The 57,671-nt window shown below is 44.4% G+C and carries 42 protein-coding genes, 2 tRNA genes, 1 rRNA gene and 1 other RNA gene (2 of these 46 cut by a window edge); 36 read left to right on the plus strand and 10 right to left on the minus strand.

Going from position 1 to position 57,671, the window contains the following annotated elements; translation table 11 throughout:
- The 4 genes from QQZ12_RS14430 to QQZ12_RS14445 form a co-directional block, all read right to left on the minus strand.
- A protein-coding gene (locus QQZ12_RS14430) for an amino acid ABC transporter permease (protein ID WP_102993919.1) crosses the window boundary here: on the minus strand, window positions 1-538 show its 5' portion. It extends 122 nt beyond the left edge of the window; the window shows 538 of its 660 coding nt (coding positions 1-538); its start codon is at window positions 536-538; its stop codon lies beyond the left edge, outside the window.
- Window positions 539-540: 2 nt separating this feature from the next.
- Window positions 541-1,353 (minus strand): ABC transporter substrate-binding protein, encoded by an 813-nt coding sequence (locus tag QQZ12_RS14435; RefSeq protein WP_102993505.1) that lies wholly within the window; start codon window positions 1,351-1,353, stop codon window positions 541-543.
- 169 nt (window positions 1,354-1,522) lie between these two features.
- Window positions 1,523-2,728, minus strand: coding sequence for a S8 family peptidase (locus QQZ12_RS14440; RefSeq protein ID WP_284724571.1), 1,206 nt, complete (start codon window positions 2,726-2,728; stop codon window positions 1,523-1,525).
- 158 nt (window positions 2,729-2,886) lie between these two features.
- Window positions 2,887-2,961: transfer RNA gene (locus QQZ12_RS14445), tRNA-Arg, on the minus strand.
- A gap of 217 nt (window positions 2,962-3,178) precedes the next feature.
- On the opposite strand from QQZ12_RS14445, the gene rpoN reads away from it, so the two are divergent.
- The 22 genes from rpoN (at window position 3,179) to dpdD (ending at window position 35,252) form a co-directional block, all read left to right on the plus strand.
- Entirely contained in the window at window positions 3,179-4,534 is a 1,356-nt protein-coding gene (gene rpoN / locus QQZ12_RS14450) for an RNA polymerase factor sigma-54 (RefSeq protein WP_284724572.1), read from the plus strand.
- Window positions 4,535-4,681: 147 nt separating this feature from the next.
- A complete protein-coding gene (locus QQZ12_RS14455) occupies window positions 4,682-5,719 on the plus strand; it encodes a sugar-binding transcriptional regulator (RefSeq protein WP_102993499.1) in 1,038 nt (345 codons plus the stop codon).
- Between the two features lie 55 nt (window positions 5,720-5,774).
- Window positions 5,775-6,785: a type I glyceraldehyde-3-phosphate dehydrogenase gene (gene gap / locus QQZ12_RS14460; protein WP_102993498.1), complete on the plus strand. Its 1,011-nt coding sequence runs from the start codon at window positions 5,775-5,777 to the stop codon at window positions 6,783-6,785.
- 142 nt (window positions 6,786-6,927) lie between these two features.
- A complete protein-coding gene (locus QQZ12_RS14465) occupies window positions 6,928-8,112 on the plus strand; it encodes a phosphoglycerate kinase (RefSeq protein ID WP_102993497.1) in 1,185 nt (394 codons plus the stop codon).
- Window positions 8,113-8,128: 16 nt separating this feature from the next.
- Complete coding sequence (tpiA, locus tag QQZ12_RS14470) at window positions 8,129-8,890, plus strand: triose-phosphate isomerase (RefSeq protein ID WP_102993496.1); 762 nt, start codon at window positions 8,129-8,131, stop codon at window positions 8,888-8,890.
- 2 nt (window positions 8,891-8,892) lie between these two features.
- Entirely contained in the window at window positions 8,893-10,434 is a 1,542-nt protein-coding gene (gpmI, locus tag QQZ12_RS14475) for a 2,3-bisphosphoglycerate-independent phosphoglycerate mutase (RefSeq protein ID WP_284724573.1), read from the plus strand.
- A 42-nt stretch (window positions 10,435-10,476) separates the two neighbouring features.
- Window positions 10,477-11,763 (plus strand): phosphopyruvate hydratase, encoded by a 1,287-nt coding sequence (gene eno, locus QQZ12_RS14480; protein ID WP_022737564.1) that lies wholly within the window; start codon window positions 10,477-10,479, stop codon window positions 11,761-11,763.
- 185 nt (window positions 11,764-11,948) lie between these two features.
- Window positions 11,949-12,182: a preprotein translocase subunit SecG gene (secG, locus tag QQZ12_RS14485; protein ID WP_054095753.1), complete on the plus strand. Its 234-nt coding sequence runs from the start codon at window positions 11,949-11,951 to the stop codon at window positions 12,180-12,182.
- 107 nt (window positions 12,183-12,289) lie between these two features.
- Window positions 12,290-12,404: ribosomal RNA gene (rrf, locus tag QQZ12_RS14490) — 5S ribosomal RNA — on the plus strand.
- Between the two features lie 306 nt (window positions 12,405-12,710).
- Window positions 12,711-13,457 carry an alpha/beta hydrolase gene (locus QQZ12_RS14495; RefSeq protein WP_102993495.1) on the plus strand — a complete coding sequence of 249 codons (747 nt, stop codon included), beginning with the start codon at window positions 12,711-12,713 and terminating at the stop codon, window positions 13,455-13,457.
- A 61-nt stretch (window positions 13,458-13,518) separates the two neighbouring features.
- Complete coding sequence (rnr, locus tag QQZ12_RS14500) at window positions 13,519-15,855, plus strand: ribonuclease R (protein ID WP_284724591.1); 2,337 nt, start codon at window positions 13,519-13,521, stop codon at window positions 15,853-15,855.
- Between the two features lie 139 nt (window positions 15,856-15,994).
- The gene (gene smpB / locus QQZ12_RS14505; protein WP_022737568.1) at window positions 15,995-16,462 is read left to right on the plus strand and encodes an SsrA-binding protein SmpB; all 468 of its coding nucleotides are present in this window, start codon (window positions 15,995-15,997) and stop codon (window positions 16,460-16,462) included.
- A 91-nt stretch (window positions 16,463-16,553) separates the two neighbouring features.
- Window positions 16,554-16,917: a transfer-messenger RNA gene (ssrA, locus tag QQZ12_RS14510) on the plus strand.
- Between the two features lie 13 nt (window positions 16,918-16,930).
- Window positions 16,931-17,006, plus strand: a tRNA-Thr gene (locus tag QQZ12_RS14515).
- Between the two features lie 381 nt (window positions 17,007-17,387).
- Window positions 17,388-20,687 (plus strand): SNF2-related protein, encoded by a 3,300-nt coding sequence (locus tag QQZ12_RS14520; RefSeq protein ID WP_284724574.1) that lies wholly within the window; start codon window positions 17,388-17,390, stop codon window positions 20,685-20,687.
- The gene (dpdF, locus tag QQZ12_RS14525; protein ID WP_284724575.1) at window positions 20,687-23,299 is read left to right on the plus strand and encodes a protein DpdF; all 2,613 of its coding nucleotides are present in this window, start codon (window positions 20,687-20,689) and stop codon (window positions 23,297-23,299) included. The genes QQZ12_RS14520 and dpdF overlap by 1 nt, the downstream gene beginning before the upstream one ends.
- Window positions 23,300-23,313: 14 nt before the next feature.
- Window positions 23,314-24,141 carry a hypothetical protein gene (locus tag QQZ12_RS14530; protein ID WP_284724576.1) on the plus strand — a complete coding sequence of 276 codons (828 nt, stop codon included), beginning with the start codon at window positions 23,314-23,316 and terminating at the stop codon, window positions 24,139-24,141.
- A gap of 3 nt (window positions 24,142-24,144) precedes the next feature.
- Window positions 24,145-27,336 carry a hypothetical protein gene (locus tag QQZ12_RS14535; protein WP_284724577.1) on the plus strand — a complete coding sequence of 1,064 codons (3,192 nt, stop codon included), beginning with the start codon at window positions 24,145-24,147 and terminating at the stop codon, window positions 27,334-27,336.
- 1 nt (window position 27,337) lies between these two features.
- Window positions 27,338-27,994 carry a hypothetical protein gene (locus QQZ12_RS14540; protein ID WP_284724578.1) on the plus strand — a complete coding sequence of 219 codons (657 nt, stop codon included), beginning with the start codon at window positions 27,338-27,340 and terminating at the stop codon, window positions 27,992-27,994.
- Between the two features lie 10 nt (window positions 27,995-28,004).
- Window positions 28,005-32,489, plus strand: a complete 4,485-nt coding sequence (dpdJ, locus tag QQZ12_RS14545; RefSeq protein WP_284724579.1) for a protein DpdJ — start codon at window positions 28,005-28,007, stop codon at window positions 32,487-32,489.
- Complete coding sequence (dpdK, locus tag QQZ12_RS14550; RefSeq protein WP_284724580.1) at window positions 32,482-32,988, plus strand: phospholipase D-like domain-containing protein DpdK; 507 nt, start codon at window positions 32,482-32,484, stop codon at window positions 32,986-32,988. Before dpdJ ends, dpdK begins: the two co-directional genes overlap by 8 nt.
- The gene (gene dpdD / locus QQZ12_RS14555; protein WP_284724581.1) at window positions 32,985-35,252 is read left to right on the plus strand and encodes a protein DpdD; all 2,268 of its coding nucleotides are present in this window, start codon (window positions 32,985-32,987) and stop codon (window positions 35,250-35,252) included. The genes dpdK and dpdD overlap by 4 nt, the downstream gene beginning before the upstream one ends.
- 77 nt (window positions 35,253-35,329) lie before the next feature.
- Here the strand turns inward: dpdD and QQZ12_RS14560 are convergent, their stop codons facing one another.
- From QQZ12_RS14560 to QQZ12_RS14570, 3 genes are read right to left on the minus strand one after another with little or no spacing between them, the layout of a single operon-like run.
- Window positions 35,330-38,161, minus strand: a complete 2,832-nt coding sequence (locus tag QQZ12_RS14560; RefSeq protein ID WP_284724582.1) for a hypothetical protein — start codon at window positions 38,159-38,161, stop codon at window positions 35,330-35,332.
- The gene (locus QQZ12_RS14565) at window positions 38,091-38,807 is read right to left on the minus strand and encodes a hypothetical protein (RefSeq protein ID WP_259435955.1); all 717 of its coding nucleotides are present in this window, start codon (window positions 38,805-38,807) and stop codon (window positions 38,091-38,093) included. Before QQZ12_RS14565 ends, QQZ12_RS14560 begins: the two co-directional genes overlap by 71 nt.
- Window positions 38,779-39,708, minus strand: a complete 930-nt coding sequence (locus QQZ12_RS14570; RefSeq protein ID WP_284724583.1) for a tRNA guanosine transglycosylase family protein — start codon at window positions 39,706-39,708, stop codon at window positions 38,779-38,781. Before QQZ12_RS14570 ends, QQZ12_RS14565 begins: the two co-directional genes overlap by 29 nt.
- Before the next feature lie 370 nt (window positions 39,709-40,078).
- Here QQZ12_RS14570 and dpdA point away from each other — a divergent pair, with 370 nt between their 5' ends.
- Both dpdA and QQZ12_RS14580 read left to right on the plus strand, forming a co-directional pair.
- Entirely contained in the window at window positions 40,079-42,085 is a 2,007-nt protein-coding gene (gene dpdA / locus QQZ12_RS14575; RefSeq protein ID WP_284724584.1) for a tRNA-guanine transglycosylase DpdA, read from the plus strand.
- Between the two features lie 19 nt (window positions 42,086-42,104).
- On the plus strand, window positions 42,105-42,665 hold the full coding sequence (locus QQZ12_RS14580) for a VUT family protein (RefSeq protein WP_284724585.1): 561 nt from the start codon (window positions 42,105-42,107) through the stop codon (window positions 42,663-42,665).
- Window positions 42,666-42,800: 135 nt separating this feature from the next.
- Here QQZ12_RS14580 and QQZ12_RS17130 read toward each other — a convergent pair whose 3' ends face one another.
- A complete protein-coding gene (locus tag QQZ12_RS17130; RefSeq protein ID WP_431606315.1) occupies window positions 42,801-43,286 on the minus strand; it encodes a tunnelling fold family protein in 486 nt (161 codons plus the stop codon).
- Window positions 43,287-43,702: 416 nt separating this feature from the next.
- On the opposite strand from QQZ12_RS17130, the gene QQZ12_RS14585 reads away from it, so the two are divergent.
- From QQZ12_RS14585 to QQZ12_RS17015, 3 genes are all read left to right on the plus strand, one after another.
- The gene (locus QQZ12_RS14585; protein ID WP_102993483.1) at window positions 43,703-44,161 is read left to right on the plus strand and encodes a hypothetical protein; all 459 of its coding nucleotides are present in this window, start codon (window positions 43,703-43,705) and stop codon (window positions 44,159-44,161) included.
- Between the two features lie 72 nt (window positions 44,162-44,233).
- Complete coding sequence (locus QQZ12_RS17010) at window positions 44,234-44,743, plus strand: EcsC family protein (protein WP_348651547.1); 510 nt, start codon at window positions 44,234-44,236, stop codon at window positions 44,741-44,743.
- Window positions 44,727-44,966, plus strand: coding sequence for an EcsC family protein (locus QQZ12_RS17015; protein WP_321195599.1), 240 nt, complete (start codon window positions 44,727-44,729; stop codon window positions 44,964-44,966). Before QQZ12_RS17010 ends, QQZ12_RS17015 begins: the two co-directional genes overlap by 17 nt.
- A 97-nt stretch (window positions 44,967-45,063) precedes the next feature.
- On the opposite strand, the gene QQZ12_RS14595 is transcribed toward QQZ12_RS17015, so the two are convergent.
- A complete protein-coding gene (locus QQZ12_RS14595) occupies window positions 45,064-46,551 on the minus strand; it encodes a DUF4153 domain-containing protein (RefSeq protein ID WP_189318907.1) in 1,488 nt (495 codons plus the stop codon).
- 291 nt (window positions 46,552-46,842) lie between these two features.
- Between QQZ12_RS14595 and QQZ12_RS14600 the strand changes: the two genes are divergently transcribed.
- From QQZ12_RS14600 to hutI, 6 genes are all read left to right on the plus strand, one after another.
- Entirely contained in the window at window positions 46,843-48,060 is a 1,218-nt protein-coding gene (locus tag QQZ12_RS14600; protein WP_054095744.1) for a Tm-1-like ATP-binding domain-containing protein, read from the plus strand.
- 12 nt (window positions 48,061-48,072) lie between these two features.
- The gene (locus tag QQZ12_RS14605) at window positions 48,073-48,906 is read left to right on the plus strand and encodes a phosphoenolpyruvate hydrolase family protein (protein WP_054095743.1); all 834 of its coding nucleotides are present in this window, start codon (window positions 48,073-48,075) and stop codon (window positions 48,904-48,906) included.
- 327 nt (window positions 48,907-49,233) lie between these two features.
- A complete protein-coding gene (hutH, locus tag QQZ12_RS14610; protein WP_431606316.1) occupies window positions 49,234-50,760 on the plus strand; it encodes a histidine ammonia-lyase in 1,527 nt (508 codons plus the stop codon).
- Between the two features lie 38 nt (window positions 50,761-50,798).
- The gene (locus tag QQZ12_RS14615; protein WP_284724587.1) at window positions 50,799-51,773 is read left to right on the plus strand and encodes an agmatinase family protein; all 975 of its coding nucleotides are present in this window, start codon (window positions 50,799-50,801) and stop codon (window positions 51,771-51,773) included.
- Between the two features lie 90 nt (window positions 51,774-51,863).
- Window positions 51,864-53,528, plus strand: a complete 1,665-nt coding sequence (hutU, locus tag QQZ12_RS14620) for a urocanate hydratase (RefSeq protein ID WP_284724588.1) — start codon at window positions 51,864-51,866, stop codon at window positions 53,526-53,528.
- A gap of 56 nt (window positions 53,529-53,584) precedes the next feature.
- Window positions 53,585-54,871 (plus strand): imidazolonepropionase, encoded by a 1,287-nt coding sequence (gene hutI, locus QQZ12_RS14625; RefSeq protein WP_284724589.1) that lies wholly within the window; start codon window positions 53,585-53,587, stop codon window positions 54,869-54,871.
- A gap of 139 nt (window positions 54,872-55,010) precedes the next feature.
- Here hutI and QQZ12_RS14630 read toward each other — a convergent pair whose 3' ends face one another.
- Window positions 55,011-55,577: an NAD(P)H-dependent oxidoreductase gene (locus QQZ12_RS14630; RefSeq protein WP_102993478.1), complete on the minus strand. Its 567-nt coding sequence runs from the start codon at window positions 55,575-55,577 to the stop codon at window positions 55,011-55,013.
- Between the two features lie 303 nt (window positions 55,578-55,880).
- Here QQZ12_RS14630 and QQZ12_RS14635 point away from each other — a divergent pair, with 303 nt between their 5' ends.
- The 3 genes from QQZ12_RS14635 to QQZ12_RS14645 all read left to right on the plus strand — a co-directional run.
- Window positions 55,881-56,843, plus strand: coding sequence for a class I SAM-dependent methyltransferase (locus QQZ12_RS14635; protein ID WP_102993477.1), 963 nt, complete (start codon window positions 55,881-55,883; stop codon window positions 56,841-56,843).
- Between the two features lie 211 nt (window positions 56,844-57,054).
- On the plus strand, window positions 57,055-57,423 hold the full coding sequence (locus tag QQZ12_RS14640) for a DMT family transporter (protein ID WP_102993476.1): 369 nt from the start codon (window positions 57,055-57,057) through the stop codon (window positions 57,421-57,423).
- A gap of 5 nt (window positions 57,424-57,428) precedes the next feature.
- Window positions 57,429-57,671, plus strand: the 5' portion of a protein-coding gene (locus tag QQZ12_RS14645) for a DMT family transporter (protein ID WP_102993475.1). It continues 72 nt past the right edge of the window; the window shows 243 of its 315 coding nt (coding positions 1-243); it begins with the start codon at window positions 57,429-57,431; its stop codon lies off the right edge, out of view.

Here is a 57,671-nt window from a genome sequence, read left to right on the forward strand (position 1 = left end):
TGAAATTGTCGGCAGCGGCTCCCAGACCGGCTGACCATAGTTCGGTGCCGCCGATATAAGCAACGAGTGAAGAGTCCTTCAAGCCGATGATAAACTGATTGCCTAAGGGAGGGATGGATCGTCGGAAAGCTTGGGGCAAAATAATGCGGCGCATGGCCAGCGGGTAACTCATGCCGAGAGAGCGGGCCGCTTCCATTTGGCCGCTGTCAACAGCTTGGATGGCACCGCGAAAAATCTCAGCGATGTAGGCGCCAGCGTGAATGGCCAACGCGAAGACCCCTGCGGTAAACGAGTCCAAGACAATGAACTCGGCCAACCCGAAGTAGATGGCAAAAATCTGAACGATGAGGGGAGTGCCGCGAATTACGGTGATGTACAATTGGGCGAGGCCGTTTAATAACTTGTTGCTTGATATTTTGCAAAAAGCGAACACAAGGCCGATTGCCGTTCCGACCAGCAACGACCAAAATGTGAGCAATACCGTTTGCCAAGCAGCCTTGCTGAAGCCGATGAAGGTGGTTTGGAAAATCTCCAACAAAGTCATGGTTTAGAAATAGCCTCCTTTCTGGCATTAGATGACAAAATATTCCGATTAAAATACTTGCGGCTGATTTTTTCATATGTTCCATCTGCAATGATTTGAGCTAGTGCTTGGTTCAGCCTTTGTCGCAAGCGTTCGTCTCCAGAGTGCACGGCAATGGCCATGTTGTCTAACGTCAGAGGCTCTCCAACCGTTTGAATAGGGAATTTCATTTGCTTCAAAGCGTACAGCCCCACCGCTTGATCGGTGATGACGGCATCGATGCGTCCCGTTGGCAAGTCTTGCAAAGCCGTGATGTCACTGGTGTATTCCACAATCGATGAGGAGTGAGTCAACGCAACATCTTTGAAGGTACTCGCTTTCACTACGCCGATGGTCTTGTTTTTCAGATCTTTGATTGACGTGAGGGTGCGATTCCCTTTTTTCACGAAGACCTGCGCTCCTGACCGGTAATAAGGGTCTGTGAAGTCCACCGCTTGGTCGCGCTTTTTTGTGATCGCCATGCTACCTAGAATCGCATCGTATTTGCGTGCTTCCAGCCCGGCGATGATGGTTTCCCAAGGCGTGGTGACGGGGCGTGGTTTCAAACCCATTTCTTTGGCCAACGCATAACCGATCTCCACGTCAAACCCACTGATTTTCCCGTTATGCTGAAAGTCCCTGTAACTGAACGGTTTGTACAAGCCGCTCATCGCAAAGGAGAAGGTTCCCTTTTCCAGCGTTAATTGATCAGCTGGCTTGGCAGGAGAACAGCCGATGGGAATAAAACAGAAACACATCAGAAAAAAATAGATGAAACAGTTGCGAAACATAAAACCCTCCTTTACTTCGATGATTAAGCAACCAGGAGCTAGGTTTCCCGGTTTGAAAACAGTTACCCTTTGACAGCGCTGATGAAACGGAAGATTTCTGCGCGGGCAATGAAAAAGCCGACTGACCCTGTTTGTGGTGTCAGTCGGCATGGTTGCTCTGTACGGGATGTTAATACGAGATTGCGCGATAGGCATTGACACGCCCATGTGTCCAGTCAGTGCCTGTGCCGGGCACTTTATCGGCAGTGTTTTCAATTGCAGCACGGATTTGGGCGTTTGTCCGGCCTTGGCCAGCTAACAACCCGGCAATACCTGATACGTGGGGGGCGGCCATCGAGGTGCCGCTGTCGTATGCGTACCCTCCTCCAGTTACGGTTGAGTAGATATTGCCTCCAGGTGCGGCTACATCCACCCAAGGGCCGTAATTGGAAAACCAAGAACGCTGATCGTCCGAGTCAGTGGAGGCGACAGCCAGTGCCCGACTGTAATAAGCCGGATAGCTGGGTTGATCGGTGCTTTCATTGCCGGCGGCGGCCACGACGATCGCCCCTTTGTTCCAAGCGTAATCTACTGCGTTTTTGATGGTGAGGCTACTCTCCGGCCCGCCTAGGCTTACGTTGATCACTTGAGCCCCCTGGTCGGCAGCGTACTTGATTCCGTCAGCAATGTCGGCGGCAGTCCCTTCTCCTTGCTCATTTAACACGCGTACGGGAAGCAGCTTGGCGTTGGGAGATAGGCCAGCGATTCCGATTCCGTTGTTGGATGTCGCGGCGATGATGCCGGCGCAGTGGGTGCCATGCCCGTTGAGATCCTGTTGGGTACTATCGTCATCTACAAAATCCCAGCCCCTTAGCACCTTGCCCCGCAAATCAGGATGATTGGTTTGGATGCCCGTATCGACAACCGCGATTTTTACGGTTTTGCCAACCGGGGCCGTTTGCCAAGCCAAGTGAGCCTGCACGCGCTTGGGTCCCCATTGTTTGTTCCAGAAGAAAGGGTCATTGGGCGTGATAGAGAACCGGGTTTGCCATGAGCGGGTATGCCGTGCGGAAGGTAGGACGCTGGCGCGGTAGACATAGTTGAGCTCCGCATAGGCAACATCGGGATGTTGCTTGTATTTCCGTAACAATGTAGCCAACGAATTGCGTTTCACCTTCACCACTTGGTGGCCAAGAGTAGAAGTTTCTTCCATCTCCGAACGGATCTCGGCGTGGAGGGCGGCCATTTTTTTCTTGGAGGTGTGTGGTTTGAATTTTACAATGATTTCTTCCGGCGCTTTGTCGGGAGTGGCCGTTGGCGCCGCGCTAGCAACCGTGGACCACGGCGCCACCGTCAGTGCGACGGTTAGGGCAACAAAGCCTAAAATGGGTTTCATATGTACCTCCCGTGGGTGGTTTGTTATATTTAACAGGAAAATCAGTGTTCATCAGCTTGAACGAGATCATTATATATTAAAAATAGATATATGATATGTAAGGAAACATGGCAATAAAACGAAAAAACCGCCCCTCACAAGAGGAACGGTTTCTAGTGTGGTGCGCCTACCAGGATTCGAACCTGGGCACCTGGTTCCGGAGACCAGTGCTCTATCCCCTGAGCTATAGGCGCAAGTCAATATAGCAATCCGACAAAAAAGATTATAGCATGTTCAATATCCGTGTGCAAGTAAAAAGTGAAAAATATGCGATTCTCAAGTGGGAAAGTTGTTGGAAAAAAAAGAATCCAAAGCTGGCACAGGGATTGTGATAAAATGAAATTAATAAGAACTGACATGGAGGTTCACACTTGCCCTGATCTTACACGGCAGCGGAGGTGGGAGGGGAGAATGGCTTTACAAATGGGTTTTAGCTTGGTGCAAGAGCAACGGATGAAATTGGTGATGACACCGGAATTGCGCCAAGTTATTCAGCTGTTGCAATATTCCGCGGCGGATTTGCAAACGTATTTGGAAGAACAGTTTGCAGAGAATCCGGTTCTGGAACTGGAGGATGTCGCATTTGCCGAATTGGAGAAGTGGCTGAAGCGTCTGACGGAGCATCCAGAGCCCAGGCGTAAGGGTTACAGCCGAGAAGAACGGGCAGATGCGAGGGATTATGCGCGGGCCCAAACCGGAACGCTTGCCGATGAGCTGATTATGCAGTTGCGAGAGATGCGTCTTCCCAGGCAAGAACGGAGCATTTGCGAATACATGATATACAGTTTGGACGAAAGAGGCTATCTCGATCTGGAGCTAGTAGAGATATGTAAGCGCTTTCAGATAAATGAGAAATTGGCGGAGAAATGTTTATCCATCATTCAGGGAATGGACCCGATCGGTGTGGGGGCTAGAAATTTGGGAGAGTGCCTCGAAATTCAACTTCGCCACCGTGACACGCCTAATGAACTAGCGATTCGCATTGCTCGAAGCCATTTAGAAGACGTGGCGGACGGCAAATGGCGCAAAATCGCCCAAGCTTTGGGGGTGGATGTGCCTACCGTGCAGGCGGCGGTGGATGAAATCAAATCCTGCCACCCGCGCCCGGGGGCAGCATACGCATCGGAACCACCGCGATATGTGGCTCCTGATGTGGTGGTGGAGAAAGTGGATGGCGAGTATGTGGTGCTACTTGAAGAGGGGGAGGCTCCCCGCTTGACCATCAACGCCGCCTATCAGTGGTTGATCAAACAACGGGAACGGTTGGATGAAGATGTGGCCCAATACCTGAAAAATTGGGTGCAGTCGGCCATGTGGTTGATCAAAGGGATTGAACAGCGCCGGGACACCATCATTCGGGTCGCGGAAGCCATCGTGTCAAAACAAAAGGCCTTTTTGGATCACGGGGTGGATTATCTACGGCCGCTGACGTTAAAGCAGATTGCTGAAGATGTTGGGTTACATGAATCGACGGTCAGCCGGGCGACCCAACATAAATATATTCAGACCCCTCGGGGGTTGTATCCTTTTCGCTTCTTCTTCCCGTCAGGCCTTTCTACGCATTCAGGTGAAGGCATGTCACAAAAAACGGTACAGAAAAAGATTAAGATCTTGGTAGAAGGGGAAGACAAGAAACAACCGCTGTCCGACCAGAAAATAGCCGATTTGTTGAAAATGGAAGGAATCCGCATCTCCAGAAGGACCATCGCCAAATATCGCGAAGAGCTGGGGATTGCCTCTTCAACGGGACGTAAGCGTTTTCTGTGAATTTTCAATAAAACGGGCCGACGAACTTGTCAAAGAAACTTTATTTAGGCTAAAATGAAAGTGATCCCGATACGGGGATTTTTTTTGAACGGATCGGGACACTTTTGTCTTATGCGGGACATAATGTGTCCTATGATGGGGGATCCGATGGAAAAGATCTTGAACTTACAAAAGCAATTATTGCCTGATCTGTTACAAACCATGCAGAAAAGATATGACATCTTGCGTCATATCCAGTTGATGCAACCGGTAGGACGGAGAAGCCTGACGTTCGAGTTGCAAACGACTGAGCGGGTGTTGCGGGCGGAAGTGGATTTCCTGCGGGCGCAGGGATTGGTGGCGGTCGGTTCTGCCGGGATGGAGTTGACCCAAGAAGGCATCGATCTTTTGTCCGAGATGGAACCGCTGATGAAAGAGTTGTTTGGTTTGAACCAGTTGGAAGCAGAGTTAAAAGCGTTCCTGGGTGTGAAACATGTGGTGATTGTGCCAGGGGACGCGGATGCCTCTGATTGGGTGAAAAAGGAGATGGGCAGAGCGGGCGCCCGATACTTGAAACAACAGGCTGCGCCGGAGCAGATCGTCGCCGTGTCGGGTGGAACCACCATGTTAGCGGTGGCCGAGATGATGATGCCGACGCCGGCGTTCAAACAAACAACCTTTGTGCCGACGCGCGGTGGTGTGGGGGAGGCGGTAGAGTTGGAAGCCAACTACATCGCCTCGCTGATGGCCAAGCGCACCGGCGGAACGTACCGCATGTTGCACATCCCCGATGAGCTCAGCGATGAAGCTTACCAAACCTTGCAGAAGGAGCCACACATCAGGGAAGTGTTGGATCTGCTCCGATCGGCGCGCATGGTAGTACACGGGATTGGAGACGCCAAAACGATGGCCATCCGCCGGAAATCTTCGGCAGAGGTACTTGCCAAGCTAGAGGCAGGAAAGGCAGTCGGGGAATCGTTTGGCTACTATTTTGACCGGGACGGCCAGATTGTGCATCGCGTCCGCACTTTGGGATTGGATTTGGAAGGATTGGAGCGCGTTGAACAGAAAGTTGCCGTCGCTGGGGGTGCCAGCAAGGCGGAGGCGATCGTGGCTGTCTGTTCGCTGGTTTCCCAGGATACGCTCATCACAGATGAAGGGGCGGCGAGAGCCATCCTGAAAAATGCGATTGTCCATCAGGAATGAATGGCGCATTCAATCGGTGATAATACAACAAGAGATTAAGAGGAGGATTTTAATCATGGCAAAAGTGAAAGTGGGCATCAATGGTTTCGGCCGCATTGGCCGCAATGTGTTTCGGGCAATGCTTAATCATCCCGAATTGGAGATCGTAGCAGTAAATGACTTGACTGACTCCAAGACACTTGCCCATCTGTTGAAATATGACTCCGTCCACGGCAAGCTGGACGCTACCGTGATTGCAACGGAGGATGGCTTCACAGTAGACGGTCGCGAAGTAAAAGTGTTGGCTGAACGTGATCCGGGCCAAATTAAATGGGCTGATTACGGTGTGGACATCGTGGTAGAATCGACTGGCCGTTTCACCAAACGTGAAGATGCGGCGAAGCATATGAACGGCGGAGCTAAAAAAGTGATCATCTCCGCACCGGCCTCCAATGAGGACATCACCATTGTAATGGGCGTAAACCACGAGCAATACGACGCTTCCAAACATCATGTCGTATCCAACGCTTCTTGCACCACCAACTGCTTGGCTCCATTCGCCAAAGTGTTGCATGAGAAGTTTGGCATTGTGCGTGGTCTGATGACTACCGTTCACGCTTACACCAACGACCAACAAATCCTTGACTTGCCGCACAAAGACTTGCGCCGTGCGCGTGCAGCTGGCGAGTCCATCATCCCCACCACCACCGGTGCAGCTAAGGCGGTTTCTCTGGTGTTGCCGGAGCTGAAAGGCAAGCTGAACGGTTTCGCAATGCGTGTGCCGACCAAAAACGTGTCTGTTGTTGACTTGGTTGCTGAGCTGGAAAAAGAAGTAACGGTTGAAGAAGTGAATGCTGCACTGAAAGCAGCGGCTGAAGGCGAGTTGAAAGGTATCCTCAATTACACCGAAGAGCCGCTCGTATCGATCGACTACAATGGGGATCCTCACTCCTCCACCATCGACGCCCTGTCCACCATGGTGATGGAAGGCAATATGGTGAAAGTCGTTTCTTGGTATGACAACGAATGGGGTTATTCCAACCGTGTTGTTGATCTTGCAAGCTATATCGCAAGCAAAGGCCTATAATGTTATACTAATGTAAAATGTGTTATCCTATTTCTCGGGTAACCATGAGTATAAAAGAGGAGAGCTTTTCTCCTCTTTCTCATGCTCACAGGCGCGGGTTGATGATATGAACCGCCTGTGCTGAACATAAGGAGGAAGGGCCATGCATAAAAAGTCGGTCAAAGATGTTGATGTTCGCGGTAAACGCGTGTTTTGTCGGGTTGATTTCAATGTGCCGATGGAGAATGGGCAAATCACTGACGATACACGGATTCGCGCCGCATTGCCCACCATCCAGACATTGGTGGAGCAAGGGGCTAAAGTCATCTTGGCTAGCCATTTGGGGCGTCCCAAAGGGAAAGTGGTTGAAGAAATGCGGCTCACGCCGGTGGCGACCCGCCTGTCAGAGCTATTGGGCAAACCAGTGGCCAAAGTGGATGAAGTGGTTGGAGCCGAGGTGGAAGCCCGTGTGTCCGAGCTTGCTGACGGCGAAGTGTTGTTGCTGGAAAACGTCCGTTTTGAACCGGGTGAAGAAAAGAACGATCCCGAGCTGGCAAAAGCCTTTGCCAACCTGGCTGACCTGTACGTGAATGACGCATTTGGTGCCGCTCACCGCGCGCATGCATCCACGGCAGGCATCGCAGAGCATCTTCCGGCCGTTGCCGGTCTGCTGTTGCAAAAAGAGCTGGAAGCTCTCGGAACGGCGCTTGCCAATCCCAAACGTCCCTTCACCGCTATCATCGGTGGGGCGAAAGTGAAGGACAAGATCGGCGTGATTGAAAACTTGCTCGACAAAGTGGACAATTTGATCATTGGTGGCGGATTGTCTTACACCTTTATCCACGCGCAAGGCCATGGGATCGGCAAATCCCTGTTGGAAGAGGACAAAGTGGAGTTGGCAAAGCAGTTCATTGCGCAGGCTGAACAGAAAGGTGTTCGGTTGTACTTGCCAATCGATGCCGTCGTCATCGACGAGTTCGGTCCCAATCCTTCCATAGTGAAAACCGTGTCCATCGATCAAATCCCAGAGGATTTGGAAGCAGTGGATATCGGGCCGAAAACCAGGGAATTGTTTGCTGATGTGGTGAAAGCGTCCCAATTGGTGATTTGGAACGGACCGATGGGCGTGTTTGAATTTGAACAGTTTGCTAAAGGGACGAATGCAGTCGCTCAAGCGTTGGCCGAATCCACGGCGTACACGATCATTGGCGGCGGGGATTCCGCGGCAGCAATCGCCCAAGCGGGCATGGCCGACCGGGTGGATCATATCTCCACTGGCGGTGGGGCTTCTCTGGAATTCCTGGAGGGCAAAGTGCTGCCGGGTGTAGCGGCTTTGGATGATAAATAAGTGAGGAGGAAACCGCATGCGTACTCCTGTCATTGCGGGTAACTGGAAAATGCACAAGACGGCGGCGGAGGCCCTTTCCTTTGTTGACGAAGTGAAACGGACCACGTTGCCAGCTGATGTGGAAGCGGTGCTGTGTGCTCCTTATCTCGCTCTTCCGGCATTGGCCGAAGCGACCCAAGGGACAGATATCGGCATTGGAGCGCAAAATGTCCATTGGGAAGAGCAAGGGGCATACACCGGTGAAGTGAGCGTGCCGATGCTAAAAGCGGCCGGTGTCCAATATGTGATTATCGGTCACTCCGAACGGCGCGCCTATTTCGCGGAAACGGATGAGACAGTAAACAAAAAGACGCGGGCGGCACTGGACGGTGGGTTGACCCCTATCGTGTGCGTAGGTGAGACGCTTGCCGAGCGCGAAGCTGATAAAACCAAAGAAGTGGTGCAAACGCAGGTGAAAGCGGCTTGCGCGGGGCTGTCGTCGGCGGAGATGAAGCGGACGATCATCGCCTATGAACCCGTCTGGGCTATTGGCACAGGCAAAGCGTCAACAGCGGCAGATGCGGAAGAAGTGTGTGCTTTCATCCGTAAAACCGTGGCTGACCTTTATGATCAACAGGTGGCTAATGAAGTGCGGATTCAATACGGAGGTAGCGTGAAACCGGAAAATATCCGCTCCTTCATGGCAGAGCCCAACATCGACGGCGCGTTGGTTGGCGGAGCCGCCCTCAAAGCGGATTCGTTCATTCAGCTCGTACAAGCAGCAAGTGCAGGTGAATAAAGATGAGCAGACCAAAACCAGTTCTGTTGTGCATCTTGGACGGGTTTGCCCTGCGTGGGGAAACGGAAGGAAATGCCGTTGCCCAAGCGAACAAGCCCAACTTTGACCGATATTGGAATACGTATCCCCACACGACGCTGACTGCCAGTGGCAACGCGGTGGGTTTGCCGGAAGGGCAAATGGGGAACTCAGAAGTGGGACATCTTAACATCGGGGCTGGTCGGGCGGTTTATCAAGACCTTACCCGCGTGACCAAATCTATTGAAGATGGAGAGTTCTTTCAGAACGAAACCTTCTTAGGTGCGATAAACCATGTCAAAGAACATGGCTCCGCCCTCCATCTTTATGGGCTGTTGTCTGATGGTGGCGTGCACAGCCATATCCGCCATTTGTTTGCCTTGCTGGATTTAGCGGCGAAAGAACAAGTGGAGCGCGTATACGTCCACGCCTTCTTGGACGGGCGTGACGTAGCACCGGACAGTGCCGTTACCTATATCAAACAACTGCAGGACAAACTGGATGAAGTGGGCGTTGGCCAAATCGCGACCGTTCAAGGCCGTTATTATGCGATGGACCGCGACAAGCGCTGGGAGCGTACGGAAAAATCCTACCGGGCGATGGTTTACGGCGAAGGGCCTACATATCGCGATCCTGTGGAGGCGGTGCAAGCCTCTTATGAGCAGTCAGTCTATGATGAGTTTGTGATGCCGACGGTGATTGTCGATGAGCACAATCAGCCGGTGGGTACGATCAAAGACAATGATGCTGTCATTTTTTACAACTTCCGTCCCGACCGGGCGATCCAGATCTCGCTGGCTTTTACCAACGATGATTTTCGCGGATTTGACCGGGGGCCGAAACGGCCGCAACATCTGTATTATGTCTGCCTGACCAAATTTAGCGAGACGGTAGACGGTTATGTGGCGTACAAGCCTACCGACTTGGACAACACCTACGGGGAAGTCGTGTCGCAACAAGGATTGAAGCAACTGCGCATCGCTGAAACGGAAAAATACCCTCACGTCACCTTCTTTTTCAACGGCGGGCGGGAAGAGGAGTTTCCAGGGGAAGAGCGCATCCTGATCAACTCCCCCAAAGTGGCTACCTATGACCTCAAACCGGAGATGAGCGCCTACGAAGTGACGGAAGCGCTTCTCAAAGAAATCGAAGCTGAAAAGTATGACACCATCATTCTCAACTTCGCCAACCCGGATATGGTCGGCCATTCAGGTAAGTTGGAACCTACCATTAAAGCGGTAGAAGCAGTGGATGAATGCTTGGGTCGCATTGTTGACCTGGTGATCTCTAAAGGCGGCGTCGCCGTGATTACCGCTGACCACGGCAACGCGGACATGGTCATCGATGAGAATGGTCGTCCGCATACGGCACACACCACCTTCCCGGTACCGTTCATCGTGACCAAGCAAGGTGTCACTTTAAGGGAAGGTGGCATCTTGGCGGACATTGCGCCGACCATGCTTGACTTGTTGGGGTTGGAGAAACCTGAAGAAATGACTGGTAACACGTTGCTCAGCCGTTCGTAAGACAACGATTCAATCACATCTTGAGGAAAGAAGGAATGTTCCATGACGACCATTATGGATGTATATGCTCGCGAAGTGCTGGATTCCCGCGGGAATCCGACCGTAGAAGTAGAAGTGGTACTTGAATCTGGTGCCATCGGCCGCGCCATTGTGCCATCCGGCGCTTCCACCGGTGCGTATGAAGCAGTAGAATTGCGCGACGGCGACAAAGGGCGCTATCTGGGCAAAGGTGTGCTCAAAGCCGTGCAAAACGTAAACGACGTGATCGCTCCTCACATTGAAGGGATGGATGCACTGGATCAAGTAGCGATTGACCATGCCCTCATCCAACTTGACGGCACGCCGAACAAAGGCAACCTGGGTGCTAACGCGATTTTGGGTGTCTCCATGGCAGTAGCGCACGCAGCTGCTGATGCTTTGGGAATGCCACTTTATCTCTACCTGGGCGGATTTAACGCCAAAGCGATGCCGGTGCCGATGATGAACATCTTAAACGGTGGCGCACATGCCGACAACAACGTGGATATCCAAGAATTCATGGTGATGCCCGTTGGTGCTGAAAACATGCGTGAAGCGATCCGCATGGGCGCAGAAATCTTCCACAACCTCAAATCGGTATTGAAAGCGAAAGGATACAGCACTGGCGTAGGCGACGAAGGTGGTTTTGCACCGAACCTGAAGTCCAATGAAGAAGCCCTGTCCACCATCGTGGAAGCAATTGAAAAAGCGGGTTACAAACCGGGCGTTGACGTCATGCTGGCTCTGGACGTGGCTTCCACTGAGATCTACAAAGATGGGGCTTACCACTTCGCAGGCGAAGGCATCACCCGCACATCCGCTGAAATGATCGACTTCTACGAAGAACTGACCAACAAATATCCGATCATCTCCATCGAAGACGGTCTAGCTGAAGATGATTGGGAAGGCTGGAAGCAACTGACCGAACGCCTGGGCAAAAAAGTGCAGCTTGTCGGTGACGACCTGTTCGTAACCAACACCGAGCGCCTTGCTGAAGGGATCGAAAAAGGTGTAGGTAACTCCATCTTGGTTAAAGTGAACCAAATCGGTACCCTGACCGAAACGTTTGACGCTATCGAGATGGCAAAACGCGCTGGTTACACCGCTGTCATCTCCCACCGTTCGGGTGAGTCCGAAGACACCACTATCGCTGACATCGCTGTGGCGACCGGTGCTGGCCAAATCAAAACCGGTGCACCATCCCGCACTGACCGGGTGGCTAAATACAACCAATTGCTCCGCATTGAAGACCAATTGGGTCACACTGCCCAATATCCTGGCCGTACCGCGTTCTACAACCTGCGCGGCTAATAAGAAGAGACGCCGTTTGGCAGATCGAGATAAGGGAGAAGGTTCTCATCGCGCATTGCGACGAGAACCTTCTCTTTTTTTTAAAAGCGGCGATTGAATGGATGGGTACCGTTTGTTTTTCGTTGAAAACAAGCGTCAAATGTGTTAAAGTCAATGCAGTGGAATAGAAGCAAGGAGGGACGCTTGTGGAACTCGCAGCAAAAATTGTCCTTGCAGTCATCAGTGTGATTCTCATCATTGCTGTATTGCTCCAATCGGGTAAAAGCGCGGGATTGTCCGGAACCATTGCCGGTGGGGCGGAACATGTGATGGGAAAAGCGAAAGCGCGCGGTTTTGATGCTTTCCTCGGCAAAGCGACGGCTGTGCTGGCTTTCCTGTTCATGGTGATGGCGCTGGTGGTTGGATATTTCGTAAAATGAAGCAATACAGCCGATGTTTTTGGTCGGCTGTTTGTTTTGGGGAGAAATTTTTATAAAAACCTCTTGCATTCTTCGTAGATGCTTGTTATTATAATCAATGTAAGATGTCTGGTGATGATGGCGGAGGGGATCCACCCGTTCCCATACCGAACACGGAAGTTAAGCCCTCCAGCGCCGATGGTACTTGGGCATGAGCCCTGGGAGAGTAGGTCGTTGCCAGGCCACAGAAAGCCGCTCAGTGTGAGTGGCTTTTTTATTTTTTATAACTGGACCAAAGCTTCAGGGTGCCGTGATTGGCCCCGAAGCTTTTTTTGTTTTGGCAACAGCTTGGTGTTTGGGCCGAATGGGAGGGATCACCCGGGAGAAATGGGAATGAACCGTTATTCCCTGCGAAAAATGGGTAATTTTTATAATGAGGGCGTGCCCGTAACCGTAAACGGGAAACGTAGTTGTTGCAAATTGGCGGCGGTGTGCTATCGTTAAGATGATCTAGAAACATTCATGCAAATCGAACGGTGGGGAACGTCAATGAAGACTGTACAAAGATCTCCAGAACCTTTTTTTTATCCAGGAGGAAAAACGGGCATTCTACTGTTACATGGGTTTACCGGAACTCCCTCAGAATTGAGACCGATGGGGCAATACTTTAAAGACCGGGGTTACACTGTCCATGCGCCGCTTTTGGCTGGCCATGGCACCAGTCCGGAGGAGATGGAGCGGACCGGTTGGCGCGATTGGTGGCAGAGTGCTGTAGACGCGTATGACAGGATGCGTGCGGAGCCGCTTGAGAAATTGTATGTGGCGGGATTATCGATGGGTGGCTGCCTGTCGTTGGCGTTGGCGGCGCAAAAACCAGTAGACGGCGTGATTCCGATGTGTGCCCCTATCTATATCCGGGATCGGCGGGCGTTCTTGGCTCGGGTGGTGGCTCCTTTTTATCGTTATAAGAAACGGTCCAGTCATCGCGACCCACATATTGAGGCGCATCTGTGCCCATATGACCGGACGCCGGTGAGATGTGTGGCCGAACTGACACGGTTGATCCGCCATGTCAAAAGCCAGTTGGCGGAAGTGAAGGTGCCGGCGCTGATCGTGCAGGCCGGCAAGGATGAACTCATTCTGGAGAAAAGCGCCGATTACATCTACGAGCATATCTCATCAACGGATAAAGAGATTTCGTGGTATGAGAGATCCACACACATCATCACCGTGGATCGCGAGCGCAATGAGTTGTTTAAAGAAATAGAGCAATTTATCTTGGAACGATCGTCCTAGACGAAAGTGAGGTGGCAGTCTGCCTTTGGGGCCTTGGTAGGCCCCGGGGGCGGATGAAGTGATGTTGACTGAACAGCAGATTCGGCAGTTTATGCTGGAACAAGCGTACAAACCGCTCACCCTGGCTGAATTGATCGATCAATTCCAGGTGGCGGAAGAGGAGCGGGAGGCGTTTGCCGAGCTCTTAGAGACCATGGAGGCGGATGGGAAAATCGTTCGCACGCGCACGCAGCGGTACGGCGTGCCGGAGCGGTTTAACCTGATCCGCGGCACCTTGCAGGGCAGTTCCAAGGGATTTGGCTTTGTCATCCCGGATACGCCCGGCAAACAGGATATTTATATCCATCTCAATGATATGAACGGCGCGATGGATGGCGATTTGGTTTTGGCGCGAATTCACAAGAGCAAGACGGAGAGCCGCCGTCCGGAAGGGGAGATCGTCCGTGTTCTGAAGCGGAAACGGGACAAAATCGTCGGGACGTTTTCTCGGTTGTCTTCGCACTTCGGCTTCGTGATTCCGGACGACAAACGCATTGCCGCTGATATCTTCATTGCTCCCGAATTGCAGATGGATGCCCGTGATGGCCAGAAAGTCGTGGTGAAACTACACCATATCACCGGACGTCATTCGGCCGAGGGGGAGATCATCGAAATTTTAGGTCACCGCAATGATCCCGGCGTTGACATTGTGTCCATCATCCGCAAGCATGGATTGCCGGAAGCGTTCCCAGAAGCGGTGATCGCTGAAGCGGAGGCCATACCGGAAACGATCAACGAAGAAGACCTGAAGGGGCGGCGCGACCTGCGCGGGCGAAACATGGTGACCATTGACGGCGAAGACGCCAAAGATTTGGACGATGCTGTGTCAGTGGAGCGGTTGCCCAATGGTAATGTGCGTTTAGGCGTCCATATCGCCGATGTCAGCTACTATGTCCGGGAAGGGTCTGCACTGGATCGGGAAGCATATGAGCGGGGATGCAGTGTCTACCTCGTTGACCGGGTGATTCCGATGTTGCCCAAGCGCCTTTCCAATGGCATTTGCAGCTTGAACCCACAAGTGGACCGCCTAACCATGACTTGTGACATGGAAATTGACCCCACAGGCGATGTGGTCGACTACGAAATCTACCCCAGCGTCATCAAAACCAATGAGCGGATGACTTATTCCGACGTCAAGAAGATTATCGTCGACGAAGATCCGGAATTGATCGAGCGTTACCGGCCGCTCGTCGATGATTTCCGCCTGATGGCTGACTTGGCGATGCTTCTGCGCAAGCGGCGCCTAAGTCGGGGAGCGATTGACTTTAATTTCACCGAAGCCAAAATCATTGTCGATGAAAAAGGTAAGCCGGTGGATGTGGTGAAACGGCCCCGCACCATTGCCGAGCAACTGATTGAAGAGTTCATGCTCAAAGCCAATGAGACAGTGGCGGAACATTATTTTAATCTGCAAGTGCCGTTTGTTTATCGGATTCACGAGAATCCCGATGCTGAGAAATTGAAGAATTTCTATGAGTTTATCACCAGCTTCGGTTACTCGGTAAAAGGTAAGCCGGATCAAGTCCGCCCGCATGCCTTGCAGAGTTTGCTGGAAAAAATATCCGGAAAGCCGGAAGAGCATGTGATCAGCACCGTATTGTTGCGCTCGATGAAGCAAGCTAAGTATGCGACAGAAAACGTGGGGCATTTTGGCCTGGCGGCGCCCTTTTATTCGCACTTTACGTCGCCCATCCGCCGTTATCCCGACCTGTTGATTCATCGCGTCATCCGCGAAATCGTGGAGAAAGGGGCGTTAACCGTCGAGCGGATCGACGAATTAAACGCCTATTTGATTGACGCAGCCCAACAATCCTCCATCCGCGAGCGGGTCGCTGTCGACGCCGAGCGGGAGACCAACGATCTCAAAGCGGCTGAGTTCATGATGGATAAAATCGGGGAAGAGTATGAAGGCATCATCTCCAGCGTCACCTCGTTTGGGATCTTCGTGGAGTTGGAGAACACGATTGAAGGATTGATCCACGTCAGCTTCCTGACTGACGATTATTACCGTTACGATGAATCCCATTACTGCCTGATCGGGGAGCGAACCGGACGCATCTTCCGGATTGGAGATCGCGTGCGTATCAAGGTCAGCGGTGTTAACATCGACGAACGCAAAGTGGACTTCGAACTCTTGGAGCACTTCTCCGATGAGCGCTTTGAACGCCCAGCCAAAGGAAAGAAGAAGAAATTTAAGCGCAACAAAGATGCCGACGCCGCTCGCGCCACCAAAGGCAAAAAAGGCAAATTCTATGAAGTAAAATGGGAAGATACTGCCGCCAAGAAAAACGGAGACAGCAAGAAAAAAGGAAAAAAGAAAAAGAAGAAAACCTATCGCAACAAGAGCAAGAAGAAATGACAACAATAAGGAAAAAGCCAGGCTTGCGGGCTTTTTCCTTTTCCCACTGTGCATTGCCATGGCCATCAAGCATTGACTCTTTCCCAAACTTTTTGATAAAATGTAGGTTGCACGACTTTTGAGGGCTGAGGTGAAAACGATGGGAAGCAAATCATCTAAAATCATTGCCAAAAATAAAAAGGCATTTCACGATTACCATATCGAAGAACAATTCGAAGCCGGCATCGTTCTCACCGGGACGGAGATCAAATCGATCCGCCAAGGCAAAGTACAACTCAAAGACAGTTATGCCCGGATCGACAAAGGGGAAGTTTTTATCGTTGGCATGCATATCAGCCCCTTCGACAAAGGCAACCGCTTCAACGTCGACCCTACTCGCACTCGCAAATTGCTCATGCACAAACGTGAGATTGACAAATTGCTGGGTATTACCAAGATCAAAGGGTTGACCTTGGTTCCGCTCGACGTGCACCTGAAAAACGGTTTCGCCAAAATCCAGCTTGGACTGGCGCGCGGGAAGAAGCTCTATGACAAGCGGGCGACCGAAGCGAAGCGCGAAACGGATCGGATGATTCAACGGCGCTTGAAAGAACAAAACATGCGATAAAAAAATGAAATAACCCCTTGCATAATGCATGGAACCCTGCTATAATCTAAAACTGTGATCGACATATTTGCTCGACAAACAGTTGAATTCCGGGGGCGTTCTTGGGATTCGACGGGGATAGTTCGAGCGTCAGTAGCGAGCCGAGGGGTTGCGTCTCTCGTTAATCACGCAAATGCCAAATGTAACTGGCAAAAACGAAAACTTTGCTCTGGCTGCTTAATTAAGCGACCAGGATCCGCTTCTCCATCGCCCATGTGGAGCTGTCGGGTCTCATACCTTAGTGGGCTAGCTGCCTGATCGGCCACTGGTCAGAAAGCGAATCTCAAGTGGCTAGTCTCTATAAACGCCTGTCACTGGGCAGTTATCGAGGCGAACACTTAGTACAGTGACTGCGCTCGGAGAAGCTGGCGTGGCGATGTCTTCGGACAGCGGTTCGACTCCGCTCGCCTCCACCAACCAATACAATATGCTGATGTAGCTCAGCTGGTAGAGCACTTCACTCGTAATGAAGGGGTCGCAGGTTCGAATCCTGTCATCAGCACCAAACCAAAGCCCGAGATGTCGGGCTTTTTTTGTGTTTAAATTAATTGCTCAATTGGATCTAGTTGCAGTTATGATTATAATATTATTAATTATTTATAATATATAATAGATGTTAATATGATTTTTTATAGATAACTTTAATATTTGATCAATAACGACTATTAGATGGAATAGTGATGATAGTAGATTGTCCAAAGTCATATCTGCTGTATAGGAAATGATAAAATAATTGGACAGAAAGACGCCCTGGTTTACGAATTATTTATTTGAATGTATATAGATACAATAAATTTTGATGCAATTAGCTCTAGACAACTATATTTATCTACTGTTGATAGATGAATATGATCTTTAACTTATTATGAGAAGAAGGGTGGCAGAGGTGCCATTGGCTAATACAGATATTAAATTGGGGATGTATGTAAGATGTCCAATTGAAGATGAGTATACGAATGAACCGAGACGGTTTGCACTAGGACAAGTAATAGAAATAAATGTATTTTATGGAGAGGTTAAGGTTCGATTTTATGTTCCAGAAAAAAAGAGCGATTTATATGAAATATATAATCTCCCACCTGTAGAGAAGTACCTAATAGAGCAAGTGAAAAAGGTCAGAATCTTACCAAATACAGATGTCTTACTCAAAAGCAGTGATAAAAATGCGCGCTTAATTTCTTTTTCTCATACGGATGAAAATGGGTTCCACCATTATTATATTCAGCATAAAGTAAATGGTAAAAATGTTATTAGACTGGAATCTGAAGCTGAGATTATTGCTTTTTTCACTAGAGGTGACTCAGATGTAAAAGATCAAATACTAAGTTACGAACTGCATAATCCAAATTGGTATCTTCATCGACAAGTAGTAGCAGATTCTATACACAGCTTAAAAAATGCCACGTTTGGATTCGAAACTTTAATTGGTTCAAGAGTTTTTTTGTTGCCACATCAGGTTGATACAATTGTTCGTGCTATTACGAATACACCCTGTCGTTATATGTTAGCTGATGAAGTTGGATTAGGGAAGACGATAGAAGCGTCTGTAATTATGAAGGGATTGCAGAAACGTTTAGGTTCGTTACGAATTTTATTAGTTGTACCTCAATCGCTAGTATATCAGTGGCGTAATGAATTATCGTACAAGTTTTGGACGGACTTTTCAGTTTATAAGACTGAGGATTGTTTGGAAAGTGAGAAAGCTATTATTTTTCCATTGGAAAAGTTAAATACTGCTCAAGGGAGAAAAGTTCTTTCATTACATTGGGATCTATGTCTGATTGATGAGACTCATCGTTTATTAAGAAGAGAAGAAGAGTATAAGCAGATTTTTATGCTTAGTAAAAGAGTGGAACATATTCTCTTACTAAGTGCTACACCGATACAATCACGTCATGAAGAATTTTTAAAATTAGCTGCGCTACTCGATCCACAAAAGTATGGTGAAATGTCCAAAGAAAGATTTAAATTCCTTTTAGAAAAACAAGATTATCTGCGGAAAAAAGTATATCGTATGATGCGCGATTTACCTGATTATATCGAAGATGAATTAGCTGAAGAATATGTCGAGGAGCTAGAAGAGATTGCTGATCGATTAGCAGATCCAATTCTACATGGCATTGTAAATCAAATTAATCCAGATTCTGAAGATCAAGGACTTGATCAAGTGAAATTAGCTTTAGCTTATATTGCTGAGCACTACCAAATTGAGCGTAAAATTATTCGTCATCGTCGGAAAGAGCTTAGTGATAAGTTACCTAAACGCGTTTTTGATTTCATGTCATATGAAATGAGAGGCGGAGATGAGAATTTTTATGAGGTAGAAGTATATGATTCCCTACTGGAATATTTGCACTATATAAACCAACAAGTAATCAATGGTGGGGATTATGCTAAATACTTTTTAAGTGCTATGTTTAGCTCCCCGTATGCGTTGTTAAATGTGATACAGAACAGAGAAAAAATGATTGAGAGCAAATGTGTACCGATAAGTAGTCCATTTGTTCCAATTCAGGATGGAGAAAGGGAGTATTTGCAAACCATTCGCTTTTATGCTGAGCGTTGGCATCGAGCAACAGAGCAAGAGTTTACCCAAATTAATAGATTATATGATGATCCTGATTTGATTAAAGGTCGCTTAATGAAAGCTATTGATTATATATCAGCTTATACAGTTGATGAGAAGTTAGTCATTTTCTCTTCTTGGACAGAGACGATTCGTGCATTTGAAAAGATATTAAAGGAGCAGTATGGCTCAAACGCTGTTGTTAGCTTTTATGATGGGAAGAGTGATCAGGAATTACAAGAAGCAGTGGATCGTTTTCAAAGAGAGGCGACTTGTCGGTTTATGCTGTGCGATTCATTAGGTGGAGAAGGACGTAATTTTCAAATGGCTGATCAAATTCTTCATCTCGATCTACCATGGTCTCCTACTGACTTAGAACAACGTATTGGCCGATTGGATCGCATTGGGAGAGAAAAGGAAGTACGCTCTATTGTATTCTGTACAGAACAAACACTAGAGCATGACTTATTTAATATTTGGGATCAAGGACTGCATATTTTTCGTGAGTCTCTCAGTGGTGTAGAAATTGCCATTGGTGAGATTCAAGAGGAAATCGTCCAAGCTCTATATAAAGATGTCCGGTATGAGTTGCGAAATATTCTTCCTAAGATGCAAAAACAGCTGGATAAAATGCGTGCGGTAGTAGAAGAAGAACGTTATTTTGATATGGCTCGACAGTTGGACAAGCATGTCCAAGAGCAATTAATGAGACTTATTCAGAAGTTTGAGCGCGAAAATGGACAACAACTTGCTGAAACCATGTTGGAATGGTCTTCTATGACAGGACTCGGAAGCAGTTCAGCAGAAAAGGGAAAAGTTGTTGTTTTTCGCCCTGAACAAACATCTATTAATTCGATGAAAAAGACTTTATTTATCCCCCCCGACTTAATAGAAGCAAGAAGAAGAGCAAAGCGAACAGGCGAAGTTAGAGGAACCTTCAATCGCAGTATTGCTGTTAATCGAGAAGATTTAATTTTTTATGCACCAGGTGATCCCTTTTTCGAAGCTATTGTTAATAATGCTTATGAAATGGATAGTGGACGTTCTACTGCTTTTACGATTTGTAGAGCAGAATTAAATTGGGAAGGATTCATATTTACATGGTCTGTTGCGCTTAATCCGAATTACTTGCTAGCTTTAAAAGAACCACTGGAAAGTATTGCACTAGCACAAGGCTATCTGCCATTAGAACATATTTATACGACAGAAAGTCTTCAAGAAGATGATGTAGATGACCAAACTGTACTTTCTTGGCTAAATCCACATATATCAAAATCACGTATAGTTCATTTGGGGAAAAGAGGAAATGGAAGCATCACATGCTTTAAAAAGCAATATCCGCCTGAGTATTGGAAGTCAATATTTGAACAGGCTTATGAGCAGAGTGAACAAAAAGTCTACGAAAGGTTGAAGAATGAAATCGACTTAAAACGTGCTACTAATGACTTTCAGACAATGTTAAGTGCACAAAAAGCAGCACTTATCTATTATGGATCTCATGAAAAGCATTCACAAAGTGAATCGCGTATGAGACGGATGTATGAAGCATTACTCCAAGGTTTGAAAGATCCTATTGTTCGTCTGGAGTCAGTAGCTTTTGTTAGGTTGGTGATAGAATAATGCATAATAAAGTTTACCATTTGGTTCAGGAAGTATTAAACGGTCATCGATCAATACATGAGGGAATAAGTCTATTACAACGATATAGAAGAAAAATGGATGAGATAGAGTACTCACGCTCTTTTTGTGCTATCCGGTTATTTAAGCATTTGGATCATGTAGAGAAAGAGTTGGATCAGACTTCTTCTATTTATGATGTAGCTAGCTTGTTAAGACAATTTATCGAGATGTATCGTACTAGAGTTACTGTTTCTAGTGAATTGGCTAGAAAATTAAATCCCGCTATTGATAGTTGTGGCTTGCATATTGATTCGGTGAATGAAGTAGATATTTTGGACGAATGGCCTGATTGGTTACCAGAAAGGGAAAAACTTGATCCTATCTTTCAGCTTGAGCGGAGACGGAAGCAAGAGCAGCAGATGGGTGATAGTCTCTTGTATGGAATGACAGGATATGTTTCATATACCTCTAGGGAACAAAAACTAATGATTCAAGCCAGTATGAATATGAAACCGGGAGATACTTTATTGGCTTGTCTGCCCACAGGTGGAGGAAAAAGCTTAGTGGGCCTCTTACCTTCTTTTTTCGAAACCAAAGGAGGTACTCTGCGTGGAGCGATTGACAAAGCGGGAACGACTATTGTAGTTGTTCCTACCGTATCTTTAGCACTGGATCAGTGTCGTGCAGCAAAAGATTTTTTTTCAAGAGTTTCAGATACCTGTTTTATGCCACAAGCATATGTAGGGGATATGAAGAAAGAGGAACGTTCTAATTTATTTCAATCATTGTCAGAAGGGACAATCCCTGTTTTGTTTACATCTCCAGAGGCATTAATGAATAGAGGATTAAATGATGTAGTGATGCAAGCTGCAAGGAAGGGTTTTATTAATCGTTTAGTCATTGACGAAGCTCATATTGTTGTGGATTGGGGGATCAAATTCCGAACAGAGTTTCAGCTCCTATCTGCTTGGCGCAAGCGCTTGCTAGAAGAGAGTAAAGGTCGTCTTAAGACGGTATTACTCTCTGCTACAGTGACTGATTGGACGGCGAAAATATTGAGAGAGTTATTTTCTGAGCCGGGACATTATACGGAAGTTCGCAGTGATCAACTTCGTCCTGAACCCACATATTTGCTAGATACATCTATTAGTGAGGAAATTAGATACAATAAAATTGTTAATAGTATTCATTTGTTGCCGAAACCAATCATTTTGTATGTTAGTAAAAAAGAACACGCGAAAAAGTGGCGTGATCTGATTCGAGAGAAGGGGTACCGGTCGGTAGAGATTTTTACTGGAGATGTTAGCGGAGGAGAGCGACAAAGAATTGTGGAATGGTGGAATGAAGATAAGATCGATATCATGATTGCTACTTCAGCCTTTGGAATGGGTGTTGATAAAAGGGACATTCGTACAATTATTCATTGTTGTATGCCAGAAAGTATTAATCGATTTTATCAAGAGGTGGGACGAGCAGGAAGGGATGGATTAGCATCATTAAGTTTGTTAAGTTTTGTTCCACAGGATGAAGAAGTAGCTCGCGGATTAATGAGCAATGCAGTTATTACAACTGAGACGTTAACAGAGCGATGGGATCGTCTTTTCTCTCGTTCTACGAAGACCGACCTCTCGGATGAATATTGGATTCGAATGAGTGTGCAGCCTTCTCACTTAGAAGGGACACAATCAGGGAAACAAAATCAGGACTGGAATGAGTCGTTGTTACTTCTTTTGTATCGTCATAAATTTATAGATGTTAAACAGGTAATACATGATGAAAATGGCAATCGGGAAATTCTCGTCAAAGTACTTGATTATGAAACAATTAATGATCCTAAGTTGTTGTATGAGGCTGTAGAGCCATATCGTAAGCAAGAGCGCGATAGGATAAATAAAGAATTAGCACAAATGAAGAAGCTGATTGATCAAGGGAATGATCACTGTTTTTCTACTTTTTTTAGTAATATGTATCCATATGTAGAACGAATTTGTAGTGGCTGTCCATATTGTTGGCGAACCGGATCGGAAACCTTATATATGAAGCAAAAAACATCGATTCCTTATCGAAGCGCAATATCTAGTACTAGAACTGAGATTGTGGGACCACTTTCTAATTATGTTTGGGGAAGTAATGAAGTCTTATTGATAGGAGATCATACTCAACGTTCAAAGCCTGAAATGATTGCTGAACTAATGCGACAACTATTAAAAGCGAATGTATCCGTGTTCCTCTTGCCACCACTGGACAGCGATGCCAAAAAGAGAATTATTGAACAACTACCATGGGAAGAAATAAAGCTAGCCCATACTATTCTCCCCTATGATGAAATAGATTCATGGTTCATAGAGAATGAAAAAGACCCCATTGAATTTTTTTTAGAAGGGCATATGGCTATTTTTTACTCTGAAAATGAAGCAGTGAACAATCACTTTTATCGGTGGTTAAAGGAATATCAACATCGAACTGGGGCAGTAGTTATTCATATTGCAGAAACAAACTTGTGGATTCGGGATGAAGGTCGTACTCTGGATAATCTAGTCAATGCTATCCCCTTTGAAGTAGATGATTATATGAAAAAGCAAGCCGATTCACTTGATTTAAAATTAATTTAGAGGAAGGTGAGAAAATGCCGTTTGATAATAGTTTAAAAGCAATGCAGACACCGGAAAGACTTTATGCCCTTTGTCGTCTAGTACATCAGATGCCTTTATCACAAAACGAGTTGAAGGAAATGGTTCAACCTTCTACCCTCAATCAAAAACAGGATCAGTTTACAGAAGTGTTAAAACTGGCTAAGCGAGGAGACTTAATTGAACTTGATCCACAAACCAATCAATATCGTTCAAAATTACAAGATGAGCAACTTGATGATCTAGAAACTTTTAAAGCAGAAATTGCTAAGCGAGTTTTTTCTTCAACGAATTATATCTTTACTCAATTTACTTGCTGGTTTCTAAACAGAGGAGAAGAAGTATTAACGATGAAGAATGGAGATCTTGCAAGGCAATTTTTCCAGGAAGTTACTCTTGATGGGAATATAGAATATAACACAACGAATATTACTGCATGGAAGCAATGGGCTGTATTTTTAGGACTTGGTTACCAGTATAGTGGTGTCTTTGTACCAAATGCAGCTAATCGGATTCAGATTCTCTTAAAGAACCAAACCATGTTTCCTCTTCGCCAACCTATCCCTTTTCGGCAATTTATCAATTGGTTAGCTAATGAAGCACCCGAACTAGATGGTGGAAAAGTAAATATGGAATTTAATCGTTATTTCCAAGAACAGCAACTTTCTTATGCACTTTCATCGGGATTACGAACGTTACATAGCTTAGGAATGATTTATCTTAACTATATAGCTGATGCAACGGATGTATGGCATTTGACACTCAACCAGATGCATGAGATTCCGAATCAGGTTTCTCAAATTGAATTAAGAATTGGAGGCTAAGATATGAATCAATCAAATCGACTTCAGAGATTACGTGATGTGTATCATTTCGACGCAACGAACGTGAAATCGGAATATTTTCTTCTTACTCATAAACCATTTCGTAAGATTGAATTAGTGACTCCATATATGTCAGCAGATGAAAAAGTAGTAGTTAATGAGAATGAGTTTTTGCAAAACTATCTACTTCAAGAGAGAGAACGCCATAAGTTTATTGTAGTAAGCGGAGATAATGGCTCTGGAAAATCTCATTTTATACGTTGGCTCAAGGAGATGTATTTAAAAAATGTATCTTCGGAAGAAGATGCTATTATTTTTATTGCTCGCGCTCAAAGTACGCTTCGAGCTACATTAGAACAAATTATTCATTCAGAAGTTTTACAAGATCATCAGATGGCAGAGAAATTACAATCCTTAATTGAAGCCAATGAGCATTTAGGAAAAGAAAATTTAAAGAATAATATTTTGCATCAGTTTGCTATTGCTGTTAAAGAGGATAATGAAGAAACTTCTTTACAAGTGAAACTAAAGAAAACAGAAAAGAGACGATTATATGATTTTCTGGTCAGCATTGAAACCCAAACGTTATTAATGAGAGAAGATGGTCCGATTGATCGCATTTATAAAAAGTTAGCTTCAGAAGCCACAAATGAAGTGATGACTGAAGTAACACCACGATTTCTACCTGAGGATTTTTATGTAACGGTGGAACAAGCCAAAGCAATCCGAGAATCGGAAGCAAGTAGAAAAGCGCAGCATTTTGTTGAAGATATTATGGAACCATCTTCAAGAAATTCGCAAGAAGTACAAGAAGTTTTACAGAAGAGAGAAGCATATGCTAATTATCTTAATCAATTTTTAGATATTGTTGTTCAACGTTGTACACAACTACGTGGAACGGATTTAAAAGATGTATTGATGACATTACGTAAGGAGTTAAAAAAACAAGGTAAGAACTTGACATTGTTTATTGAAGATATTACGGCATTTACTGGGATAGACAAAGCTTTAGTTGAAGCATTGATAGCTGAGCATGAAGGATCGGAAGTGAACAATGAATTATGCCGGATTGTTTCTATTATTGGAATTACCAATAGTTACTTCCATTCATCTTTTCCAGATAACTTAAAGAATCGCATTTCGTATGAACTTAAAATGGATCAATCAGCATTGGGAACAGAGGACGACGTAGTTGAGTTGGCAGCCCGTTATATAAACACCATTTATCTGGATGAAAAGGAAATTGAGCAGTGGAATGCAAGAGGTGCAGATGTTAATGAGATACCAACAGCTCGTTTGTATGAGGAGCATTTATCTTGGGCGTCTTGTCAGACTGAGGAAGGCTATGTCCTACCATTATTTCCATTTAACGAGAAGGCTATTTATCAATTATTTATCATGCATGGTGTACGAACTCCTCGTGAATTTTTAAATCAGGTATTAATATCATATATGATGCGCTTTCTACAAGATACTTCTAGCTTTCCTCCTGCAATAAGTGAGTTTCGCCGAAGAAAGTTGAATGTGCCGATAATGGATAATATTTCAGATGAAGGGGTATTGAATCGACTAACAGGATCTCAAGCCGAAAAATATCAAAGTTTATTATGCATCTGGGGCAATCAAACACTTGAGTTAATTACAAAAGAAGGGAAGCAATGGATTGGTGGGTTAGAGGATAAAGTATTTGTGTCTTTTGGTTTGACACCATTACAAGAAATGATAAGTAAAGATAAAACCATAACTGCTAATCAAGCGAATAATAAGAAAGCGGATCCAGAGGTACCTACACCTACACCTAAAGGAGGAAAAACTCAACCTTCTTTAAATGACAAGACTTCTCCTTCTGTTCAAGAAGAAGTAAGCAAAAGGCAACAGGAGTTTAAACAAGTAAGAGAAGAATTGCTAGATTGGATGGATGGCCAGCCATTAGTAAATGATATTTACCGGGAAAGGCTTATCGATGTAATAAGGGATACTATTTCTTGGGAAGCAGAAGGTGTTCCAGTTCATATTGTTGATGAAGTGTTAACAAAAAACAGAGTGGAGATTGAAGGGCAAGCGATTTCAACTAAAACGAAAATCCATACTCTTACCTTTTATCGTAGTCCGGAACTTCGTTATGCCTTAGAAGCCTTAATGGCTTGGAAGATTTTAGGTAAGAATAGCTGGGATTTTAAAGATGCTCCACAGTATGCTTTAGCTCTATTTACTTGGATCGAGACGGAGAAAAAACGGATAATTGAATATGTACAGAAACCATCTGAGATTAGTGTATCTAACTGGCGCGCAGCTGAATGGGCAGTGGCAGCGGAGTTTTATCTTCGCGTGTTGAGTGGGCACTTTACATCTGATGTTCAAATGGAACCTCGTTCCTTATATGAATCACTACTATTACAACCAAAAGAGATAACAATGGAATCAGATCGTGCTTCAGCGTGGGGTAACCTACAAAGTTTACTAAAACAGAATGATATGACTGTAAACCATACAGAGGAAGGATTTCTTCGTTTCTTTAATAGAACACAAGGAAGTGTAAAAGAGCGTAGAAGTACAGACAAATTTATACTAGACTCTGGGCAAATCCTACAAGTAATTAAGCAGTTGATTCAAAGTGATTTTGACATCGAAAAACTAGATTTGCCCAAGAAAAAAGAAAGTCCGCTTGCTTGGTACCGTTCTATTAATTTGCTATATCTAATTAAAAGTCGCCTTCAGAATGCTTTAGAAGAGGAAAAGAAGCGGGTTGAAGAGGTTCGTGAAGAAATAAGACAGATTTTTGGTGATGTATCTACCGAAATTGAAATGCAAAGTTTACATCAACAAATGATAAATACGCTTAAATTCTTTGTTGATAAGAAAGAACCATTCGATCAAGACTTACAACAAAATATTGTACAGGATCCATCTTTTACCCATCATTTGGTGACATTTATTGCTCAAGCAGAACGCCTAAAACAAGGGAAAACAAGAACAGAGCAATTGTTAGTACTATCTTCCAATCCGGTGAAGAAAGTTAACAAGCATTTAGCAACTCTAAAAAAGTTTAATCGACTTCTAGATGGTATCGAAAATAAATATAGTTCTCGTGTACAGAACCCTCAATCAAGTTTTGAAAATGAACAGGATTGGCAAGAAGCAAGAAATCATCTGGAGCAGTTGAAAATAGAATTGAAAAAATTGGAGGAGGTGTAACATGTTAATTGACAAAATGAATTTGTCCATTCGACTCATTCAAGATGTGGTAGAAGTTAAAAAAAATGAGAGGAAAATAAAGGATCAGAAGCAATTTTCTTCAATTGTTAAAAAAGAAATCCCCAATAAAATAGCTACTCTACAAAGTATTTACTTACTCAAAAAAAAGGAAGGATTTCCTTCCTTCAATATTTCAGTTTCATCTGTCCTACACAAGGTAGAACAACTGCTAGAAGTCATGGAGAAACAACCAGCCAAGGAGAAAATCGAGCGGATTATCAGGGAATTGCAAGAGATTGAAGATGAAGGGAAAAAACAATGGGGAAATTATGTAAGAAAACAAAATGAGGGGATTTTAAATGTTTTACTTTTGCTACAAAAAGTAGCTCCTGATGATGAATCACTCTCTCATTTGATTGTTTATTTTCAGCGATCGACCAAGATATGGCCACTTACATCGACAAAGCTGGAGCAATATGAGAACAAATTGAAACAGGGAAAACAGAAGTTATCAGAGTGGAAAACAAATGAGACCATTCATACTTTCTTAGAAAAGGTGAGCAATAACGAAGCGACTTTGGATGATTTAAATGATGAGGTACTAAATTGGTTAAGAGCTTACCAAATATCATCTAATCTCATGATTAAAATCAAGTAAGGAGTAAGAGATGAAAAGAGATGTTATTGATATTGTGGCAGAAGAAATGCTGACACAAATAGAAAAAAAAGAGAATCAACTATTAGAATGGGGAATGATTGGCGGAAATGTAGATGCGGAGCAAGAGATTATTCGCATGCTCCGCCAACCTCCTACACGTCTATTGGAAGACTTGATAAAACAAAATGAATTGGGCGAAAAAGAGGCTAGTATTTTACTGCAAAATCTAATTGATAGAAAACTATTGTTACCGTTAAACGATGGATTTCGGAGTCGATATGCCGAAACAGTTCGCCTGCTCTATTTATTGAAACAGAGATTTAAATTTAAGGATTGGCAAGAAGCGCCTAATCTTGTAAGCAATATTAAACCCTTTGTTGAATATAGAGAGTATCCTAAACGTGATCAAGATTTCTCACAAGTGATGAACCAGTTAAAACATATATTTGGTGATGCAAACTTTAGGAAAGATATCTTATATACTTTGCTTGAAAATGGAAACATTCAACTAGCTAGGTTTCAAGTTGATTCACTACAACGCCTGCTTGGATACCGATCAAAAGTAGACGTTGGGGTAGTAGTTGGCGCTGGAACAGGGTCTGGGAAAACAAAAGCATTTTATCTCCCAGCTTTTGTTAAAGTGCTGGATGCGATTCGCAACCGTCAAACACCATGGACGAAGGTATTGGGAATTTATCCTCGTGTCGAGCTTCTCAAGGACCAATATAAAGAAGCGATAAAAGAAATTTTGAAATTAAATCATTATGCGCTGAAAAAAGGAATTCGCCCAATTACCATTGGTAGTTATTATAGAGAGACACCTGATCATGCTCAAGATGTAGTGGATCATAAGGACCGTAGTTGGAAGAAAATAGAGAAAGGCTATATTTGCCCATTTTTTTCTTGTCCTACTTGTGGTGGAACAATGGTTTGGACTGAGGAAGATGTGCAAAGAGAGATAAAAGAAGGATCAGGTAAATATGAGAGATTGGTTTGTATAGAGGCTGCATGTCAAAGTGTCATTCATTCGGAAAATGTCATTCTCACTCGAAAGAGAATGAAACAAGCACCACCAGATATTTTATTTACCACTACTGAGATGTTGAACCGTAAGATAACTAACACAAAGGAATGGCCTGTATTTGGAATTAACGCATTTCAACCTCCACTATTTTTACTATTAGACGAGATACATATTTATGATGGTATCACAGGTGCAAATGTCGCTTATCTTCTACGCCGCTGGAGACATTTGGTCAAGTTAACACAGAAAGTATCAAGGGGAATACAGTTTGTTGGTTTATCAGCAACTCTATCTAACCCTTTACCATTTTTTTCTCAGCTTACGGGGTTACCACAAGATTCTATTCATTATATATCTCCTAAACCGGAGGACATGGTTGTAGAGGGAGCAGAATATAACTTAATTGTTCGCGGAGATCCTTTTTCAAGCACTTCATTATTATCGACTACCGTGCAGACTGCCATGCTGATGGGGCGTATGCTAGATCCTTTGCATCGAAATGTTTCTCGAGATGCATTTGGTTCTAAAATCTTTGGTTTTACTGATAAACTGGATCTAGTCAACCGTTGGTATCACATTGAATTAGATGCTGAAAAAAGGAACGTACTCAGTCAGTTTCGTGATCATAGTCAGCTTCCTAATGATTTGCTACCCACAGCAACAGAACAGCATGTAGCTGGACAAATTTGGGAGTTTGCAAGACAAATTGATGCCAATAGTTTAATACATCCGTTAGAAGTTGATATTGCTTCTTCTCAGTATAAGGGTGTTAATGAACAAGCTAAATTAGTCATTGCAACAAGTGCATTAGAAGTGGGATATAACGATAGTAAAGTAGGTGCGGTGCTACAACATAAATCTCCGCGCAACATGGCATCATTTTTACAACGTAAGGGACGTGCTGGGCGTAAACGAGGGATGCGTCCTTGGACTATAGTAATTACTTCAGCATTTGGAAGAGATCGATTTGTGTATGATTATCCAGAGTATCTATTTAATCCTACATTAAATCATTTATATCTTCCTTTAAAAAATCAATATGTGCAGCGTATACAAGCCGCATTTGCACTAATGGATTGGTTAACATGGAAATTATCATCACTTGATGAGCAACAGGATATACGGATTTTGTTGACCAAAAGAGGACATATAGGGCATCAGAGATATATACAAGATTTGTTACTACAAATATTGCGGGGCGATGATTTAGAGTTTAAAGACTATCTTTCACAAGCGCTTCAACTTCCTGCAGAGCAACTAGAACAAATCTTGTGGCTACCACCACGTTCACTTTATATGGAGTTATTTCCAACTCTAATCAATTTATTACAAACACAGTTTGAGAAAGCAAATGAGGAAGAACAAAATACTCCGCTTAGTGGGTATGTTCCAAAAGCCTTATTTGAGTCCTTATATATGACTGATCTAGAGATCCAGGTGCCTGGAGGAAAAAAAGAACACTTACCCATTGTACAAGCGATGACGGAATTTGCTCCTGGTAATGTATCTAAGCGTTATGTAAATGCTTATAAAACTTACGAAGCTCATTGGCTCCCTATTCTTTCTCCTAAAGGGGTAGATCTAGATGGAAAAAATGTTCGTTCCCGAGTATTAGAAGAGGTAGAAGATGAGGATACGAATCTAATCGTTTGTGAACCCTATTTATTTTCACTTGAACAGATTCCTAAGCATATTAAAGATCAAAGTTATGCGATCATGGATTGGCGAGTAAAATTGAATCCATTCAGTGCATCCGAACAAAATCATATATCGCTTCCAAGACAGTCCAATCTCTATGGATTATTGAAAGGAATTTCCTATTTTACTAGTGATGAGAACAACTATGTTCAAGTTGTTCGTTATGCTCCAGTATCGCATGCTACTGTAAAATATAAGAGGAGAAACACAGAAACAAAAGTAATTCCTTTTCACTATAAAGGAAAATCGGCTGCGATAGGTTTTGAACGGTTTGTAGATGCTATTTGCTTCTCACTTCATAGTATAGAGCCACAGAAACTATTTGCTTTACCTGAATGGAACGAGATAGAGAAGTCTGTTAAACCAGAGTATTATCTCTATATTACACAACAAGATCCAAAGATTATTGGGCGTCTCAATGTGTTTGAGATTCAGTGGTTGTCCCAAATTATTCTTTCTTCAGTCATTGCGATTGCAGTAAGCAAAAAGGTAACTCTTTGTGAAGCCATTGATGAGTTTAAGAAAAATTATATCCGGATTGCTCATCGTACTCTAGAAGTGATTTTTCATTCGACTGTAGTAAAAGCCAAAGGTAGCGAAGAGAGTAGAGATCGTGAGCAAGATGAAAATCGCGTATACAAAGAATTGTTAGGCTTTATTCAAGACGAATCATTAATGGAAGTACTGATAAAACACCTTTCTATTTTTACTATTGATCTTCGTAAACAGGAACAGTTTATCTATTGGATGAAAGAAACACTTATTGCAACCGTAGGAGCAAGCATTCAGAAAGCGATTGAAGGGTTATTGCCTGGTGTTAACACCAGTGATTTAGTACTCGATATTTGTGGGACTGATATCTGGTTGTCTGAAAGCGAATCAGGTGGAATAGGAATCGTAACGAAAGTAGTGTCCATGCTGAAAAACAAAGTAGCTCAGTTTGAAGAGCTTTTTATAGAAAGTTTGGAGCGTTGTGTACGCCATCATGTTACCGCATCCTTACGGGCCATGTTGCCACATATCACAACGGATCATTTCGCAGGATTGTTAGAGAATATTCGCAGGGAAACAAAAATTGAGCAGCAACGAGAGTTGCTGATGGATTTGCAACATAAACTAGATCAAGTTGGCATTGTACCAGAACATGAACTAATTATTAGTTTTGCTACGCACTTCCTTCGAGGAAAAGGCAACCGCGAGCTCGATTTGCTAAGACAAGAATTACATCAACTTTGGCATGAAGAAGAAAAACGTTTGCAATGTAAAATCGATAGCCATGTATTTGCTGTTGCTTGCTTTAATCGAGAAGGAAAAGAAGATAAAATAGCTACCAAAATTGAACTATTGTTCCAAAAATCTTTCCCAGGCCATGATGTGCCTGAAAGACAGCGCTTTTTATTAGTCGAGTCTTTACTATTTGCTGATTGCGTGGACTCTTGTCCAGAATGTTTGGTTTTGTATAGTCCATTTCAACGTTTTGTTAAGCCATCACGTATTTTGTTACGTCACTTTTTACCTCAACCATACAAGATCGTGAAGTTTAGAGAGGAAGATTGGAAAAAACAAGTGCGTGAATCCCTTTATCATGGACAAACAGTCCGCTTGGTTACGGATGCTGCCCAAAGAGAAGAGATACAAAAAGAATTATTTGAAATTATAAATGAACCGATCGAATATGCTTATGAACTCTACTATCCTTATATAGACAAGGTAAGGCAGGATGGGTTATTATGGCAGTTCGATTTGCGAATCCGGGAGGTGTCATATGAGTAGCCGTGTGATTCGCTCTCAAGGGGGAGGCCAATCATTACAAGATTATCTTATTTCGATGTTTATTACAGAGCTAATTCAACCAAGTAGTGAGATATACTTTATTTTTCCTTATTTAAGTAATTATCCACTTATGGATAATCAATTTAATCAATATACAGTTCTTGTTCCTTTTGCTAAGGGAGCGACGATCTATCTAACTGATATCCTAGAAGCATTGGCATTCAAGGGTACGGATGTGAGAGTAATTTGTAATCCTGAACGTAAAGAAACTCGTCTCTTTATTGATCGCCTAGAAGGAAAAGTTCAATTTAAGAAGCTAGAGAACAATCATGATAAAGTGTTGGTCTCAGAGAAATTTTATCTTCACGGATCTATGAATTTTACCTATAGAGGAATTCATGTGAATAGAGAAAGCGTTCGTATTACTACCTTCGCGCCCGAGGTAAATTCAGCCTTACTTGCAGCACGTGAGCGTTGGAAGGAGTCCTTGAATATATGACGAATGATGCAAAAAAACTGGATTTTATTAGCCAGTTGTTTGATGTAAATGGGGATAATCCTTATGAGATTCGTATTGTTGATCATAAGCCGTTTAGTATGGATGAACAAATGATGATAATGCTTGATCGGTTCATGGAAGATAAAACGGTTGTATTTCCTTTTCCCAAAAGCGGAATGATACATTGGTTAATTTGTAATAAAGATAGACACCGATTGCACCGAGATTATAAAGAGATATATAGCTTTATTAAAGTGTTTTGTACTGATGACATTTGTTTTCGTCATTTCAATCCGGAATATCGTATTGGTAAATTAGGTAAAGACTTATTTACTGATGGATATTTTCTCTTAAAATCCGTTAATCAAGAAGCAGATAATATCTGGAAGATGCTTGGTTTATGGATGCAGTTGGATGAAAGAAGGCCAGCGGATCAGTTAGAAAAAACGGAGCGTAGTGCATTTGCATTACGCTCTGAATTCCAACAATACTTAGCTCTTGAAAATTGGATAGAAGCAGAACGTACTCTAGAAGAGATTAGACAAGGATACTATGTAAGTGATGAGAACTACATTTTTTTACGAATCCAGTTTTGGACACACCAAAGAAAATGGGAAAAAATCTGGTATTCTAAGGACTTTGAGCTCATTGCTGCAATGGAGACGATTCCGTTACAAATACGATGTTCTCTTCTATCTGCTTTCTATTATGTAATCTTAGCTCCTGCTGAAATCGAGGAGAGATATGAGGAAGCATATCAAAAGTTCCAACAGCATCGTTTTCGTTTAGGCAATCTTCTTTATACATCACTTGGTTTAGATGAGGAAATTTATTTACGCATTTTTGCACATGAGGCATTTTTGAATGGGGACAGGAACAGGTTAGAGAATTTGATGCAAAAAGCAAATGATCTAACTACTAAAGAACTACTCCAGTATTTTGTATCACAGATCTCTGTGGATTCTATCGAGGCAGAGATAAAAGTAGAGCCAGAATTGGAAGGTGAAGAGTTAGCACTTTATTATATAAAAGAGAAAAGATATGATGACGCCTACAACTCATTAAAGGATTGCTCTCCTACTCCAAAAGTAGCTGAGTTACTATGTAGATTAGCTGTTGTCACAGAAGCAAAACAAGTATATTCATCAGCCTATGAAGTGTACAAACAATTATCTGAAGATGAGCAAGTGGAATTAGAACAAAATCCTGATAGTAAGCCGCAGGTCATGCTTGTAAAGCAATGGAAGGAAGGCTTAAAAAGTCAGGTAGAACAACCGACAAATGAAACATGGAATTACTGGTTTCAGTCTTTTCTATCCGGTGAATTATCAGAGGATAAACTAGGTGAGCGACTAAAAAGAATTGATGAATTAAACAGTGCTTTTGATTGGTCTCCTTCTATGCTTACTGATCTCACAGAGGTCTTGACAAGTATAGCCATTGAGGAATTAACACCATCCAAGAGGATTTTATTGGAAAAAGCACTTCCTTTCTTTGTTTCAGATTTTTTATTGCAACATCAATTTCCTAACCCGCAAGCACAGGATGTTTATGATTATACGGTAGAATTGATGAAAATTCATAGCAAAAGGAATAGAAATAATACAGAGCTTCTCTTAAAGTTAATGGAGGGAATGCTCTTATTAGAAGTTACACTGGTTAATAATCTGTGGAATTCTGCTAAGTATTGGTTTAATATCAATCCAACTAAAGCTTTGCTATCTCAAGTGTTGGTAGCTTTAGAGTTATTTGAGGAATACGGATTAAGTCATGATGAACTACGTGCTCTTTGGGGACGTTGGACAGGCAGTATTGGTGAAGGGATTAGGACAATCTATCATACTGATTTAGTATCATGGTGGGAATTTGGTCGGATCATTAGTGGCGATGAGTACTTGCTTCACATGATAGAGGAAGCAATTAAAACCATGTCCACTGATGAAGAAACAGATGTGATTAGTCAGCAAGATTCTCTTATAGTGACGATCTTCACCTTGCGTCCTCAAACAGCTAAGCGTGCTATTGAGCGTTTACAGCTGCGAAATGAAAAGATTAAGTATCGAATTTGTGCGGATGAGACTCTAACAGATCAAGCAAAAATATATGCCAAAAGTTCCGATATAAATATTGTTGTGACCACTTGTTTAACTCATGCTCTTTTTTATGGAATTCAACGCTATCTAAATAAAACCGTGTATCCTAAAAGTTCAGGAACAACAGGAATAATTAATGCATTTGAGGATTATTTGCAGAATAACTATTAATAGATTTTGGGATATTTAGCTAAACTTTTCAGAATGTAATCCCTCCTTCTGTTTTCAGAAGGGGGTTTTTGTATAAATTAATTATTCATAGACTTTAGCTTTATTTGAAGATGTAAGTATTGAATGAGACGCGGACAATGTTTATATAAACTTGTCAAAACATCGCTTACTTCTTCAAGTGAAATGATATATTCTCCTTTGTTAATAATGGACAATAGTAGATCACGAGTTGATGGAGGAAGTTGTGAATCCATAGAGATGTATTCCAACATCTGTTCTAGCGATTTGGGGATCACTGTCCAATTCCGATCGGCGACCAATGGATGAATGAGAGAATTTAATAACTGCTGACTCGCTTCTTTTTGTTTTAGCCAATGGTTGTAGCTTTCGTATATACCATGATTTAGCAAATGCGTTTCTAAATTTGCTACTTCTTTTATTAAATTTGGATTTGGTTCTTGCTGTTTAATTTGTTGACAAATCGTTTTAATTCGAGTGTTTATTGATGGATGGTAATTTTGTATATATTGAGTCATCGTTTCGTATTCAGCGCATTTATTTTTAAGGCAAGTTCGCAAATCGGATTGGTATAATTGAAAGGCTTGTTGCAATTCAGTCAGAAATGTATAGAGTGATACATTTACAAGTCGATAGCACTCTAGGTTTTTAGGAAATAACCGGGAAAGAAAAAATGTTTCAAAGTCAGGATTTACTTTTATTTTATTTATTTTTGTTGCATCAATAATATTGTCACGTAACGCAAACCAATCTAAGAAAAATTCTTCCACCCATTTCTGAGTCTCTTGGGAGATCGGTATAGAAGGTAGGGAAAGTACAGAAGAATACTTACATGTTTCTAACCATGAATTTATCCAAGTAAGAAGTTGAAAAGCAAATTCATCTGTTGGGAGTCCAAGTGATTTTTCTAATTCAGTTAACCACTGGTCACTTACCATTTCTCCTTGATAGATCCATTCTGCTACATCCCAACTATTAGATAGATCAGAAAAAATTTTTTTCCTCTGTGATGTTTTTTGTTGTTGGAATCCGTACATTTTTAATAGTATTACTGAACGATGTACCTTGATTTCGTTTTTCTTCTCTACGGCAGAAAATGAGACTGGATAGCGAATTCCTTTGGAAATTTCACTTCGTTGAAGAACTGCAGATTGCCTAGGCGTGAACCGGCGGCTGATATGAATTGCTTTTATTGCGTCATGTATAAGGGTGGCAATACTTCCTCGTAGTGAATAAATTAGTTCTTCATTAACTTTTTTGCCCTCTATCCAATCACGCAAGTGTAGAAGGGGGGTTGCCTCTTCCTCGTGTTTCATAGAATGAAAAGGTAGAGATGAATGATTTCTTTTTACTGTTTGTAATGAAAGAGTAAGAGAAGTAGATTGGTCACTACAATGTTTTACCCAACCCTCTGGTAAAAACACATGATCTGTATCGTGATCAGCAAACATTTCTCCCAAAATTTTTAGCAAGGGATATGGATGATTTGCATAAACGTTTCGATCAATAAGAGCTTCTACCCGAGACAGACCCCAAGAAGTACCGCGAAGTAAAAATCTAATAATTTCACGTGTGTGCAGGATGGTGTAACGTAACTTTCCTTTTCCACTTGGAACTCCATCATATATACGCTCAATAAGAGGTTCATTAAGAGGGAGAAGTGAAAGACGGGCACGTTTACCTACGAGAAAACGACTACAATTAATTGCATGAGGACAGTTTGAGTTGCACACAAAACCTTGTGTCGATTTCAGTTCTATTAAATATTTTTCTAAATAAGGCACAGCATCATTTCGACCTAATGTGTAAAATACTTGTCCACTCTCATCTGTTAACCAAAGTTTTTGGATGCGATCATCTATGGTGTCTAAATTTAGAATACGACTCATAAGAGTAGTTCCCTTTTCTGAGTCCTGTAAAGCTCCTGGTGTTAAACCAATAACTACATCCCAGTTACCCTCTTCAAGGGTGATAAAGTAATCTAGGAGTTCAGAAGCATAAATATTTATTGATTGTACAAGATCATCAATAAGAATAAGTGGACGAATGTTTTTTTTCATAGTTATATGAGATAACTGTTTAAGAATAGATATCATATCATGACCGGAGAACAAGAATTGTTCTAGCTTTTTTCGTAAGGAATGGCGAAAACTTTGGTATGGAATAGATATTGGCAGAGCTGTGCTACGTTTAATTTCATCCAATTGCTCTTCGCTAATGATCTCAAGTGATTGTACAATATTCTTTTCTTTCACTTGTTGAGCAAACGCTTTAATATTTTGTTCAATAATTGGCCGTAATAAAAGAGCAAGTGGTACGATCTCCTCATCAGAATCAAAAAATTCAGCTAAAGTAGACCAAACAATTTGATTGATAATAGTAATGGGTTTTTGGAGTAATATATGCCATTTACTATCGTCAATGGCCTTATCTTCGGATATTTGAAGTGCTTCATAACAACGGGTAATTAATAGCTGAGGATTAAGCTCTGTTCTAGATAATCGTATTACTGGACGATAAACATTTTGTTGTATACATTGATCTCTTAGCCAACATAGGAGTTCTGATTTGCCTGACCCAGTCGATCCTAGAATAGTGTAAACTCTATTTCCTATGGCGGTATCTTCTTGTAACTCATCAAATAATTCTTTTTCTGTTATTTCCTGAACAAGTTGATGTTGATAGTACTTATGTAAAACTTGTGGGTAATGTGTTTGTCTAAAATATTCTGGAGAGAATGAATAACGTTCGTCTGCCGTAGCTACTAACAATTTTAGTGATTTGGATGAGAGACAGGGAAGCACTGGCACACTCCTCCTTTCAAATAGTAATCCAGTTCCATTGTTGTTTTGATCCAAATGATGGATATGGAAGGTCTTGCTTTCTTTCAAGATGGATAATTTCTTCTTTATTTAAAAAAGAGAGACCCATTAGTAAACCATCGAAAATTTGTCCTTGATGTATGCAAGGGATAATTGGATGAATATTATCTAAACAGTATTGGTAAAGAGAACCGCTAAAAGAACCTGATCTTTTCACAAGTTGTTGTAGTAAAGAAAGATGTGGGAGTGCATAAAATCCAGTGTACATTCGATAGCCTAGACCGAAAAACTCCATTATTCGTTTCCAAGCATTTATTTTTTCTTTTCCAACCATGATTTCATTGAAATGTTTATTTACACTGTAGTGAACATCTTCTATATATAATTTATTAGGCTTAATAAATAGCTCATAATACAAAGTGGTGAACACATAATTGAGTGAGTTAGTTGGTTCATTTTTACTTATTTCTACTAAACGTTTTAAAAACATAATTACATCCCAGTCACCGCAAATAGCAAGATAACCTGATTCTTTCTTTTCTATGAATTGAATTGTCATCAGGAAAGAGATAGTATTCTCAATTAATGACGAAATATCTGTAGCCGTAGTGTATTGAAATATCTCTTTTAGTTCATCTATGGTTATCCGAGGATTTTCTTTAATCATTTCATATATAGAAGGGATTTCAGGGCCGTAGCACATTTGGAACAACATGATCATTTGTCCTTTCTGTTTGGCTTATTATATTTTGTATCGTATTTCTCAAATGATAGTAGTTATGAATTGAACGTAGTTTCATATAATGTCTCGGGGATGGAATGAAGATATCATAAGGATTAATGCTACAAACTGGACAGGAGCAAGGAAGTGGTTCGAAAAGGCGTGGTCCAGATTTGGCTATTCTTGAAGTGCCAAGTATATAAGTACGGAATGGATTACTATAAAAAACAGAATAATATGCTGCTGCTTTAGTTGGACGAGTCGAATCAAAAGAAGAAATATTCATAGATGACATTTCATAAATTTGATTTATACCTGTAACACCAAATATATGTAAGTATTGGGCCTCAACCAAACGAACAACCGTTTGAATTGTAGAAAGTTGCTCGTTAGAATTCTTGGATAAAAGAGATCCAATTCCAAAGTATTTATAACCCATCTTTTTTAATTCAAGAACACTGTGTTGTACACTAGGTCCGTCAAAACCTTGGATAACAGCCATAGGTTGAATGTTACTTGGTAAGCGTGATTTGGTAAAAAGGTTCATATACTCCCAAGCGAAATATAAGTTTTTTTCCATTGTTTGGTATTTATCGGATAAACTCCTTTTATCTAACATAGGTATATCTAATTGAACTAGCTTAATTGTTTCGATGGAGTTGTTAGCATCTTGTAAAGCGTCTACCTGCAGGTTGAAAATTTGTTCAACTGTGGTTTTTTTATTTTGATTCCTATAAAAAATACCTCCAGAATCAATAATTAATTTATTAGGTAATGTATTAAGTTTACGTAGAGGGCGTTTATTATCAGGAATAACGCTAATAAGCATTGGGCATTCTTTGTAATAATCGCAATATTTAGCGTCGCTATGAGACCAACTGATATAAAATTCCATTGTTTCACCTTTTATTTAATAGTGTTACTGGGAAAAGTATATCTTAATCACTCACCACCTGCCTCTACTATCTTTCTAAATTCAGTAAATTGACACATTACTTGAGTGACTATAATCAACGATAGTATTTTTAGTTATTTACAAGATTGATTATGTAATTAGATATATTATCAAGATTAATTAGGGAACAATTTACAAAAAGATAAAAAGGTTTGTATGTACCTAGATACTTGTGTTTGTGCTATTCTAAAAGATGCACCATTGTGTGAACTAAAAGGATAAAGAATATAGAAGGAACAATAATAAAAGGGTATCCTTGAGTATAATTAACTAATTTTAGCAAATCGATGATGAGGTGAATTTACTAACAATGCGAACGTTAGTCATGACGTCTTGTACCGGACAAAAAAAATATAGCCCAGAAAACCAATTAACAATTAATGATTTTAGAGATACATCTCTTTTACATAAGAGAAGCTTAGAGCTTTCTGCTTATGAAGAAACAGCCGGAGAGATGTATACAGGTAGACAGCATACCTCGTTAATGCATGGGATTAAAGAATATAGAAAGCATCGAGATGATATTGATGTAGCCATTCTTTCTGCTGGTTATGGCCTTCTAAAAGAAGATGATAAGATCGTACCGTACAATGTTACTTTTAATTCGATGAATGGCACCGCAATTAAAGAGTGGTCTCAGCATCAAAGAATGAATGACCAACTTCAAAACTTCGTTTCAAAATATGACTTGGTATTTTTTCTTCTAGGTGACTCTTATCTAAAAGCAATTGATTGGGAAAGGATTAGAATGAAGGAGCACCAGAAATTTATCTTTTTTGTAGGGAACGCAAGTCAAAATAAAGTACTGGTGCAAGAAAATATGTATACACTTGCGATGGGAAGCAAAGAAGCAAGTTATTTTAAAGCTGGTTTAGTCTGGTTAAAAGGTGAACTATTCTCTCGTTTATTGAAATCCCTGATTAAATCCCCAGAATATACTTGGGGTGACATATTGAAAAATCCGATGTGCATTCGTGATTTTATTATAAATGGTGAACAGGTAGAACAACTCTCGTTTTTTGAAGAAAGTAAAGTAGAGAATGATTTACTTCCTATCAATAAGTATGTCCCTCCTTTTTTTGTATCACAAGATCTAATAGCAAAGAATTACACAGGCCAGTTCCGATTTTTTATGCCCGAAAATGATGATCGTGTAGATGGCGATTATGATTTCATCCGAGACTATTCTGATCCCAATCGCAATCCATTATTAAATGATGTCTATGCTCATGACTTATATGGGTCTCCTCAATATGATGGAGTTTTGATTTCTAAAGTTAATATTGATGCTACAAAGAGAAAGCGTGAGTTAATAAAAGAAATGGGTGGTTTGCATAATTTCTTAAGGCTTCCGCTTTCTATTCCGATTATGGGTGACTGTGGTGCTTTTAGTTATTTTTCTCAAGAGGAACCGCCATATAACACTGCCGAAATACTGGAGTACTATGATCAATACCGATTTGATATTGGTGTTTCGATTGACCATTTAATCGTTGGTTCTATTGAAAAAGACGAATCGGAACGTGCCAGACGGTATGAAATCACGTTAAAAAATGCCAGAGAGTTTATTGAGATGCATAAAGAGCGTGGATATAAGTTTACTCCGATGGGGGTTGTTCAAGGCTGGGATCCTTTTTCCTTTCGTAGTGCAGTAGAAGAAGTTATTTCTATGGGATATAAGCATATTGCACTAGGAGGACTGGCAAAAGATAAATCAGAAAAGATTTTTGAAATCTTGAAAGAAATTTCACCAATTATCCCAGATGATTCTTATCGAGTGCATTTGTTTGGTGTAGCAAGAAGTCCAGAAATCATGGATGTTTTTAGTAAGCTTGGAGTTACTTCTTTTGATTCGGCTTCTCCTCTACGTCGGGCTTGGTTAGGAACAGGGCATAATTATCATGCAGTTTCAGGTAAACATTATGCTGCTATTCGAATTCCAGAAGCAAAAGGGATTCGTATTCAAAAAAGGATGGAGCAAATTGGAATGTCATTAGAAGACCTGCAGGCTATGGAACAAAAAGCGTTAGATGCTTTAAGAGCTTATGATCAAGGAAGTCTGGATTTGGAAACTACTCTAAACGTAATTATGGAATACGATAAGCTAGTCGGGGAAGGAAGAGATAGACACTGGGATCTGTATAAGGAGGTCTTAGAAGATAAGCCGTGGAAGGAATGCGATTGTTCTATATGTAAAGAAGTAGGAGTAGAAGTAATTATTTTTCGGGGCAATAATCGTAATCGTCGTCGGGGATTCCATAATACGTTTGCTTATTATGAGCAATTGAAAAGGTACCAAAAAATGAAAACTAATTGATAGACGGAGGTGTGTATATGTGAGGGTTCTCTTATATATACTTGCTATTTTAGTTGCAAATGTACTCACAGCGAAGTTACAACCTCTAAACATGGGGATTTTTGTTGTGCCGATTGGGACGTTTTTAATTGGTATTACTTTTATCATGCGAGATTTGGTGCAAAATCAATTAGGACGCCGTAAAACATATTATATCATTATAACTGCGCTCTTTCTCAGTGCTATTACATCGTTACTGCTCGGTGATACTTTATGGGTAGTGTTTGCTTCAGCTATATCCTTTGCTCTTTCAGAGACAACTGATACAGAAATATATAGTCGGTTGCGAACATCTATGAACTATCGCGTTATGTATAGCGGTTTAGTGGGTGGTTTACTAGATAGCACTGTGTTTGTGGTTGTTGGAATTAGTCCTTTGGGTACAGGATTTGTACCATGGGATGCCGTGCCACTTGCTATAGCTGGGCAGGTTATTGTGAAAAGTGTTATGCAGTTGATAGGTGCTTTGATTATAGGGAAATTTATTAACACATTAGAAGATACAAATGCAACCAAAAATAGAGTATCTTCTACTTTATAGTGTGATTCCAGGAGACAAAAAAAGCATTGGCAGAATATGAGGCAATATTTGTCTATGATTAGGCTGTACTTAAAATGAGTACAGCCTACTTAGTTTTGATTGTTTATCGCATCGTTGTTTTGTAATCAGATTGTTTCAGTTACTCAAAAAGGATTCGAGATGAGTTAACCTAAGTTCAGCGAATTGTTCCCATCTCGTTTCTGGTTTTCCGTAATTCACATATGGATTAACACTGAACCTTTTCTGATGGTAAGAGGAAAATGATATTTCCATATATCTGGGGTTATATGTGTTTACTAGATCTTTAAGAATAATATCAATACAGTTTTGATGAACATCTACATAGCTTTGATAACTGAGGAGATATTGCTTTAGTGATTCTTTTTCAATCAACTTTTTATCAGGGACATAGTTGATAAATATAGAATAAAATTTAGATGGTTCAGTAATTGAGGGGATTCCAAAAAAAATTGGATAGGTTATTTTAACAAAGTAATTCGTATCTGAGTTTTGATTATTTATGCTCTTTAAGATAGATTGTCTACGATAAAAAGTGAGCCGGCTTTGGTTTTGTATAGGGTATAAATTCCTATCTTTTGTATATGTCACTTTTGTAACCACCTTTTAAAGTTCTTTTATTTATCCATACTTCAAGTATTAAATCGAATTCTATAACATCTAAGATTTCTTATTAGACCTAGAGATTGCAGTTTTAGCAACTTAAAGTCCTTTCTACATACGATCTTGATTGATTGTAATTTTTTATATTAGATTTTGATTTAGATAAATCCTTTAACCTGATTATATATTACATGTTGTCCGTATTGGGATACTCACTTACTGGTGTTGAAGATTTAGCTTTGAACGGTCCTAATCAAGATCGCTTTTTTGTTGTTAAGGTAGGACTGACTAAAGAAGAAAAGAAGTCGGAAAATGTTTTGTCCATCCCCCGTTTGCGAGGGAATGAATAAAGGAAATAACAAGAAGACGGCGGTTTGGCCGTCTTTCTTCATTGATTCGCGTAATGGGGGATTTCTGTGAAAGGAAAAAAAGAGAAACTTGGCTTATGGGGCAATGTGATTGTTTTTGCTTTATTAGGTGTTTTAGTCTTAGTTATTCTGAGTATTCCTGTACTGATCAATATGGGGATTCTCTCTTTGCTCAAAAACGTTGTCACACTCGGCATCAAAGTCCAATCGACCACCGGTTTGATTTGGTTTGGTGTGGGGGTGTTATTTTATTTCATTCCAGCGATGACGGTGGGTTTTGTATTGGAATTGGCAATACAATTTCTATTCGCTGAAAGGGAAAAGATAAAAGGCGGATTGGATGCTACTGCGGGTTTCTTCCTTGTTATGTTTCATATGCATGTTTTAGATATGATGATTGAAGATATCACTTTTTCTCTGTATGGGCTTTTGGCCTTGGCATTTGTTTATTCCTTGATATTTGACGCGATGGAACACATGGATGGACTTTGGAACAAGAAGGGATGAGCATCAACTTCTCGGCAACTGGGTATATATCACTGTCGCACATACCAAATGACATACGAAGGGTGAAGCTGATTGGATTACGAACAACGTGCGCGCCAAGAATGCATTGCTTGGCAGGTAGAAATGCAGAAGTCTCCATCGGTATTGCAATGGGCGGCTAAGTCAATCCAGGATAAAATCAATGAGAAGATTCCGCAAAAGGTGCATGATGTGATAACTGAAAGTATCAAGCACCTGGTGCAAACGGTGCTCGTCGGTTCGGAGTGGACAACCAAATCGGCTACCACCGCCGTTTCCTTAGAGGAAAAGGAAAAACAAGTGCTAGAAAAGATCAAGATGTACAAATACACAGCGACAGTGGAAGGAGCCGGGACGGGAATGGGCGGTTTGTTATTGGGGTTGGCCGATTTCCCGATGCTGCTCTCGATCAAGATGAAGTTTTTGTTTGACGCAGCTAGCTTGTACGGGTTTGATGTTAAAGATTATCGTGAGCGGCTGTATATCCTGCACATCTTCCAGCTGGCGTTTGTCAAGTGGGGAGGTTTGCATCGAGACGTTTCACAAGATGAAACATTGGCATGAGACGATAAGAGCTTATCCGTCCCATGCGGATTACTTAAAACAGCTGGATTGGCAGAAGTTCCAACAAACCTATCGTGATCACATCGATCTGGCCAAGATGTTACAATTGGTGCCGGGATTGGGCGCAGTGGTGGGCGCCGCCGCCAATTACCAGTTTCTCGATGAGTTGGGACGTGCGGCCATGAATGCTTACCGGATGAGGCTTTTGCCCTTGCCCCGCTAGTCATGGAGCGGCCTCTCCTACGAGAGATTCAACCGCCTTGCCACAATCAATGAAAAACGAGTCTGCCATGTGGAAGCAGACTCGTTTTTGTGTATGGTCAGTGGATGTTTTTGACGATCTGTTCGGCCCGATGCCGGGAAAAATTAAATGTTTGCCACTCGGGCTTGGTTTCAAACTTCAAGCGGGACTTCATGTTCTTCAGTTCAGCCACCGCCTTGTCGCCAATCTTGGGGTCTTTTTGCAGTTTGGCCAGTTCTGGAACCACATCATAAGAGAGGCTGCCGATATAGTCCAGATCAATCTCACCTGTTTGTTGGTACCGCTGAATGTTGCTTTTGGCGATGATCAGATCCAGGTTGGCATAGTTGAGGGCGACTAGCCACACCAAGGTGATGATGGTGTAGCTTTTATACAGGGAGACATTGCTTTTCCAGACTCGCACCAATGAGACGGCAAATAGAGACAAGAGCAAAATCATAAAGGCTTGAGGCAACAAGCGCAACAGAGTGAAGCCGTAGGCTTGTTCATACATGGTTAACCGGGTGAAGGCGGAGAACAGGATGAACAGACTACATACCGTGAGAATGGTGAGCAAGACTTGGATGGCCCGGTATAAGCCTTTTTTCTGTTGTGAGGCAAAGTGAAGCAATAACAGTAACACGCCGATATTGATAAAGCTGACAGTCAGCATCTCGCCAAATCCTTGGCGGGCGTACTCCGAATAGGTTACTCCCGCGGGCAAAACGGATTCTGCCCCACCAAACAAGAAAGAGATTTGGATTGCGGTGAAAATGACGTACACCAGGTTGAGCATGGTAAGGATGGTGACGGAAATGACACCGTCCAATTTTTTTGGTTTCCGAGTTTCTTCTTCGCTTGTCCCCGTTGGTTCAGATTCTTTGGTGGGGTGGAGCAGGCTCCAGAAATAAGCGAATAAAATCAAGGTGATGAAGGTGGTGAGAATGATGTGAGCGGGAATTTCGCCGAAATCGATATCCAATAGTTGTTTGGGTATTTCAATCATGTATTTCAGAAAGATGCTGTCGGCAGAGGAGAGTAGCACAATGACCACCAATAACAAGGGGCAAGTGATAGCAATTCCCAAACCGACTTTGATGGCCACACTACTTGGCATGAGTCGAGATCGCACCACTGAGGAGAAGGGCTTTAACAAGTTGCAGAGGGTGTGGATGGTGACCCGTTCGGCCATTTCTATAAGAAATCCGATGTGGTGCCAAGGGCGTTTGTGGGTGCCGGTTACCAGCATTGTATGGGCGACAAACAGCAGGGGAACCAGGAAAAAGTTCAACACGAGAAACGCCGGATTGGAAAACAGGACAAAGGTGAGGCTCAACAACAGAATCAGAGCGACCAGTAGCCATGGGAAGGTGAACGACGGTTTGAGACGACCTTGGGAATGGAACAGCCAAGCGAACACGCCGTAGACTGTTGCGACGAAGATCGGGTAAGCAATTCCGGCAAAGGTGGTGTCAAAGAACATGAAGTCATACAGCAGGCCAAGGGCGAAACACCATAACAATAGCTTGCTTTCTTTAGTAACTTGATTTGCGTCTGAAACCCCCATAATGAACTTCCTTTCTCTGTGTTTTCTTTTTTTATACATATAATTTCATATTTGAATTCTTTTGCAAAGTCTTATTTCTAATGGCAACCGTCAACCTGATCCGTTAGAAATGTGATGAGGTGATGATTGTTCACAATGAGGAGTTTACAAGCAAAGATGGAATGAACTGGCGGAAAGAGACCTGTTTTTCTTTATTTGAAGGAGATTTAACTAATTCTACAGAAATATATCTTTTAATTTAATACATAAATAAGCATGGCAAAAAATAATTTGATTGTCGAGGAGGTTGTTATGGGCAAAACGATTGCACTGATTGGTGCATTGGATACCAAAGGTCCCGATTATGCATTTGTGAAGCAGGAGATTGAGAAGCGCGGCCATTACGCTCTCACCATCAACACTGGGGTGCTAGGGGAGCCTTTATTTGAACCGGATGTTCCCGCAGAGCGGGTGGCGGAAGCCGGTGGCATGTCCTTGGCTGAGCTGAGAAAAGTAAAAGACAAGTCTTTGGCCATGACGGTAATGACCAAAGGGATTGCCCGTGTGGTGAAAGAGTTGTTTGATCAGGGATTGATCGATGGCGGGTTATCCATGGGTGGTTCAAACGGAACCATGATCGGTACGTCAGGCTTGCGCGTGTTGCCTGTGGGGGTGCCCAAGGTGATGGTGAGCACGGTGGCTTCGGGGGACACACAGCCTTATGTGGGTATCAGTGACATCGTCATGATTCCATCGATTTTGGATATAGCTGGGCTGAACCGCATCAGCGCCAAGATTTATTCCAATGCGGTGGGAACGGTGGTCGGCATGGTGGAAACGCAAGTGCCAAAGATTAAAACCAAGCCGCTTATCTCGGCGTCGATGTTTGGCAACACGACTGTGTTGGTGAATCAATGCACAAAGCAACTAGAAGAAAACGGTTATGAAGTGCTGGTGTTTCATGCGACAGGTACCGGTGGCAAAACCATGGAATCGCTGATTGACCAAGGGTATATCACCGGGGTGTTGGAAGTGACGACGACGGAGCTGGCGGATGAATTGGTTGGCGGTGTTTTGTCGGCGGGCCCCTCCCGCTTGGACGCGGCGGGCAAATGGGCGTTGCCCCAAGTGATCGCCCCCGGATGCTTGGATATGGTCAACTTCTGGAGCATGTCCACTGTTCCAGGGAAATACCGCGACCGCTTGCTGTACAGCTGGAATGACAATATCACTTTGATGCGAACCACGCCGGAAGAAAACGCCATCTTGGGGCGGATTTTGGCTGAAAAGGCCAATCGATCCAAAGGGGAATTGGCTATTTTCTTGCCTTTGCAAGGTTTGTCCGAGTTGGATGCGCCCGGCAAACTCTTTTGGTGGCCGGAAGCGAATCAGGCGTTGTTTGACGCCATCAAGGAGCACATCCGCAAGGATATCCCGGTCTACGAACTGGATTGCAACATCAATGATCCGCAATTCGCCAAAGCGGTGACAGACAAATTATTGGAAATGCTGAGAAATGAAGAAGAATAGGAGCTGAGAAGCATGCCATTCATATCAAGAGACGACTCTCTCCGCCGGTTGCGTGAGACGGTGAGCCAAGGATCTCCGGTGATCGGTTGCGGAGCGGGCACGGGCATATCTGCGAAATTCGCGGAACAAGGCGGTGCTGATCTGATCATCATCTATAACTCGGGCCGTTACCGGATGGCGGGACGCGGCTCACTGGCCGGCCTGATGCCGTATGGGGATGCCAATGGGATTGTAGTAGAGATGGCGAGCGAGGTCTTGCCTGTGGTAAAAGACACACCTGTGCTGGCGGGAGTGTGCGGAACGGACCCATTCCGACTGATGCCTGTATTCTTAAAAGAACTGAAAGAAATGGGTTTTGACGGTGTACAAAATTTCCCCACCGTGGGTTTGATCGACGGCACGTTCCGCCAAAACCTAGAGGAAACTGGCATGGGTTTCGAGCTGGAAGTGGAAATGATCCGCTTGGCCCATGAATTGGACATGCTGACCTGCCCGTATGTGTTTAATGAGCGAGAAGCAGTGGCCATGGCTGAAGCGGGCGCCGATGTGCTGGTGGCCCATATGGGTTTGACTACCAAAGGCTCCATCGGCGCGGAAACGGCGTTGACATTGGAGCAGTCTGCTGAGCGCATTCAACGGATCCATGATGCGGCCAAAGCAGTTAATCCTCATGTGTTGGTGTTGTGCCATGGTGGCCCCATCGCCGAGCCGGAAGATGTGCGCACGATCCTCTCGCTCACGCGGGGAATTGACGGTTTCTTCGGGGCTTCCAGCATGGAGCGGTTGCCTGTGGAGGTCGGGATTCGTACACAGGTGGAAAGCTTTAAGTCTTTGGTGAAAGTGTGAGCAATATGGCAAAAGGAATGATCCGGCCAGGGTCATTCCTTTGTTGTTTATGTGGTTGAAGGAGATAATTTTCACATAGTTGACAAATAGAAGTTGGTTATGTGAGAATAATATAACGTAATAAAATTATCTGAAACCAATAAAGCGAGTGGTTGCGATGAAGGTTAGCAAAACGCCAACAATACAATCGCATATACCCCTCTTGAAAAAGGGACTGTGTGGAAGTGAGTAACTTCTGCGCAGTCCCTTTTAGTTTGGTAAAGCGAAGAAAGAGGAAAGGGTGGGGCAGCGATGTATGCTGAGCAAACAAAACCTGTTGGGCAATTGATGGGAATAGAGCTGGATGGGAACCAGATTACAGCGGAGGATGTGGCCGCGGTAGCAATCAACCGGGTTCCTGTCGTTTTGGGTGATGAGGCAATCAAGCGGGTAGTCGCTTGCCGGCGGATGGTAGAAGAATGGGTCAGTGCCGGCAAGGTGGTATACGGGGTGACCACTGGTTTTGGCAAGTTTAGCGATGTGCGCATTTCTGCGGATGATGCGGTGGCATTGCAAGTCAATTTGATTCGTAGCCATGCCTGCGCGGTGGGAAAGCCTCTGCCAGAACCAACGGTCAGGGCGCTGATGATGTTGCGGGCAAACGCGTTGGCCAAAGGGCACTCTGGCATTTGTTTAGAAACGTTGCAATTGTTGGTCGATTGCCTTAATCGGGGAGTCCATCCGGTGATTCCTGAGCAAGGGTCGCTGGGGGCGAGTGGTGACTTGGCGCCTTTGTCGCACTTAGCTTTGGTATTGATGGGAGAAGGGGAGGCGTTTTATGAGGGCGAACGCTTGCCAGGCGCCGAAGCGCTGGCCAAGGCGGGCTTGAAACCGATCACCCTGAAGGCCAAGGAAGGATTGGCCTTGATCAACGGCACCCAGGCGATGACCTCGATCGGTGCGCTAGCTTTGGCCAAAGCGGAAAGGTTGGCCAAAGTGGCTGATGCCATTGCCGCGCTGACGGTGGAATGCCTGAGGGGAATCCCCGATGCGTTTGCGGATGAAGTGCATCGGGTGCGCCCTTATCCGGAGCAGAGCGGTGTGGCGAGAAATTTGCGGACTCTGCTGCGGGGGAGCAAGCTAGTCACCCGGCAAGGGGAATTGCGGGTACAAGATGCGTATTCGCTACGCTGTTTGCCGCAGGTGCACGGGGCGACACGGCAAGCGTTGGCTTATGTGAAGGAGAAAATCGCGATTGAAATCAACGCTGCAACCGACAACCCCCTGTTGTTTGTGGAAGAAGGCAAAGTGATATCAGGCGGCAATTTTCATGGCCAGCCAATTGCTTTGGCAATGGACTTCTTGAAAATCGGGTTAAGCGAATTGGCCAATATTTCCGAGCGCCGCACGGAGCGGTTGGTCAACCCTTCCTTGTCCGGCGGGCTACCCGCATTTTTGAGCCATCAGCCGGGAACCCAGTCTGGACTGATGATTTTGCAATATGTAAGCGCTTCGCTTGTGTCGGAAAACAAAGTTCTTGCCCATCCGGCTAGTGTGGACTCCATTCCTTCATCGGCCAACCAAGAAGATCATGTGTCGATGGGAACCACTGCCGCCCGGCATGCGGCTCAGGTGGTAGATAATGTGGCCAAAGTGTTGGCCATTGAGCTGATCTGCGCCGCGGAAGCCGCCGACTTTGTGGGTATCGAAGGATTGGCCCCGGCCACTCGGGCTTTGTATGACCGGTTGCGCGCCATCGTTCCACCGGTTGCGGCAGACCGTTCCACCAGCCAAGAGATTGAAAGCGTGACGGCAGCTCTCTTAGAAGGCGAATGGTTGCAAGCCGTGGAAGCGGTGTCCGGCCCGCTGTTTTAAAAAGGGTTTGGGTTCAATCAATGAAAGAGGTGATGCTGATGAAACGATTCGCGTTGTTGAGTCCGCCAGAGCTTGTCCGACGCACCAACTGGCGTGACCGGCACGAAACCAAAGTGGCCCACTGGTTAACGCCGTGGGACGGGCAAGCGGATGTAGAAGTGGGATTTATCGGGGTGCCCCTGTCCAAAACGTCGATCAGTGTGTCGGGAGCTTCCATGACACCCAATGTGCTCCGGGAATTATTCCCCGCCATGACAACCTATGACATCGACCATGATGTGGATTTGCAGGTGCTACGGGCACATGATCTGGGAGACATCCAGATGCATGTGACTGATCTTCTGCGGTGCCACAACAACATTGAGCAAGGTTTGGCCGAGATTTATCAGGCGATGCCGCGGATGTTTCCCATTATCGCGGGCGGAGACCATTCTATCACCTGCCCGTCGGTCAAAGCCTTTAGGACCCGATATTCGGGCAAAGTGGGCATCGTGCAACTGGATTCCCATATGGATGTAAGGAATCTGGAAGACGGAGGCCCGTCCAACGGAACCCCGATCCGCGGGCTGATTGAGTCGGGAACAGTCGAAGGAACCCACATCGCCCAAATCGGGCTACACAGCTTCGCCAACTCTAAGCCTTACCGGGAGTATGCCTTGTCCAAAGGAATTACCCAATTCACGGCCTCCCAAGTGGCCAAAGAAGGCATCGCCCCGCTGGTGGAGCAGGCATTAGCGGTGGCTGGCAATGGCACCGAGGCTATTTATGTCACGGTGGACATGGATGTGTTGGATCAGGCGTATGCACCAGGAGTGCCCGCAATGGTGGCGGCGGGCATGACTTCGTGGCAGTTATTAGAGGCTGTGTACCTGTTGGGTGTACATCCAAAAGTGCAAGGGTTTGACATCGTCTGCGTCGATCCGGTACATGATGCGCGTCGGGCCACTGTGCGCATGACATTGCACACGATATTGACCTTCCTCTCAGGATATGCGAAACGGCTAGGCAGGTAAATGGATGGCAAAAGGGAATGACGCGCCTGTCTCCGAGCAACCGGGTATGTGTTCAATCCAACTCAAAACCAACGATGGGAGAGATGATAAATGAGTAAAAAAACAAAAAGAATCGTCCGCGCTCCCCGCGGCACGCAGCTGAATACCAAAGGATGGCAACAAGAAGCGGTGTTGCGAATGTTGATGAACAACTTAGACCCCGAAGTAGCGGAACGCCCCGAAGACCTCGTTGTTTATGGCGGAATCGGCAAGGCGGCCCGGAACTGGGAGTGCTTTGATAAAATCGTGGAATGCTTGACCGACTTGGAGGCAGATGAAACGTTGCTGATCCAATCGGGGAAACCAGTAGGCATTTTCAAAACGCATCCTTTGGCGCCGCGCGTTCTTCTTTCCAACTCTGTGCTCGTCCCCGCTTACGCCAATTGGGAGACGTTTCATGAGCTAGATAAAAAAGGGCTGATGATGTACGGCCAAATGACAGCTGGAAGCTGGATTTACATCGGAACGCAAGGCATTTTGCAAGGCACCTATGAGACATTTGCCGAAGCTGCGCGCCAGCATGCCGGCGGGACGCTGAAGGGCACCTTGACTCTGACCGCTGGGCTCGGTGGTATGGGCGGTGCACAACCATTGGCTGTCACCATGAATGGTGGGGTGGTGATCGGGGTGGAGGTGGACCCGGCCCGCATTCAACGCCGTATTGACACTCGCTATTGCGATGTGATGGTTCACGATCTGGATGAAGCGTTGACGCTGGCGCAAGCGGCCAAGGAGGAAGGCAAGCCGTTGTCCATCGGCTTGGTCGGGAATGCGGCGGAGGTGTTCCCTGCATTTGTCCAACGGGGAGTGGTGCCTGACTTTGTGACCGATCAAACCTCGGCTCATGATCCGCTAAATGGCTATGTGCCGGCTGGTTACTCACTTGACGCCGCGGCGGAATTGCGTCGTGACGACCCGGCTACCTATGTGAAGTTGTCTAAACAATCGATGGCCGTTCATGTCCAGGCCATGCTCGACTTGCAAAAAATGGGGGCAGTCGTCTTCGATTACGGCAATAACATCCGCCAAGTGGCCTTTGATGAAGGGGTGAAAGACGCTTTCAATTTCCCCGGCTTCGTGCCCGCCTACATCCGTCCTCTCTTCTGTGAAGGGAAAGGACCATTCCGCTGGGCGGCGCTCTCCGGTGACCCGAAAGACATTCATAAAACAGATGAGTTGGTATTGAAGCTGTTCCCGGAAAATGAACACCTGTGTCGCTGGATTAAGTTGGCCAGAGAAAAAGTGGCATTCCAGGGATTGCCGGCGCGAATCTGCTGGCTGGGCTACGGTGAACGCGTCAAGATGGGTTTGGCTATCAACGAAATGGTGCGCACAGGGGAGATTTCCGCACCGATTGTAATTGGCCGCGACCATCTGGATTGCGGTTCCGTCGCCTCGCCCAACCGTGAGACGGAAGGAATGAAAGACGGTAGCGATGTCGTGGCTGACTGGGCGATCCTAAATGCGCTTGTCAACACTGCTTCCGGCGCTAGCTGGGTATCGGTGCATCATGGTGGTGGTGTGGGCATGGGTTACTCTTTGCATGCGGGCATGGTTGTTGTGGCTGATGGTTGCAAAGAAGCGGAAGAACGTCTGTCACGCGTGCTGAATACCGATCCGGGCATGGGTGTGATCCGCCATGCGGATGCCGGATATGAATTGGCGGTGAAAACGGCCAAAGAGCGGGGAATCCGCGTACCCATGCTGGGGATTTAACCGAACACAGCGGGCCTGGATTCGGGTCCGCGGCCATTTGGAAAAGGAGTGGTCCGATGGAAAACAAAGCAATCGATTTGCTGGTGCATCACATTGGCGTTTTGGTGACCATGCGGGGGAAGGATGAGCCGCGCACCGGACGTGATATGGCTGAAGTGGGCGTTGTTGAACACGGGGCGGTTGCCATTCGGGACGGGAAAATTTTTGCCGTGGGCCAAGAAGAAGAGGTTCGTGCGCAAATTGCGGGCATAGCGGTGAAACAAGAGCTGGATGCTCAAGGCCGGTTGGTCACACCAGGACTAATCGACCCCCACACTCACTTGGTACATGGTGGGTCACGGGAACATGAATTGTCACTCAAGTTAAAAGGGGTACCTTATCTCGAGATTTTAGCTCAGGGCGGCGGGATTTTGAGCACGGTTCGGGCCACCCGCACTGCTTCAGAAGAAGCGTTGTATGAAAAAGCTAAAAAAAGTTTAGACCAGATGCTTCTTTATGGAGCGACGACGGTTGAAGCCAAAAGCGGCTATGGATTGCGGTTGGTGGATGAACTCAAGCAATTGCGGGTAGCCAAACGGCTGGATGAGAACCACCCGGTGGATGTGGTGTCTACGTTTATGGGAGCGCACGCTGTGCCAGAGGAATATAAGGGACGCTCGACGGAGTATGTGGATCTCGTCATTCACGAAATGTTACCCGAAGTGAAGCGGCAAGGCTTGGCAGAATTCTGCGATGTGTTTTGCGAGCATGGCGTTTTTTCGGTGGAGGAGTCCCGCCGTATTTTGTCGGCTGCCAAAGCGAACGGGTTTGGCCTCAAGATCCACGCAGATGAAATCGAGCCGATGGGCGGGGCACAATTGGCTGGCGAGTTGGGTTGCATCTCGGCGGAACATCTGTTGGCGGCCACGGACGAAGGCTTGGAAGCGATGCGCGAGGCGGGAGTGATCGCCGTCTGTCTACCCGCCACCTCGTTTAATCTGCGCTTGACTTCCCATGCCCGGGCGCGGGCGATGATCGACATGGGTGTGCCAGTAGCCTTGTCCACCGACTATAATCCGGGAAGTTCCCCCACCGAATCTTTGCAGTTGGTGATGACGCTTGGTTGCCTCAACTTGGGAATGACTCCACAAGAAGTGTTGACGGCGATGACCATCAACGCGGCCCATGCTATTGGCCGGGCGGATACGATTGGTAGCTTGGAAGTGGGCAAGCAAGCCGACTTGGTGATTTATGACGCCCACAATTTGGCTTATCTGCCTTATCATTTTGGGGTAAACCATGTAGACACGGTAGTCAAAAACGGAAAGGTGGTTGTCACTGGTGGCCAGTTGACGGGCGACTGATGGTGGTGGGAGCCATTTAATTTGCCAATAAGTCTTACGGGAAGGACGCGTTTACCGGTCCTTCCCGTTTTTTGATCACTCCCGCAGAGGCGGGAAGCATCAGCATTCTTCCGCGAATGGCTAATGGGAGGGATGACCGTCAATCGGCTGAGGCGGTGACGGTGGATCGGGGATGAAGCGGTTTCAGATGAGGATTGGTGATATGCTTCACATATTCTTGCGCACTGAGAAAGATTTCTGTATCGGTTGCTTGGAGTGCATGATAGAAACTGAACATCGGCAGGAAATTCAGCCCATTCATGTTAGCCATCGCTTGATATGGACGCATCAATTCTTCCAATGTGAAATGATTGAAACCATCCGGCCCATAAGATGATTGGGGTGCGCCAGTGGAGATGGCCAAAATGAGGTCTTTGCCGGACAATTGTTTGCCTTCTGTTTCCGACCATAGTGAGGCCAACACTTCATCTTGCCATTTTTTCATCAAGGCGGGTGCACTAAACCAATACAAAGGGAATTGGAATACGATTCGATCATGATTAAACAGCATTTCTCTTTCCCGGGCATGGTCGATGATACCGTCAGGATAAGCGGCGTATAAGTTGTGCACAGTGATATCCGGGTGCTGCCGCAAGTACTGTTCCCAATAGCGATTCACTCTTGAGTGACGAAGGTCGGGATGGGCGATTAACACTAAAATCTTCATGGTTTCCCCCTGTGTATCTCTTTGGAGTTGGAATATACTTTCTATACTTATATAATCACAAAACGCAATGGTTTTTTGATATAAAATGTTAATATTAATCATATTTTTAGGGGAATCATCCGCCTAGGCAATCCTTCCTCGCGACTCGCGAAAAAGGTGGAGAAAAGAGTCCACTTTCCGGGTGCTGGCGCTGGTGGAAATTGAATCGGAAGCGCTATGGCTGTATAATTGTGCCAACTGGCTCGAAGCCGTGTCATACTGCCGCGCAGGCGTATGCGTTCAAGGAGAAAGGGACGTTAGCTCATGTTAAGATCGTTATGGCAACAGCACGGTTTGTTTACAAAGCATGGTGACAAAGGCCTCCTCTTGGTTCCACCGCCGACACTTGTCCCCGCTTTCATCGCCGAACAGGAGCGATATAAAGTGGAATTGGCGGCGATCTGTGCCGACGGAGAACAGCTGAGCCGGCAGGCCGCCGACTTCGCCCGCTTCACGATGGCGTCCTTGCTCGCCACCAATCAATATCTCAACTTCCGCCAACGCGATATCCGCCGGCTGGAACGGATGATGCGTTCATTTCTGCTGGAATTGGCCGATCTTTGCCAGCAGGGAAAGGTCAGCTCTGCCCGGTTGACGCAAGTGTTCAACCAGCAAGCGCTCAAGGTGAGCCAATGGTTGTTGGAGTCCAACGGCCTTCACGCCTTTCAGCTGGAGGGGGACCAGGTGCTGGTGCGGCGGGTTCCCTGTGCTGAATACGATGCTTCATTCCAATTAGAATTATTGCAGATTGAGCCAGCTAACCTCCGGGAACCGGTGCTTGACATCGGTTGTGGAGCCCAGGCGCTGCTGGTTAGCGCCCTCAGGGAGCGAGGCATTGACGCCTATGGATTGGAGCGCTTAGATCAGGAGGAGAACCCGTTTATTTACGCCGCCAACTGGCTTGATTTTCACTTTGTGCCAGACAAATGGGGTACGATTATCTCTAACATGGCCTTCTCCAACCACTTTTGGCATCATCACATCAGGAAAGACGGGGATTATGCCAGCTATGCGCAGAAATACATGGAAATCCTGCGTTCTCTCCAAGTGGGAGGCAGCTTCATCTACGCCCCGGGTCTGCCCTTCGTCGAAGATATCCTGACCGACAGCGGTGATGACTACACGGTTATCCGCCGTCCGCTGGACCCTTTCCCCTTCGCACAGGAGGAGACAGAAGAGTTGCATGGTTCACGCTGGTATGCGGTGTCCGTGCGGCGCAATCGGTAGGAACGGTCATGCTCTTACTAGCCCCTAACCGGTAAATGAAGGTTGGGTTAAATTTGCCATAAGAACGGAAAAAGTCGGTTCTCACATACCATTGAGGACAGGCTTTTTTATATTTTGACCGAACCATGTTTGCAAGATCGGGTGGTTTGGGTATGAATGGATTGGAACTAAAGAAAGATTTCATGTGACATCACGGAAGGAGACGAAGGAGATGAGTGCGGAAGATACCGCCAAAAAGAAAAACGAAAAGCCGATTAGCATACAGCGGGCTTGGTTGTATGTCCTTTTAGGAGGATTGTTGGAAATCGCGTGGGCCACAGGGCTTAAAACAGGAGGCATCAGCGGGATATTGATCGTCTTGATGATCATCAGTTTCGAGCTACTGGTCCGCGCCCTCAAAGCGCTTCCCATCGGAACCACTTACGCCGCCTTTACGGGGATTGGTACGGTCGGACTTATTATCGTTGATGCCCTGTACTTGCGCCAGCCCATGAGCGGGTTGCAAATCGTGCTGACCATGGTGCTGATCGCTAGCATCATCGGTCTCAAACTAACCAGCGATACCAAAGGAAAGGAGTGAGGGACATGGCTTGGGTTTACCTCATTATTGCCGGACTGTTCGAAGTCGTCGGTGTCATCGGTCTCAAACGCGTGTCTGAAAAAGATAATTTCCTCAACAACGTCATCCTCATCGGTGGGTTCATCGCCAGCTTCAGCCTCTTATCTACGGCGATGAAAGAAATCCCTCTCTCCGTCGCCTACGCCGTCTGGACCGGCATCGGCACACTGGGCTCCACCGTGGTGGGGATGTTGTTTTTCAAAGAGTCA

Source organism: Laceyella tengchongensis, from assembly GCF_900182735.1.
GTDB classification, from domain to species: Bacteria; Bacillota; Bacilli; order Thermoactinomycetales; family Thermoactinomycetaceae; genus Laceyella; species Laceyella tengchongensis.

Bases quoted from the DNA above. Each gene is read 5' to 3' on its own strand.
- QQZ12_RS14495 (WP_102993495.1), top strand. From the start codon at position 12,711: ATGAAGACTGTACAAAGATCTCCAGAACCTTTTTTTTATCCAGGAGGA.
- QQZ12_RS14615 (WP_284724587.1), top strand. From the start codon at position 50,799: ATGAAACGATTCGCGTTGTTGAGTCCGCCAGAGCTTGTCCGACGCACC.
- QQZ12_RS14630 (WP_102993478.1), bottom strand. From the start codon at position 55,577: ATGAAGATTTTAGTGTTAATCGCCCATCCCGACCTTCGTCACTCAAGA.
- QQZ12_RS14540 (WP_284724578.1), top strand. From the start codon at position 27,338: ATGTTAATTGACAAAATGAATTTGTCCATTCGACTCATTCAAGATGTG.
- QQZ12_RS14605 (WP_054095743.1), top strand. From the start codon at position 48,073: ATGCCATTCATATCAAGAGACGACTCTCTCCGCCGGTTGCGTGAGACG.
- QQZ12_RS14635 (WP_102993477.1), top strand. From the start codon at position 55,881: ATGTTAAGATCGTTATGGCAACAGCACGGTTTGTTTACAAAGCATGGT.
- dpdD (WP_284724581.1), top strand. From the start codon at position 32,985: ATGACGAATGATGCAAAAAAACTGGATTTTATTAGCCAGTTGTTTGAT.
- QQZ12_RS14570 (WP_284724583.1), bottom strand. From the start codon at position 39,708: ATGGAATTTTATATCAGTTGGTCTCATAGCGACGCTAAATATTGCGAT.
- hutU (WP_284724588.1), top strand. From the start codon at position 51,864: ATGAGTAAAAAAACAAAAAGAATCGTCCGCGCTCCCCGCGGCACGCAG.
- tpiA (WP_102993496.1), top strand. From the start codon at position 8,129: ATGCGTACTCCTGTCATTGCGGGTAACTGGAAAATGCACAAGACGGCG.
- QQZ12_RS14465 (WP_102993497.1), top strand. From the start codon at position 6,928: ATGCATAAAAAGTCGGTCAAAGATGTTGATGTTCGCGGTAAACGCGTG.
- smpB (WP_022737568.1), top strand. From the start codon at position 15,995: ATGGGAAGCAAATCATCTAAAATCATTGCCAAAAATAAAAAGGCATTT.
- rpoN (WP_284724572.1), top strand. From the start codon at position 3,179: ATGGCTTTACAAATGGGTTTTAGCTTGGTGCAAGAGCAACGGATGAAA.
- QQZ12_RS14565 (WP_259435955.1), bottom strand. From the start codon at position 38,807: ATGTTGTTCCAAATGTGCTACGGCCCTGAAATCCCTTCTATATATGAA.
- gap (WP_102993498.1), top strand. From the start codon at position 5,775: ATGGCAAAAGTGAAAGTGGGCATCAATGGTTTCGGCCGCATTGGCCGC.
- dpdA (WP_284724584.1), top strand. From the start codon at position 40,079: ATGCGAACGTTAGTCATGACGTCTTGTACCGGACAAAAAAAATATAGC.
- eno (WP_022737564.1), top strand. From the start codon at position 10,477: ATGACGACCATTATGGATGTATATGCTCGCGAAGTGCTGGATTCCCGC.
- QQZ12_RS14535 (WP_284724577.1), top strand. From the start codon at position 24,145: ATGAATCAATCAAATCGACTTCAGAGATTACGTGATGTGTATCATTTC.
- rnr (WP_284724591.1), top strand. From the start codon at position 13,519: ATGTTGACTGAACAGCAGATTCGGCAGTTTATGCTGGAACAAGCGTAC.
- QQZ12_RS14595 (WP_189318907.1), bottom strand. From the start codon at position 46,551: ATGGGGGTTTCAGACGCAAATCAAGTTACTAAAGAAAGCAAGCTATTG.
- hutH (WP_431606316.1), top strand. From the start codon at position 49,234: ATGGGAATAGAGCTGGATGGGAACCAGATTACAGCGGAGGATGTGGCC.
- QQZ12_RS14600 (WP_054095744.1), top strand. From the start codon at position 46,843: ATGGGCAAAACGATTGCACTGATTGGTGCATTGGATACCAAAGGTCCC.
- dpdJ (WP_284724579.1), top strand. From the start codon at position 28,005: ATGAAAAGAGATGTTATTGATATTGTGGCAGAAGAAATGCTGACACAA.
- QQZ12_RS14435 (WP_102993505.1), bottom strand. From the start codon at position 1,353: ATGTTTCGCAACTGTTTCATCTATTTTTTTCTGATGTGTTTCTGTTTT.
- QQZ12_RS17015 (WP_321195599.1), top strand. From the start codon at position 44,727: ATGAAACATTGGCATGAGACGATAAGAGCTTATCCGTCCCATGCGGAT.
- QQZ12_RS14455 (WP_102993499.1), top strand. From the start codon at position 4,682: ATGGAAAAGATCTTGAACTTACAAAAGCAATTATTGCCTGATCTGTTA.
- gpmI (WP_284724573.1), top strand. From the start codon at position 8,893: ATGAGCAGACCAAAACCAGTTCTGTTGTGCATCTTGGACGGGTTTGCC.
- dpdK (WP_284724580.1), top strand. From the start codon at position 32,482: ATGAGTAGCCGTGTGATTCGCTCTCAAGGGGGAGGCCAATCATTACAA.
- dpdF (WP_284724575.1), top strand. From the start codon at position 20,687: ATGCATAATAAAGTTTACCATTTGGTTCAGGAAGTATTAAACGGTCAT.
- QQZ12_RS14530 (WP_284724576.1), top strand. From the start codon at position 23,314: ATGCCGTTTGATAATAGTTTAAAAGCAATGCAGACACCGGAAAGACTT.
- QQZ12_RS14440 (WP_284724571.1), bottom strand. From the start codon at position 2,728: ATGAAACCCATTTTAGGCTTTGTTGCCCTAACCGTCGCACTGACGGTG.
- hutI (WP_284724589.1), top strand. From the start codon at position 53,585: ATGGAAAACAAAGCAATCGATTTGCTGGTGCATCACATTGGCGTTTTG.
- QQZ12_RS14640 (WP_102993476.1), top strand. From the start codon at position 57,055: ATGAGTGCGGAAGATACCGCCAAAAAGAAAAACGAAAAGCCGATTAGC.